This is a genomic window from Mesorhizobium sp. WSM4313, assembly GCF_002294725.1.
Classification (GTDB): domain Bacteria; phylum Pseudomonadota; class Alphaproteobacteria; order Rhizobiales; family Rhizobiaceae; genus Mesorhizobium.
Window position 1 is genome coordinate 56,297 of record NZ_NSFT01000016.1, and the last position, 42,934, is coordinate 99,230.

Here is a 42,934-nt window from a genome sequence, read left to right on the forward strand (position 1 = left end):
TGATATCAGTCGAAGGTTTCGATGGGCGACACCCCGATCAGCAACATTCCTGAACCTAGCCCAAAGCCACAAGTCTCCACATGGGATGCGATCCGCAGCGCATTCGTGTCTGAAGACACGATCAGCGACGAATTTGCCGATATGATGAATGAGATCGAGGCTCAGAGGAAGCGCGATTTCGGCCGCGATTTCGACGATTGATCGAGATTCGCGAAAGCAAGCGCCAAAGCGGGCGGTAGGAAGAGGAGCACATCCGTCATGCCGCTTCGCGTCATCTTCATGGGCACGCCGGATTTCTCCGTGCCGACCTTGCGCGCCATCGCCGAGGCCGGCCACGAGATCGCGGCCGTCTACACCCAGCCGCCGCGCGCCGCCGGCCGGCGCGGGCTGGAGCTGACGCCCTCGCCGGTGCAGCGCGAGGCGGAGCGGCTGGGGCTCGACGTTCGGACGCCGACGTCGCTGAAAAGCGAGGCCGAGCAGCAGGCTTTTGCCGCCTTGCAGGCCGATGTCGCGGTGGTCGTCGCCTACGGCCTGCTGCTGCCGAAAGCCGTTCTGGACGCGCCAAGGCTGGGCTGCCTCAACGGCCATGCCTCGCTTTTGCCACGCTGGCGTGGTGCTGCTCCCATCCAGCGCGCCATCATGGCCGGCGATACCGAGACCGGCATGATGGTCATGAAGATGGAAGAGGGTCTGGACACCGGGCCGGTGGCAATGGTTGAAAAAGTCGCCATCGCGCCCGACATGACAGCCGGCGAATTGCATGACCGACTGATGGTTCAAGCCGCCTCGCTGATGGTTGAGGCGCTCGCGCAGTTGGGGATAAATTGTCTGACATTTACCCAACAGGCAACGGCAGGGGTGACCTACGCCCGAAAGATCGATAAATCGGAGACACGCGTAGACTGGACGCGGCCTTCTGGCGAAGTCCACAATCACATTCGCGGCCTCTCGCCCTTTCCGGGCGCGTGGTGCGAGGTCGACATTGGCGGCCGCATGGAGCGGCTGAAACTGCTTCGCTCGACGCTCTCGGATGGCGTCGGCGAGTCGGGAGGAATTCTCGATGACCGGCTGACGGTCGCCTGCGGGACAGGCGCGGTCAGGCTGGTCGAAGTTCAACGGGCGGGCGGAAAGCCTGCCACTGCGCAGGAGTTTTTGCGCGGAGCCAAGATCGAAAAAGGAACGAAACTCACATGAGCATGATGTCGATACGCGCGGCGACGCCGCGGGATCGCGAGGCGATCCGCCTCGTCGAAGAACATGCCTTTGGCCAGCAGGCGGAAGCCGGCCTGGTCGACGCGCTTGTCACCGGCGGTGATGCCGTCGTCGAGCTGGTTGCGGAGGAAGACGGGCAGGTCGTCGGCCATATTCTTTTCTCGCGACTGTTCGTTCAGAACGGCACCAAGCAGTTCGCCGCCGTCGCGCTGGCGCCGCTGGCGGTCGAGCCGTCGTTCCACGGCACCGGCATCGGCGGCGCGCTGATTCGCGAAGCGCATGTCCGCCTCAAGGAAGCCGGCGAGATGCTGGCCGTGGTGCTGGGCGATCCGGTCTATTATGGCCGCTTCGGGTACGCCCATGCGCGCGCCGCAGGATTCGAGAGCGAGTATCAGGGCGAGGCGCTGCAGGCGCTGGCCTGGGGCGACGCGCCCGAGACCGGGAGGCTGGTCTACGCTTCCGCCTTTACCGCTTTAGCCGCCTAGGCGAGCGGCAAGCGCCGCAGGACATGCCGCGTTTTCGGCTCGATATCGAATATGACGGCAGCCAATTCGCCGGCTGGCAGCATCAGGCCGACCAGCCCTCGGTGCAGCAGGCGATCGAGCAGGCGATAGAGAAGTTCTGCGGCGAAGAGGTAAGAATACGTGCCGCCGGCCGCACCGATGCCGGCGTGCACGCCACCGCGCAGGTCGCCCATGTCGACCTGGCCAAAGCGTGGTCGGGCGACAAGGTGCGCGACGCCGTCAACGCGCATCTGCATGCGGCCGGCACGCGTGTCGCCATTCTGAAGGCTGCCGTCGTCGCCGACGGTTTCGACGCGCGGTTTTCCGCCACCGGCCGGCATTATCTTTATCGCATCCTCAACCGCCGGGCGCCGGCGGCGCTGGAAAAGGGCAAGGTCTGGTGGGTGCCGAAGCGGCTCGACGCCGAGGCCATGCATGAGGCTGCCAAGGTGCTGCTCGGAAAGCATGACTTCACCACCTTCCGCTCAACCCAGTGCCAGGCCGAAAGCCCGGTCCGCACGCTTGATCGCCTCGACGTCAGCCGCGATGGAGACTTCATCGAGCTGCGCAGCTCGGCGCGCTCTTTTCTGCACAACCAGGTTCGCTCGATGGTCGGCTCGCTGAAGCGCGTCGGCGACGGCTCCTGGAGCGCCGCCGATCTCAAGGCGGCGCTCGAAGCGCGCGACCGCGCCGCCTGCGGCCAGGTAGCGCCGCCGGACGGGTTGTTTCTTGTCGGGGTGGATTATCCGGAAGGCGTCTGAGCGCGGTCTCGATCAGCCGCTTCACGGTTTCTTCTGCGAGTGGGTCTCGTGGCGCTTGCGCGCCCGTTGGGCCATTTCCGCAGGCGAAATGACTTTGCCAGGGTTTGTCTTCAACGCATCATAGGTCGGTGCGACTTCCTCGCGGAGCCAGCGCTCCACCGCGGCGTCGCGCTCCTGAAGGGCGCGAAGCCCAGCGCGGATGACTTCGCTGCTAGTCGCATACGTGCCCGAGCGGACGAGTTGATCGATGAAGGCGGCTTGCTCCGCCGGCAGGCTGAAGATGCATCTTTCGGTGTCGGGCAGGATCAACCCGTCGTGCCGTCCGGTATGTCGATGCCGAGCAGCGCCTGCAGGCCGAACAGGACCAGCAGCGAGGCAACGAACATGCCGATGAACACGGTCGTGCCCACCGCGGCGCCTTTGCCGATGGTTGTATTGGTCATGCGCCAGGTCAGCACCATCGACAGGGCGAACAGCGCCAGCGATACCAGGCTGCTGACCTCGCTGGCGGAAGGCAGGAGCAGCCTGAGCAGCGCCGAGGGCAGCATCAGCCAGGCGATGATCGCCGACGCCCAGTTGGACGCGACGACATAGTGGACGAAGCGGCCGCCGATGCCGGCGCGGGGCGCCACCAGCGCAAGTACGACCAGCGGCAGCACCCAGGAGCCGATATCGACGGTCGCCAGCCTTACCAGCATGCCGAGGCGCCCGGCGAAGGCATCGGGGTCGCCGACCTCATTGGCTATCCCGACCCAGCCGACGATCAGCGCCGGCGCCGCCACGACGATGGCAAAGAAGGAATTCCAGAAACCGTCGGCCGAAAGGTCGAGCAGGCGCAGGCCATCAGCCTTGCCGAACATCAGCCGCCAGGCGCCGGCCAGCGAAGCATAGGTTTCGTCTGCCGAAAGCATGGTCACGAAAGGCCTTGTCCGAACCAGTCTTCGATAAAGCGTTCGTAGATTTGCGTCAGCGTCTCGAGGTCGGCAAGCGCGACGCGCTCGTCCACCATATGCATGGTCTTGCCGACCAGCCCGAACTCGACCACAGGGCAATAATCCTTGATGAAGCGCGCGTCCGACGTGCCGCCGGAGGTGGAGAGCGCCGGCCTCTTGCCGACCACCGCCTTGACCGAACCGCTCAGCGTATCGATCAGCTTGTCGTCGCGGGTGAGGAAGACATGGCTCGGCCGGTCGCGCCAGACAAGCTCGTAGTCGACCGGCGCCTTCTTGCCCGGCCGGTATTTCTTGCGCGCGGCGGCCTGGTCGAGCCGGTTGTGGATCTCGGACTGGACCGATTCGGCGTCCCAGGTGTCGTTGAAGCGGATGTTGAAAATGGCCGTCGCCTTCGCCGGGATGACGTTGGTCGCCGCATTGCCGACATCGATCGATGTCACTTCGAGGTTGGTCGGCTGGAAATCCTTTGTGCCCTTGTCGAACACCGGATGGAGCAGCGCGTCGACAAGGCTGATCAGGCCACGCACCGGATTGTCGGCAAGCTGCGGATAGGCGGCATGGCCCTGGCGTCCGTTGACGGTGACGCTGCCCGACAGCGAACCGCGCCGGCCGATCTTGATCATGTCGCCGAGCGCATCGGGATTGGTCGGCTCGCCGACGATCGAGGCGTCCCACTTCTCGCCCTTGGCCGCTGCCCAGTCGAGCAGCTTGGTGGTGCCGTTGATGGCCGGACCTTCCTCATCGCCGGTGATCAGCAGCGACACCGAGCCTTTCGGGCCGCCATTCTGCGCGACATGGCGCGCAACCGCGGCGACGAAGCAGGCGATGCCGCCCTTCATGTCGACGGCGCCGCGGCCGTACATCTCGCCATTGGCGATTTCGGCGGCGAAGGGCGGATGCGTCCACGCCGCCTCGTCGCCCACCGGCACCACATCGGTATGGCCGGCAAACATCAGATGCGGGCCGTTGCCCGAGCGCCGCGCATAGAGATTTTCGATGTCCGGCGTGCCGTCTTCCGAGAAGATTGGGCGCTCGACCGAAAAGCCGAGCGGCTTCAGCATGTCTTCAAGCGCCGCAAGCGCGCCACCCTCGGCGGGCGTCACGGACGGGCAGCGGATCAGGGCGGCAAGATTCGCGGCGGGATCGGTAGGCAATGTCATGGGCAAAGCGATAGTCGAAAGCGTTTGTCGTGTCACGGTGGCAGATGATCGCCGCTCATGTCGCCGACAATATGGTTTTCATGACGGGTAAATGCATGTCGCCCGCAAGTGTGCGGCGGTTCTGGGAGAGCGACATGCATAATAGTAAGGTGCGGGCCAGGCGAGGACGAGCGCATGGCCCGTGAAACGAAGACGATCGCAATAGCCGGCGCCGGCAGCATCGGCTGCTATGTCGGCGGCTGCCTGGCGCTCGCCGGACGCAAGGTCGTCTTCCTCGGCCGCGGCCGTGTCGTCGCGGCCATGCGCGAAAGCGGGCTGCGCGTCAGCGATCTTGACGGCCGCGAACGCCGCATCGAAGCGCAAGCGATTTCGGCCTCCGACGATCCGGCGGCAGCGCTCCCCAATGCGGATGTCATCCTGGTGACGGTGAAGAGCGGCGCGACCGGGGAGATGGCCGGGCTGGTCGCCGCCCACGGACGCCCTGATGCCGTGGTGGTCAGCCTGCAGAACGGCGTCGACAATACGGACAGGCTGCGCGCCGCGCTTCCTGGACAGCGTGTGCTGACCGGCATGGTGATGTTCAACGTCGTCCTGTCGCCCGATGGCGAGGCGCCGTTGCGTGCGCACCGCGCCAGCCAGGGCGAGGTGATGATCGACGACGGCGTCGACGGCCTTGTCGATCTGCTCGACGTCGATGGGCTTGCCGTCGAAGCGCGAGCCGACATGAAAGCGGTGCAGTGGAGCAAATTGCTGATGAACCTCAACAATGCCCTCGTCGCGCTTTCCGACCTGCCGCTGGCGAAGCAATTGGCCGACCGAAGCTGGCGCGTCATCCTGGCCGGCCAGATCGACGAAGCGCTCGCCGCTATGCGAGCGGCGGGCATAGCGCCTGCGCGCATCACCGGCCTGCCGCCATCGCTGCTGCCGAAAGTGCTGCGGCTGCCCGACTGGCTGTTCGGGCTTCTGGCGCGTCGCATGCTTGCGATCGACCCTCAAGCGCGCTCGTCGATGTGGGACGACCTGAAACACGGCCGCCCGACCGAGATCGACGAATTGCAAGGCGCGATTATTCGCCTGGCCAGGCAAACAGGCATCCCGACACCGATCAACGAACGCATCAGCGCGCTGGTGCGTCAGGCGGAAGCGGAAAAGCGCGGTCCGCCCGGGCTCGGGGCGGAAGCGGTCGGCGGCGGTCGTCGATCAGCGTGATCTTCTGCCAGATCTTGCGCGACAGGTTGGAGCTCAGATTCTCGATATCGTTGACGGCATTGACGACGACATCGTCATTGACCGATTGCGCGAACAGCGCCGCGACCTTGCCGGCGATCGACAGCATTTCGGAGCAATAGTCGAGATAGCGCGCCAGGTCGGCCGCATCGGTGATGCGGGCGGGCGAGTGCGAGGTTGGCTTGAAATCGGCCGACAAGGTTGCCGGATCCTTGGTCAATTGATGCATGTCGATGACATGGATCAGCGAGCGCAGCCCGTGCAGCTGCCGGAAAACCTTCTTGCGCTTGATCCGCTCCTCGGTGCGGATCAGCGCCAGCAGCCCGATCACTGCCAGGATGACCGTGTTGATCGTCGCCTCGATGCCTTGCATCGACTGCACGGCATCGTCGGCGCCCGAAATGCGGTCGAGCGGCAGGATGGTGCCGACGAACAGGAACATCGCCACGCCGGCGACGAAGGCCGCGACGATAACGCCGCGCAGCCACCAGATCGGCGCTTCCAGTTCCTTGGCGGCCTTGGCGAGGTCTCGCGACAGCGACACCAGTTCGGCGGCAACGGCGCGCAGGCCCCTTTCCGGGAAACGCTCCGCGACCCGCTCCTCCAGCCTTTGAGCGGTCTCGATGATCCGCACCGGGTCGAGCGTGCGATAGCGCATGCGACCTCAGCTATCGCCCGGTGCGTTGGTGCGCCTGCCGTAGCGGTTCGGTCCGGGATCGCTGCGGAAACAGGAAAGGATGATGAGCAGGATGGGACCGATGATGAGCGAGATCAGTGCAAAATAGGTCGGCTTGCCGAAATCATGAAAGCGCTTCGCCGTCACCGCGAAGGTGGCCCAGGCCGAGATCAGCAACACGCCCCAGCATATCATGGCCCAGTTCTGGCTGGCGGTCGTGTTCAGCTCCACCCGCGCGAACTGATAGAACGGGAAAAACTGGACAAGGACCAGCAAAATCCCGGCCAGCGCATAGGCGACCGGGCTCAGCCGCCCCGAAAGGCTGAAGAACAGCCAGAGGAATTGCGATCGTTCAGCCAATGGCGTCCGCTCCGTCGTGGAGGATCAATCGCGCAGCAATTCGTTGATCGAGGTCTTCGACCGGGTCTTGGCGTCGACGCGCTTGACGATGACGGCGCAGTAGAGGCTCGGGCCCGGCTCGCCATTGGGCAGCGGCTTGCCGGGCAGCGATCCGGCGACGACCACAGAGTTCGGCGGCACCTCGCCGTAAAAGACCTCGCCGGTGGCGCGGTCGACGATCTTGGTCGACTGGCCGATGAACACGCCCATGCCGAGCACCGAGCCTTCGCGCACGATGCAGCCTTCGACCACTTCGGAGCGCGCGCCGATAAAGCAATTGTCCTCGATGATGGTCGGGCCGGCCTGCATCGGCTCCAGCACGCCGCCGATGCCGACGCCGCCGGAAAGATGCACGTTCTTGCCGATCTGGGCGCAGGAGCCGACCGAAGCCCAGGTGTCGACCATCGTGCCGGTGTCGACATAGGCCCCGACATTGACGAAGGACGGCATCAGCACGGCGCCCGGCGCGACATAGGCCGACCGGCGCACGATCGAGGACGGCACGGCGCGGAAGCCTGCCTTCTCGAAGTCGACGGCGCTCCAGCCGTCGAACTTGGACGGCACCTTGTCCCACCACACGGCTTGGCCGGGACCGCCCTTGATGATCTCCATCGGGTTCAGCCGGAAGGAGAGCAGCACCGCCTTCTTCAGCCACTGGTTGACGTGCCACTTGCCGTCGTCCTGCCGTTCGGCGACGCGGGCGACACCGCGGTCGAGCAGGTCGAGCGCCGACTGGATGGCGTCGCGCGTCTCGCCGCGCGTCGCGGTCGAAATCGTGTCGCGCTCCTCGAAGGCCTTCTCGATGGTCCTTTCGAGGCTCGCCAGATCGGGCTTCGACATGATTTCGCTCCATTACCAAGCTGTTAAGGGGCCACGCCTTAACCTGTTTAAAAGTCGCGCGGACCCTATGTTAAGGCTCAATGGGGGTCAATCGCGCCTGCGGCACGGGACGGCGCAAGTGAAGGAATTGGACGGGTGGATTCGATGACTCCCATGGAAAAGGCAGGGTGGACGCCGCTGCCGCATTCGGACGAGGATCTGGAGCGCTCGAAAGGCGTGCCGGATACCCCGCAAACACGTGCCGAGACCTACCGGCTGGCCTGGAACGATCCCGAGTTCATGACGCGTCGCGAATTGCGCGCCGTGCGGCTGCAGCTCGAGCTTCTGAAGCCGGAAATGATCTTGGCCGAACGCGGCATTCATTCGACCGTCATCCTGTTCGGCGGCGCCCGCCTGCCGGAACCCGGCGGCGAGGCCTGGGCGGCCAAGAACGAGACGCAGAAGAAGAACCTCGAGGCGAACAGCAAATATTACGAAGAAGCGCGCAGATTCGCGCGTCTGTGCTCGCAGCAGTCGGCCACCTCCTATTATCGTGAATATGTCGTCGTCACCGGCGGCGGGCCCGGCGTCATGGAAGCCGGCAACCGCGGCGCCGACGATGTCGGCGCGCCGTCGATCGGCTTGAACATCGTGTTGCCGCACGAGCAGGCGCCCAACGCCTATGTCACGCCGGAGCTCTGCTTCAACTTCCACTATTTCGCCGTCCGCAAGATGCATTTCGTCATGCGCGCCAAGGCGGTCGCGGTGTTTCCGGGCGGCTTCGGCACGATGGACGAGTTCTTCGAGACGCTGACGCTCATCCAGACGGGACGAATGGAGCGCGTCCCGGTCATCCTGTTCGGCAAGGCGTTCTGGCAAAGGGCGATCGATCTCGATTTCCTCGCCGAGCAGGGCACGATCTCGCCCGGTGACCAGGACATCATCGATTTCGTCGACACGGCCGAAGAGGCCTGGGAGATCATCCGCCGCTTCTACAAGCTTTAAGGGCGGGAAGACAAACCTGCCCGGTCTGCCTACGCCGGCAGCTCGACCAGCCAGCCGTTCGAGTGCGCGAAACGCACGATGGCCGCCCGTGAGTGCAGCGCGAGCTTCTCGGTTGCCCTGGTGCGGTAGGTCTCGATCGTCTTTATGCTGAGATTGAGCCTGGATGAGATTTCCTTGTTGCTGTAGCCGAGCGCCACCAGCTGGATGACCGACCGTTCCCGTTCGCTGAGATTGCCGGGATCGCCCTGGGTGGTGCCGCGCGGGCTCAATATACGCGCGGCGAGCGCCGGATCGACATAGTTGTCGCCGGCCAATACGCAGCGGATGGCCTGCAGCAGGTCCGTCGCCGTCGACCGCTTGACCACGAAGCCGCGGCCGCCGGCCGCAAGCACCTGGCGCAGGCAGCCTGGGTCCTCATGCGCCGTCAGCGCTATGCAGCTGACCTCGGGAAAGCGTTCGCCAAGCCGTTCGATCAGCGTGACCCCGTTGACGCCCGGAAGCGATATGTCGACCACGGCGACATCGGGTAGCGTCTTGCCGATCCCTTCAAGGGCATCCTCGGCATTTCCGGCCAGTCCGACGATCGTCAGATCGTCCTGGCTGTCGATCATCGCGCCGACTCCCGACAGGATGATCGGATGGTCATCGACCACGAATATGCGCCTGCAGCACACCTTAACCTCCATCAGTCTGCCAAAGGCCCTGTCACGCGGAAAGGGTCCTCTTGTCCTTGATGGTCTAGGCAACTGGCCCGCCTGGCGCGGGACGCCCGTCTGTTCTGGCGGCCTGAACGGCCGCAACGGGTAAGCCATCCCCCGCCTAACCCAATGAAGCCGGACTGTAAGCCACCGCTAATGTCCGGGATGTGCAGCGCTTCACGTAACCCCACCTGACGCCAAGATGCCGTTTCAAACTTGTTCGCGTCTTGTCGGCCGGACCGTCGATCAGCCGGCCAGAGGCACATCGGCGTAAATGGTGGTCCCCTTGCCCCTGGCGGTTTCAACCGACAATTTGCCACCGACCAGCGCCAGCCGCTCCCTCATTCCGGCAAGGCCCAAATGGCCCGGACCCGGTTCGGCGCTGGCGTCGAAGCCGCGGCCGTCATCCTCGATCGTCAGGCGTATCCGATCGTCCTGGATGTGCGCCGTGACGCTTACGCGGCTCGGCGCGGCATGCTTGCCGATATTGGTGAGCGCTTCCTGCGCAACGCGGTACAAAGTGAGCGCGATCTCGGCAGGCGGCGGGCTCGACAGGGCTTCAAGATCCATCTCGCATGCAATGCCAAGTTGACCGCAAAGCATGGTGGCCAGGTCCTCGACCGAAGCTCTGAGGCCTTGGCGATCGAGGTCTGCGGGTCGCAGGCTCCAGGCGGCGTCATGCACCCTGGCGCTCAGCTGGTCGATAAGCATCGCGGCGCGCTCGAGGCGGGCGTCCATCTCCGGCGAGCCGGCGCGAACGATGTGCAATTCGAGCGCGACGCTGGCGAGCAGCTGGCCAAGATCGTCATGCAGCTCGCGCGACAGGCGCAGGCGCTGCTCTTCCTGCACGGCAACCAGATGCCGCGCCAGACCACGGCGCTTTCCCGAGCTTTCACCTTTGCCGGTGTCGATGCCACCCTCCACCGTCAACGCTGCGCCCGCGAGAAGAGGCGCAAGGGTTGATGCTGTGCGCAATATACACCCGGCATACGCCTTTATGCCTGTCAGTTTTTTCCTGATTGCTTCAACTTTTCCTGACACGGGGTCAGCAGAAAAACCGGCGGCACCTGCCGATCAGCCCGAATTCATGGGCGCTATTTCCGCGTGCATCCTTAGGGCGTCCTCCCGGTCACCTTGAACTGGCCGGGAAGTTCAACACCAACCAAGGAGAACGTCATGAGAAAGATCATCCTGGCCGCGGCCGTGCTGTCGGCTCTGACCGGTTCGGCATCCGCATTTTCGGTCGGTAGCGGCAACGGCAACGGCAACGGCAATGTCGGCGTCGGCAACGGCAATGGCAACGGCAACGCCAACACCGGCGCCTTCAACGGCAACTTCAACGGCAATGGCAATTTCGGCTTCGGCAACGGCAATGGGAACGGGAACGCCAATATGGGCGCCTTCAACGGCAACTATAACGGCAACCTCAATGCCGGCGCCGCCAACGGCAACGGCAACGGCAACGGCAATTTCGGCCTCGGCAACGGCAACCTGAACGGCAACGGGAACTGGGGCATCGGAAACGGAAGCGCCAACGGCAACGGCAACGCCGGTGTCGGCAACGGCAACGGAAACGGCAACGGGAACCACTAGTCCCGCCCAACCGCCAGCGTCGCCAAGCTTCAGCTTGGAAAGACGCTGATGGCTCTGGGACCGTCGAGCCAAGCGCCCGTCCCCCGCGCAAGGCTACCGCGACATATCGCCGGCGGTCCCAGTCCTTTTCGCCCAATCCTTTTTGCAACAGATCCCAATTTCAAAAGCTAAGCCATGGAAGGAGTTCGCAGATGAAACGCTACGTCATACCGGCGCTATGCCTGGGGTTGTTGAGCGCAACCGCGGCGAAGGCGGACACCACGACCGGCAGTCAGGCCTTCGGCATGTCGGCCGTCCAGGGAGCGGTCGGCAAATACGGCCAATCCATCGGCGCGAACGTCAGGGGCATGAACCCGCTCGGCAATTTCGGCGGCAATGTCGGCTACAAGAACAGCGGTACGGGCAATGTCGGCGCCTTCAACAGCGGCACCGGCAATGTCGGCGCTTTCAACGGCAACAACAACACCTCGCCGACAAGCGGCAACGGCAACATTGGCGCCTTCAACGGCAACTCCAACACCGGCCAATACAACGGCAACAGCAACATCGGTGCCGGCAATGGCAACTTCAACGGCGGCAACTTCAACGGAAACGGCAATGTCGGCGCCTTCAACGGCAACTCCAACGGCCGGGGAAACCGCTGATGACCGGCTTGAGCACATCCACCCGGCCTAGCAGGCGCCGGGTGGCGGCGAGGCTGCTTGACGGCAACGGCCTCGCGCTGGGCACGCTGCTTGCCGCGTTCCTGGCCGCCGACGCCTCGACCCTGGTCAGGATTGCCGAGCTTCCAATCGGGGCCAGTGTCGCCAACGGTCTTGGCGATACCGGAAATTTCAACGGCAACGGAAACTCCGGCAACTTCAACGGCAATGGCAACAGCGGCAATTTCAACGGCAGCGGCAATGCCGGAAGTTTCAGCGGCAACTTCAATGGCGGCAGCTTCAACGGCAACGCCAATTGCGGCAATGGCCATGGCAACGGCTATGCGTCGGACGGCAATGGCAACGGCAAGGGCGCCGGCGGTGCTCCGGCCTGGTGCCGGTATCTGAAGGACTTGAATGGCCGGCTGGGACTGCCGCCCGGCACGATTCCGGACTTCGACTAGAGCAATTCCGGGAAAAGTGCGCAGCAGCTTTCCATCAGCAACTGCGTAGAAACAAAGAGCAGGTCGGTCCTATCAAACGCCGAACCGTTCTAGGATATGCGGGTCGGGATCGCGCGCTTCGCCCCCTCAAACTAGGGCCGATGGCGGTTTCGCCGCAGCTCGTCCGGCGTCGCGTCAAAGGCTTGCCGAAAGGAGCTGTAGAACGTCGTCAGATTGTGAAAGCCGCACGCAAACGCGATATCCGCGATGGTCCGGTGCCGCGAATCCGGGGCAAGCAGGATGCGTCGGCTCAGCGCGATCCTCGATCGCATCAGATGCTGGCTGAAGGTGATGCCGGTAGGCTCGAACAGCAGGTGAAGTTGCCGAACCGATATCGCCATCGCTCGGGCTACTTTGGTCGGGGTCAGGTCCGGTTCGGTCAGACGCTGCGCGATGAGCTTCCTGGCCTCGACGAGACGCGCCGCTGCGAGGCCGCGCCGCGTCGCGACCTGCCTCTGATCGGTCCCCGCTCCGAGCGCCAGCGACACGAGATCCTGTATGTGCATTCCGACCGCCTGGCGCACTTCAGGGGAGGTCATGGTCTGGTCGCCCAGCGCCGCGCAATAGCTCGCGAGCAGATGAAGAGCCTCTGACGGCGGAAATGGCCGGCCAAACATGTCCTCCAGCCCCCCGACCGCTGCGGATATCGTGTTGCGTGGAAGGCGGACGAACGAGGCATGCGTCAGCGTCGGGGTGTGCATGTAGCCGGCATCCGAATGGGAAAAAAGCACTCCCGCGCGGAAACCGACCAGCGTTTCGTCGCGGCCGAATTGCGAGACGAAGGCCAGTCCGTTTGCTCCTGTGTTCATCCCGAGGCAGACATCGTCACTGCCATCGACTACGATGCCGCCATACAATCCGGAACTTTGGGAGGCCGTGAGGGAAACCCCGGGAAATGTGCGCACCGTCATGGTCAAGGAAGGCGCATGGCCGGGTAGCGACTGGTAATTGATCTTGGCCATGTGAGGCCCGAACTGCTCTTGCAGAATCGCCAGGCGGTCCCGCGGGGGCAGTTCGTCGGTCGAGAACCGTATCGGTTCGGCGGTTCCTTCGCTCACATCCTTCACCCCAATTTTGGCGCAGTCATGAGTCGGCGCGTGAAAGGGTACAATTCGGGTTGGGACAATAAAATTCCGCTGCGGATTTTCAAAAGCGAATTCGCGGTGCTCTCGCATAATTCATCGATTTTGCGCTGAGCCGTATAAATCGCTGCGCCGAATTATGCGACGGCTTTGCAACCCTTCGCTACGCTCACCCCAAAGGCAATCATGGGGGCATGATGATGGGGCGAAGGCGATCAGGCGCCATTCGTATCGGAAGACTGGGGTATTCTTCCCGGATTTGGGTCGTGCTCTTTGCGAGCCTCGCTATCCAGGCTGGCGGCGGTTCGGCGATGGCGGGAGACACCTGCGGGACAGGCACCGCGTCGGGGACGAATTCCGTGGCCTGCGGCACCGGAGCCACGGCGTCGGGAGACGCCAGTGCCGCGCTGGGCTTCAACAGCAAGGCAAGCGCGTTCGCCACCACCGCGACAGGCGCGGGGAGTCTGGCAACAGGGACCAACAGCACCGCCACGGGCGATCTGAGCACGGCGGGCGGCGATTACAGCACGGCGACGGGTGGAGGAAGCATCGCGAGCGGGGTCCAAAGCACCGCGACAGGCGTGGACAGCAAGGCTACCGCTACCGCCAGCACCGCCACGGGCACCGAGAGCACGGCGAGTGGGGCTTCAAGCACCGCAGCCGGCGCGGGCAGCACCGCGAGTGGGGACTTCAGCGTCGCGACGGGCGCGGGAAGTAGCGCAAGCGGGGCTTTCAATACCGCCACGGGCGCGCTCAGCACTGCGAGCGGGACCAATGGTACCGCGCTAGGTAGCGAGAGCACTGCGAGCGCAAGCTTAAGCACGGCGACAGGCTTCAGCAGCACTGCGAGCGGAGACGACAGCACGGCTTCGGGAGCCGGCAGCACGGCTAGCGGCGCCTCGTCCTCCGCCTATGGCGAGGGATCCTCCGCCGCCGGCGACAACGCTACCGCGATCGGCAGTGGTTCCAGCGCGGGTTTCACGAATTCAGCCGCCATCGGCGCCGGCGTGGCGACGACGAGGGCAAACCAGATCGCCGTCGGCGCCTCCGCCAACACCTATACGCTTGCCGGCCTGCCTTCGGCGGCAAGCAATGCGGCGCAGCTTGGTTCAACCAGTTTCGTCACGACCGATCAGTATGGCAATCTTGGCACGGCCTCGTTCAGTCCGGCGGACATCGCCGCGCTCGACGGGCGTGTGACCGGGCTGGAATCGACCGTTGCCGACAACAGGGCCGAAGCTCGCGGCGGCACGGCTCTGGCGCTGGCGGCGGCCAGCTTGCGCTATGACGACCGGCCGGACAAGCTGTCGGTTGCCGGCGGCATCGGCTATTTCAAGGGCATGACCGGCCTGTCGGCCGGCATCGGCTACGCAACCTCCGAGAGCTTTCGCCTGAACGCCGCGATCAGCGCTGTTCCAAGGCGCGGTGACGTCGGCCTCAGCGCCGGCATGTCGTGGACACTCAACTGAGGGGTCCGGGGGCAGGGCCCAGGTGCTGCCGCCGGCGCGGCGCCCGCTCGCGCCTTCTGGCTGTCAGCTTCTTTTCGAGGACGCTGGTTTCATGCGCGCGGCTCGGGCTGGTCCTTGCGCTGGCGGGGCCAGCAACGTTCCTGCCGACTTCATGGGTGCCCGCACAGGAAGAGCCGCAGGCGCGGGCCGCCCCGCAGACGCAAGCGGCGCAGGAATCGCGGATCAAGCGACAGCACGCCGCCAACGCGGAACATCCAAAGCAGCCCCATCCCGCCGGCATTGACAGGAATGGCGTCATCATTCTGGTGAAGTCCGCCTTGATGGCGCTCGACCAAGCCAACAAGACCGGCAACTACACGGTGCTGCGCGATCTCGGCTCGCCCGCCTTCCAGGTCAATACGGCAGCGCGTCTTGCCGAAATCTTCGCTTCGAACAGGACGCAGCAACTCGATTTTTCCGGGATCCTTGTGCTGGAACCGCAATTGACGCTGCTGCCTCAGGTCGAGCCCAGCGGCATGCTGCACATGGCCGGCTTCTTTCCTTCGGCGCCCAGACAACTCAACTTCGAGATGTTGTGGCAGCCGGTAAACCGCCAGTGGCGTCTTTTCGGCATCTCGGTCAACCTTGCCGACAGCAGCCCGACTGCCCCGGAAACAACTCCGCCGCCAAAACCGGCCGACGACAACGAACCACCGCCGCAAGCTCCGACGGGCGCCATCTATACGTCTCGCCCCAAGCAATAATTGTCGAGACAAGATGTCGGGGAGCGCGCCTGGCTCAAGCCACGACGTCGACGATCGCGGTCAGGAAACCGGCGAGGTCGTCGGTGACGAAATCGACATCATCCTCGTTTGCGGGGTCGCGTTCCCAGATCTCCGAGAAGGTCGGCTCGAAATTGCGCGGCACCACCAGCACGGTCGTCATGCCGAGCGTTTTCGGCACGGCCAGATTGCGCGCCAGATCCTCGAACATCACCGCATTGTGCCCGGTCACCGAGTGCAATTCGGCAAAACGCTCATAGGTCTGGCGCTCCGGCTTGGGGCTCAGCCCCGCCGCGACGATGTCGAAGATGGCGTCGAAATGTTCCAGTATGCCGAGCTGGCGCGCGGTGCGTTCGGCGTGCCTGCGGTCGCCATTGGTGAAGATGAACTTGCGCCCGGGAAGCTGGCGGATCGCTGCGCCCAGCACCGGATCCGGCACCAGCCGCGAATAGTCGATGTCGTGCACCTTCTCGAGGAAATCGTCGGGATCGATGCCGTGCCGCTTCATCAGCCCGTTCAGCGTCGTGCCGTATTCCAGGTAGAGCTCCTTCTGCAGCTTGCGCGCGTCGTCGCGCGAAAGCGTCAGCAGCTCGCCGACATAGGCGGTCATCTTCACGTCGATCTGCGCGAACAGGTTCGAGTGATGCGGATAGAGCGTGTTGTCGAGGTCGAATACCCAGTCCGTGACATGGGCGAAGCGGGCGGGATCGGGTGTCGTTGTCATGGGTTTCTTATGGCATGCCGACGCTGGATTTATCCACAACTTATGCGCGTCACGAAATGTGAAAATGGCGCCTCGCTTCAAATTTTAAAAGTCCTGGAAAGGTCGCCTTTAACGCTTGCTGGCACACAAGCTGACCCTTGGGAGCAAGTGATGAGTCGCATATTTTTGAGGGCCGCTGCCGTGGCGTTCGCTTCGGTCGCTGCCTCGCTGTTGTTGACGCTGATTGTGATGCCGGCGATGGGCTTTCCGATGAGCCGCACGGTCTGGCTGGCGTCGACGGTTTGCCCGCTCGTCCTCGCCTGGGCTGCCAGCGCCAGCAGCTTCTGGCAGAGCGATAGGTTGCAGAATGCTCATCGCGAGCTTGCCCGGGCCCACGCGCAGCTCGCGGCGGCCCACAGGCGCCTGTCGGAAAAGGCAAGCCGGGACGACATGACCGGCATGCTCAACCGCGAGACCTTTTTCGCCGCGCTCGACGGTTCGCGGCGCAAGAGCGATCGTGGCGCGCTGCTCATCATCGACGCCGATCACTTCAAGAGGATCAATGACAGTTACGGTCATCTGACCGGAGACGAAGCGCTGCTTTTGATCGCCGGCGCCATCGAACGCGGCATTCGCAGCGGCGACCTGCTCGGCCGCATAGGCGGCGAGGAATTCGCGGCTTTCCTGGTTGGCGCCAGCGAACCGGAAGCCAAGCATATCGCCGAACGCATCCGCCGCGAGGTCGAGCTGATCCGTTTTCGCCCGGTCGACGAGCGGACCGTGCCGCTCACGGTTTCGATCGGCGGCGTCTGCTGCGGCGAGAGTGCGACCATTTCGGATTTGATGCGCGCCGCTGACCGCAGGCTTTACGAAGCCAAGAACCGCGGCCGCAATCTTTCGATCCTCGACCGCGAATTGCCCGAGGCGGCATGAAGCCTCGCCGCAGGCGTTAGGAATGCCCTAACCATGTCCATATTCAACCGCGCTAAACTTCCTGGTGTAACGCCGTTTTCACCTGGGTCTGGCACGGAATTGCCTCCCAGGCGGCACATGTGCCGTTGAGGAACGGCATGCGTGGATCGAGGCCCCTGTCGAGAGACGTGTCATGAGCAGGTTCATGAGAAAAATGTCGCGCCGCGCGATCGTGCAGGCGCTGATCGCGCTTCCTGCCCTGTCGCTGTTCCGCAGCCAGCAACCCGTGGTCGATGCCGATGAGATCGTCGAGATCAATGGCTGGATCCTGCGGCGAAGCGACCTCACATGATCTTCAACAGCTACGAGGCCTACAAGCAGGCCGGCTTCAGACCCAAGGCCTGCATTCTCGGCTCCGGCCCGGCCGGCACGACGATCGCCAGGAAGCTCGGCGCAGCCGGCATCCCGGTGGTCGTGCTGGAGGCGGGTTCGCGCGAGTTCAGCGAGGAGTCGCAGGATTTCTACCGCGGCAAGACGGTTGGCGATTTCTATTTCGACCTCGACATCACCAGGCTGCGCTTCATGGGCGGCTCGTCCAATCACTGGGCCGGCTGGTGCCGCGTGCTCGACAAACAGGACTTCGAGCCCAAGGCATGGGCGCCGGACACCGGCTGGCCGATCGGCCGCGCCGATATCGAGCCCTATCTTGGCGAGGTCCACGATATCCTCGAGCTGCCTGATTTCCGTCCCGACGTCCCGGTTTCGGACGACATCCGCTGGGTTCAATTGATCAAGAGCCCGGCGGTTCGCTTCGGCGAGAAGTTCGCCGACGAGCTCGACAAGAGCAGGAACATCGCCGTCGTGCTCAATACCTACGCGACCGAGCTCACCGGCGACGGCAAGCGCGTCACCGGCGCGAAGCTATGGTCGAACGGCCACGATGCCGGCACCTTCGCGGCGGATTATTTCGTCACCTGCACCGGCGGGCTGGAGAACTCGCGGCTGCTGTTGTGGTCGAATGAGCGCTCGAATGGCGGCGTGGTGCCGAACGCGGCGGCGCTCGGCCGCTACTGGATGGAGCATCCGACCTTCCAGGGCGGCAATGCCATCCTAGCCAATTACTCGGAGTTCGAGGTCGACGCCTCGAAAGAAGCCTTCTTCTCGCCGACGCTTGCCGCGATGGAGCGGCTGCAGATCATGAATTTCGGTATCCGCCTGATCGAGTCGCCGTATCCCAATGTCAAGAAATTGATCGCCGATCTCGCCTGCACGGCACCCAACATGGCGGAATGGATGTCTTCCCAGCTGGACCAGAGGCTGCGTTGCGCCGCCCAGCTTTACGTCGCCTGGGAACAGGCGCCGCTTGCCTCCAACCAGATCGAGCTGTCGAAGGCCGATGTCGACCACGCCGGCGTGCCGCGTATCGAACTGCGCTGGAAGAAGTCGCCGCTCGAGCGCCGCACGCTGCTTGAGGGCCTCAGGCTTTTCGGCACGACCATGGCGCAGAAGAATCTCGGCCGCGTCCGTATCGACGACTGGATCGGCGATGGCGGCGATTACCCGACCAATGAGGAAACGGCCGGCAACCACCATATGGGTGGCACCCGCATGGGCACCGACGTCTTGAAGAGCGTCGTCGACGCCAATTGCAAGGTGCACGGCATGGACAATCTCTATGTCGGCGGCTCGTCGGTGTTCTGCACGTCGGGCCAGTGCAATCCGACGACGACCATCACCGCGCTCGCCTGCCGCCTCGGCGAGCATCTGGGCAAGGTGATCGCCGTCTGATCTCGACCGTGCTGCGCATTCATCAATGCGGCACACGCCCTGCAGAGCAAGCAGTTGGCCAGGATCAAGGCCGAGCCTGACAAGGCATAGCCAGAGGATCAGCGCAGGATTTTGAAAAATTGCCGTTTATCGACGGGAACGATTTTCACCGTTTCTTTCGGTGACGTTGGCGATTGGCGGAAGCCTTCCAACCTCGTCATTCCAGGGCGGAGCAGCCGCGAAGCGGCGTCGCGGAGACCCTGGAATACATTCCGTGGCTCTGATCAAAGAGTGCAGCTGAGCAGAATTCTGCACCGCGGCAGCGCTCATGCGACACGGAATGGATCCTCGGGTCTGCGCGCGTCGCTTCGCTCCTTGCTCCGCCCGTGGATGACGACTGGGTGGGCGTTTCGGCTACCGCCAAGGCATGGCATCCGCCAACGCAAACATAGCCAACCGGTCAAAATCCCTGTGCTGGGGAACTAATTGCAAAAAGGCACAAAGCGGCCCAGCCGCCTGTCGGCAGCTGAACCGCGCTGAATGTCGGTTGGGCGAAAACCGACCTCAGATTGTTGACGGGTCGAGCGCCGGCTGGCCCTTGAACCGCGCCACGATGCCGGCGAGGTCGCCATGGGCGAAAGCATCGCGCAGCGCATCGAAGGACGGCAGCACGAAATAGACGCGCTGGAACTTGTCGATCTCATAGCCGGTGCGCATCACCGTCTCGAGGTCGAACGGCACATGGTGCGCTTCCTTGCTCTCGACCGCGAATTGCAGCTCGGTGAAGGACGACATGAGCCCGGCGCCGAAAGCTTTCAACGGCTGGCCGGCTTCCTGGATGAGGCCGTATTCGGCGCTGTACCAGTAGAGCCTCGTGATCATCTCGTCGCGGCCGAGCGCGATCAGATCTTCCGCCTTCCGGCCATACATCTGCATGAAATCGGCGAACACCGGCTGGGTCAGGATCGGCACATGGCCAAAGAAATCGTGGAACATGTCCGGCTCGACGATGTAGTCGAGCTCTTTCTTCGTCCGCAGCCAATTGGTCACCGGGAAGCGCCGATTGGCGAGATGATCGAAGAAGGGGCCGGCCGGAATGAGGCCGGGCACCGCAACGATCTCCCAACCCGTCAGCCTGGCGAGCTTTTCGCTCACCTCGTCGAAATCCGGAATCCTGTCGAGCAGGCCGAGCGCGGCGACGCCGTCCAGATACGAGCGGTGCGCGAGCTTCCGCGTCAGCTTCGTCTGGCGGTCGCAGAGCGTGCGCCACACCGCCTGTTCCTCGGCGGAGTAGCCGTAGCCCTGCGCCACGGTGAAATCGCTGCGGCAGACCGAATAGTCGCCCCGCAGACCCTGCGCCGCGCATTCGGCGGCATAATCGGCAACGCTGATCGTCATCATATCCTCCTCAAGATCGTGATCGGCGGATCGTGAAGGGGAGTTTAGAAGCGACCGCTGAGGCAAATCAGCTTTGTTTATGGCACACTAGCTGTTTTGGAGGTAAAAACCCTCAGTTCAACGCGAGCCTGAGAAAAAATGCCTCAATTTGACGATTTCGAGATAAGGATGCTCGACATCCTGCAGCGTGACGGCCGCAAGCCCGTCTCGGAGCTGGCGCAAGAGATCGGCCTGTCGACCACGCCTTGCGCGCGCCGCTTCGAGGCCCTGCAGGAAGCCGGTATCATCAAGGGCTTTGCCGCCGTGCTCAGCCGCCGCGCCGTGGGCTTGACCGTCGAGGTGTTCATCCAGGTGCGGCTGGTCAGCCACAGCGACGGCTCGCCCGAAAGCTTCATCGCCGCCGTGCAGCGCATGGACGAGGTCTCGTCCTGCTGGACGATGACAGGCGACTACGATTTCCTGCTGCATGTCTTGGTGCCGTCGGTGGACGACTTGAACGCCTTCGTCATGCACCGGCTGATGCGTCTGCCCGGCGTGCGCGACGTCCATACGCAACTGGTGCTGCAGAACATCAAGGGACCCGGCCACGTGCCGCTCAGCCATCTGCGGCGCTGATCCGGTCAAATCTGGCGAAAAGCTGCGTGGAAACTGCTGAACCGCGCCAAGGCGGCTTCGGCATCTGTCATTAGCACAAGCGGACCAACATGGAGGTCCGCCTTGAACATCGTGCTTATCAATCCGCCGCACACCGCCATCGGCAGCCGTGTGCCCGACGACCACCTGCCGCCGCTCGGTCTTTTGGCCATCGGCGGGCCGCTGATCGATTCCGGCCATCAGGTGCGCCTGGTCGACGCCGAGTTCGGTCCGATGCCACTTGCGGCGGTGGTGGACGAGGCGCTGCGCGGCGATCCGGATTTCGTGCTGATCGGCCATTCCGGCTCGACCTCGGCGCATCCGACCGCCTTGAAGATCGCCGAGATGATCAAGGCCCGCGCGCCGGGCGTCGTCGTCATCTATGGCGGTGTCTTCCCGACCTATCACTGGCGCGATATCCTCGCTGCGACCGACGTCTTCGATTTCATCGTGCGCGGCGAAGGCGAGGCGACCGCGACGGCGCTGGTCGAGGCGATCGAGATGCGCCAGCCGGTGGCGAGCGTTGCCGGCATCGCCTATCGCGACGATTTCGGCCGTCCTGTCGCGACGCAGGCGGCGATGACCATAGCCGACCTCGATGCCTGGCGGGTCGGCTGGGAGCTGATCGATCACCGCCGCTACTCCTATTGGGGCGGCAAGCGGGCCGTGGTCATGCAGTTCTCGCGCGGCTGCCCGCATCTGTGCAACTATTGCGGCCAGCGCGGTTTCTGGACCCGCTGGCGCCACCGCGACCCGGTCAAATTCGCCAGGGAGATTGCCTGGCTGCATCGCGAGCACGGCGTCGAGCTGATCAATCTGGCCGACGAGAACCCGACTTCCTCGAAGAAGGCTTGGCGCGCCTTTCTCGACGCCATGATAGCCGAGAACGTGCCGGTGCTGATCGTCGGCTCGACCCGCGCCGACGATATCGTGCGCGATGCCGATTTCCTGCATCTTTATCGCAGGGCCGGCGTCATCCGCTGGCTGCTCGGCATGGAGAACACCGACGAGGCGACGCTGTCGCTGATCCGCAAGGGCGGCAGCACGAAGTCCGACCGCGAAGCGATCCGGCTGCTGCGCCAGAACGGCATCCTGTCGATGGCGACCTGGGTCGCCGGCTTCGAGGACGAGACCTTGCGCGATCTCTGGCGCGGCTTTCGCCAGCTCATCGCCTATGACCCCGACCAGATCCAGGCGCTCTATGTCACGCCGCATCGCTGGACGCCGTTCTTCCGCATCGCCAAGGACCGCAAGGTGATCCAGAAGGACGTGCGCCTGTGGGATTACAAGCACCAGGTTCTGCACATGACCAGGCTGAAACCCTGGATGCTGTTCTTCGCCGTCAAGCTGATCGAGGTCGCGGTGCAGTCGCGACCCAAGGCGCTGGCGCGCATCCTGTTCCACCCCGATCCCGAGCAGCGCCATTCGATGCGCTGGTACACGAAGATGGGCCGCCGCGTCTGGTTCCGCGAGGTCTGGGGGTTTCTGGTCCGCGACGGCCGCATCACGGATGGGCCGACATTAGCCGAATTCTGGGGCGCGCCGCAGGACGCCGAGGAGGAATCGATGATCGTCGGGCGCCAGCCACGCAAGTCCGTCGCGCCGGTCATTGAAGATCGAGGCGCGCCGGCGGCAAGAAAGTTAGCCGGCTGACATGGCGGTTCACCATTGCATGGAAATGGTGAACTTGCCTTTCTTACGGAACGATCAGGGTGCCGGCGCCGTGCTCGGTGAACAGCTCGAGCAGCACCGAATGCGGCGTCTTGCCGTTGAGGATGACGACGCCTTCGACGCCGCGCTCGATCGCCTCGATGCAGGTCTCGACCTTCGGGATCATGCCGCCCGACACCGTGCCGTCCTTGATCAGCGCCCTGGCCTCGGCGACCGTCAGCTCGTCGATCAGCTTCTTGTTCTTGTCGAGGACGCCCGGCACGTCGGTGAGGAAGAGCAGGCGCGAGGCGCGGCAGGCGCCGGCGATGGCGCCGGCAAAGGTGTCGGCATTGATGTTGTAGGTGTGGCCGTCGCGGCCGGGCGCCACCGGTGCCAGCACCGGGATCATTTCCGAGCGCGCCAAAAGGTCGAGCAACGTGCGGTCGACCTCGACCGGCTCGCCGACGAAGCCGAGATCCAGCACGCGCTCGATGTTGGAATCCGGATCGACCATGGTCTTGCGCGCCTTTTCGGCGAACACCATGTTGCCGTCCTTGCCGCATAGCCCGATCGCCCACTCGCCCTCGGCGTTGATCAGCGCCACGATCTCCTTGTTGATCGAGCCCGCCAGCACCATCTCGACGATCTCGACCGTCTTCTGGTCGGTGACGCGCAGGCCGCCCTCGAACTTGGATTCGATGCCCATCTTGGTGAGCATCGCGCCGATCTGCGGCCCGCCGCCATGCACGACGATCGGGTTGACGCCGGACTGTTTCAACAGCGCGATGTCGCGGGCGAACGCCTTGCCGAGCTCGGTATCGCCCATGGCATGCCCGCCATATTTCACCACCACCGTCTTGTTCTCGTAGCGCTGCATATAAGGCAGCGCGCGCGAGAGCAGCGCGGCCTGCATTTCGGCGGTGGCGGCGATGTCCGTCATCGGTATCGATCCCAGCTAGCGTGAATGGCGGCCTCTTAGCTGGAATTGCCGCAGGTCGCAAACGGCTTTGCGGTCACAATAACGATATCTGCCAGTTCCCCAGCACAGGGATTTTGACCGGCCGGCTGCCTTTGCGTTGCAAGCGGCATGCCTTGGAGACTCGCCGAAACGGCCCTGCCTCGTCATCCACGGGCGGAGCAAGGAGCGTAACGACGCGCGCTGACCCGAGGATCCAATTCCGTAAAGTCCGAGCGCCGCCGCGGTGCAGAATTCTGCTCCGCTGCACTTTTGACTAAGGTCACGGAACGGATTCCAGGGTCTTCGCGACGCCGCTTCGCGGCTGCTTCGCCCTTGAATGACGAGGTTGGAAGGGCTTCAGCAATCTCCAACGCCTGCGCTGGTTTCACCGACACAATGACGAAATCTGCTAGCTCCCAGCACAGTAATTTTGCCCCGGGGCAGGCCGTGTTTGTGTTGGCGGGCGGCATGCCTTGAGATTGGCCGAAACGGCCCAACCTCGTCATCCACGGGCGGAGCAAGGAGCGAAGCGACGCGCGCAGACCCGAGGATCCATTCCGTAACGTCCGAGCGCCGCTGCAGTGCAGAATTCTGCTCCGCTGCACTCCGCGGCTAAGGTCACGGAATGGATTCCAGGGTCTTCGCGACGCCGCTGCGCGGCTGCCCCGCCCTGGAATGACGAGGTTGGGAGGCTTCAGACAATCGCCGGCGTTTGCGCTGATTTCACCGAAATGACGATGACATTCTTCCCGTGACAAGCGGAGTTTTCAAAATCCTGCGCAGAACCGCCGGGCACTTCAGCGGCGCGCCCAACGGCACAATGCCGAACTGTGCCGGTGGGCCCGTGGCCGCTGGTGGACAACGCTTCCGCCGCCGTTGCAATTAGATCGCAATCTTCTAATTTGCCTGCATGGCGCCGCAGGATATCAGCAAGCTGATCGTCCGGACTTCGATGAAGGACCGCGCGGCGTTCGATCTGCTCTACAAGCAGACCAGCGGGAAACTTTTCGGCGTCTGCCTTCGTGTCTTGAGGGACCGGGGTGATGCGGAAGAAGCGCTGCAGGAGGTCTTCGTCAAGATCTGGACGAAGGCGGATCGTTTCGCGGTTTCCGATCTGAGCCCAATTTCCTGGCTGGTGGCCGTTGCGCGCAATCATGCGATCGATCGCATCCGGTCGCGGCGCAGTCCTTCTGCCAACATCGATACGGCCCTCGACGTCGCCGATCCGGCGCCGGGACCCGAGGCCATGGCTGTGGCGGGCGGCGAGACCGAACGCATCTACCATTGCCTCGACGAACTGGAACAAGACCGGGCAGCGGCCGTCCGGGGCGCCTATCTGGGCGGCGAAAGCTACGCCGAGCTGGCGGAGCGCTTCAAGGTTCCGCTGAACACGATGCGGACTTGGCTGCGGCGAAGCCTGCTGAAACTGAGAGAATGCCTGGAAAGATGACGCTGGCAGAGGACAACGGACCGGAACGTGGAGGCGACGACCTGCTCGCCGCCGAATACGTTCTCGGCGTCCTGGCAGCCGACGAGCGCCAGATCGCTTCCCGTCGCATCGATGCCGAGGCGGCATTCGCCCGCCTGGTCGACGCTTGGGAAGCCCATTTCGCGCCGATGGCCGCCGCCTATGCCGCGGTCGAGCCGCCGGCTTCCGTGAAAGTGGCAATAGACCGCCGCCTGTTTGCGTCGTCCGCGTCCACGGCGCCCAGCGGCGGCCTGTGGGCGAGCCTCGCCTTCTGGCGCGGCCTCGCCGCGGCGGCCATCGCCGCTTTGGCCGTCTATGTCGCCCTGCCTTACGTCAACCAGCCGGTCCGGCCGCCCGAGACCAGGCTGGTCGCCTCTCTGGCCGCCGACAACAGCAACGTCAAATATCTTGCCGTCTATGACGCCGCCCGCCACGAGGTCGGCCTGTCGCTGGTCTCCGGCGACCGCGGTGCCGGCAAGGATTTCGAGCTGTGGATGATCGAGGGCAAGAACGCGCCGGTTTCGATGGGTGTCATTCCCGCCGGCCCGACCGCGCGCATGGCGGTCACGCCGGCCGTCCAGCAGAAGCTGGCGCAAGGCGCCGTGCTCGCCGTCAGCCTCGAGCCCTCCGGCGGTTCGCCGACCGGCCAGCCTACCGGTCCGGTCGTCGCCGCGGGTGACCTGAAGGGCATCTGACCCTGGTCAGCCGGTTACCGAAGACTAACTGAAGTCTATATCCTGCCCTTTCTACGCGGGAAAATTTCGCTGTCGCCATCAGCGACGCAGACGCAATAAAGCACCGGAATAAAAAATCGCGCCCTTCGTGAAACTAACGCTTTTCGGGCCCGTATCTCCTCGCGTTCCCACGGACGGGAAGAAACAACCCGAGGAGACTGACACCATGCGTAAACTCGCCACCCTTTTGCTTGCCTCTACACTTGCCCTTTCGGCGCTCGGTGCCGTTGCCTACGCCGCCAATCCGATGGTCGGCGGCGCGCCGATGTATGCCAAGAAGAACATCATCGAGAATGCCGTCAATTCGAAGGACCACACAACTCTGGTCGCCGCCGTCAAGGCCGCCGGCCTGGTCGACACGCTGCAGGGCGCCGGTCCGTTCACCGTTTTCGCGCCGACCAACGAGGCCTTTGCGGCGCTCCCGGCCGGCACGGTCGACACGCTGCTCAAGCCCGAGAACAAGGACAAGCTGACCAAGGTGCTGACCTGCCATGTCGTCGCCGCCAAGGCGCTGGCCGCCGACGTCGCCAAGATGGCCAAGGCCGATGGCGGCGCCCACCAGGTCAAGACGGTCGGCGGCTGCGAGCTGACGCTGAAGGCGCAGAAGGGCAAGGTCACCGTCACCGACGAGAACGGCAACGTTGCCCATGTCACCATCGCCGATGTCCGCCAGTCGAACGGCGTCATCCATGTCATCGACAAGGTTCTCTTGCCGAAGATGTAACAAAGCGGGCCTGGCCGGCGAAGACATGGCTGAGCGCTGGCCGCATCATTCAAGATCCGCGCCGCCGGCAGGGGTGTGCTCCGCGTCCGTCCCGCAAGGGCGGCGCGGAGCAGCATCCGGAGCGTTCCAGGAAGGTTCTGTCCGGAATTGCTCGAACGAGGAGATGGGGCGTCACCGGCTTTTGATTTCCGGCCCGGGCTCTATCTTGGCAAAATGCGTCAGGAGGAACGGCCATGAACCGTCGCGATTTTCTCTGGAGCGGGGCCGCCGCCACCGCTCTCATCGTCGGATCCGCAGCGATGCTGCGTGCCGGCGGACCGAAGCCCGCTCTCGCCGCCGAGACGTTCGAAATCACCAAGACCGATGCCGAATGGCACGCCATCCTTTCGGACGAGGCCTTCGACGTGCTGCGCAAGCAAGGCACCGAATATCCCGGCACCAGCCCGCTGCTCAACGAGCATCGCAAGGGCATCTTCGCCTGTGCCGGCTGCGACCTGCCGGTCTATTCGTCGGAGACGAAATTCGATTCCGGCACCGGCTGGCCGAGCTTCTGGCAGGAGATCCCGAACTCCATCGGCAAGACCGAAGACCGCTCGCTCGGCATGACCCGCACCGAGGTGCATTGCCGGCGCTGCGGCGGCCATCTCGGCCATGTCTTCGATGACGGCCCGCCGCCCACCGGCCTGCGCCACTGCATCAACGGCGTGGCGCTAAGCTTCAAGCCGGCTTCAGCCTGAGCAATTCCAGTCCTGCAGAAAGGAATGACCCCGGAAATCGTCACCGATTTCCGGGGTCACGCGTTGAGGACGCCAGGCGGGGGTTCCGGCCTCCTCAATGGCCTCCGCCGCCACCGCCCTGCGGGGCCGGCTTGTTGATGAACAGCACGAAAAATCCGAGCGAGGCGAACAGCACCGTCAGCATCATGAACACGTCCATGAAGGACAAAAGCGCCGCCTGCTGGTGTACCATGCCGGACAGTTTCGAGATCGCAGCGCTTGTGGCGTCGAGACCGGCGGTCTGCCCGAAATTCTGCGTCATGTTCTGCAGCTTGGTCTGCGCGGTCTCGCTGCCCCACTGCACATGCTCGGAGAGCCGCGCATAGTGGAAGGCGTTGCGGTCGATCAGCACCGTGTTGATCACCGCGAGGCCGACGGCGCCGCCGAGGTTGCGGGTCAGGTTGAACAGGCCCGACGCATTCTTCAAGCGTTCCGGCGGCAGCGTGCCGAGCGCGATGTTGTTGATCGGCACCATGCACAGCATCATCGAGCAGCCGCGCAGGATCTGCGGGATCAACAGCTCATAGAAATCCCAGTCGGCGGTAAGATGCGTCATCCACCAGGTGCCGGTGGCGAAGCCGACGAAGCCGATCATCATCATCAGCCTGAGGTCGATCTTGTTCGACAGGATGCCGGCAACGGGCGCGGTGAAGAACATCGCCAGGCCGCTGACGAACAGCGCCTCGCCGATCATCATCGAATCGTAGCCGCGGATACGCCCCAGGAACACCGGATAGAGATAGGTGAGCCCGTAGAGGCCGATGCCGACGACGAAGGAGAACAGCGAGCCGAAGGCGAAGTTGACGTTGCTGAAGGCCCTGAGGTCGACAATCGGCTCCTCGGCGGTGAAGACGCGCCAGAAGAAGATGACGCCGCCGATGGTCATGATGATGGCGCAGGCAAACACTGCCGGCTCCTGCAGCCAGTCATGGTTCGGGCCTTCCTCCAGCACATATTCCATGCAGCCGAGGAAAGCGGCCATGCCGACTAGGCCCCACCAATCGAACTTCGAGAACAGTTTCAGGTTGGGCTTGTCGAAGTCGATCAGCGCCCAGGCGGCCGTCGCCACCAGGATGCCAGGCACGACATTGATCAGGAACAGCCAGTGCCAGGACATGGCGTGGCTGATATAGCCGCCCACCGTCGGGCCGATCGTCGGCGCCAGCGTCGCCACCAGGCCGATCATCGGCGACACGACGGCGCGCTTGGAAGGCGGGAAGATGGTGAAGGCGGCCGCGAAGACGCTGGGGATCATGCCGCCGCCGATAAAGCCCTGGATGGCGCGGTAGACGATCATCTGGTCGATATTGGTGGCGGTCGCGGCAAGCGCGCTGGCCGCGGTGAAGCCGGCCGCCGCGGTGGTGAACAGCACGCGCGTCGACAGCATGCGGCTGAGGAAGCCGGACAGCGGGATCATCACCACCTCGGCGATCAAATAGGCGGTCTGCACCCACGGAATCTCGTCGGAGCTGGCGCTCAGGCCCGCCTGGATTTCCGAGAGCGAGGCCGAGACGATCTGGATGTCCAGGATCGCCATGAACATGCCGAACACCATCGCCAGGAAGGCGACGACGCGGCGCACAGGCATATGGTCCGCGGACAGGGCCGGCGCGGCAGCGACCGGACGTCCGGGCATTGATCCTGCGGTGATGGTTGCGGTTGCCATGTCATGGCCTCCCTGGGCAATTCCTGGGACGAGCGCGTGGCGGTCCCGAATTGCGTCGAAAACGATAAAGCAGGCTGGACGGCCCGGCGCTCGATCGGCCGCCGGGCCGCCCCCCAATCAGTTGGTCGTCGAAGCCGGCGCGGTGCGGCTGTCGACCGCGACGACGACGCTCAGCCCGGCGCGCAGCTTGCCGGCCTTGAGCACGTCGGCCGGCACGTCGATGCGCACGGGCACGCGCTGCACCACCTTGGTGAAGTTGCCGGTGGCGTTTTCCGGCGGCAGCAGCGAGAACACCGCGCCCGAAGCCGGCGCCAGCGAGGAAACCGTGCCTTCGAAGGTCTGGCCGTCGACAGCGTCGACGGTGATGCGGACCTTCTCGCCGGGCACCATGCGGCCGAGCTGCGTCTCCTTGAAGTTGCCGACGATGTAGAGCTTGTCCATCGGCACGACGACGGCGAGCTTCTGGCCGGGGCTGACGAGATCGCCCTGCTCGACCGAGCGGTTGCCGACGACGCCGTCATAGGGGGCCTTCAGCACGGTGAAGGACAGGTCGCGCAGGGCCTTGTCGCGGGTGAGCTGCAGCGAGGCGAGCGTCGAGGCCGACTCGGCGCGCTGCGCTTCCAGCACGCCGATATTGGCCTGCGCCGCCGCGATCTGCGCATCGGCGCCGACAAGCGCCGCCTTGGCCTGGTCGAGCGCGGTCTGGGCGTCGTCGAGCTGGGCCTGCGTGCCGACATGGGTCTTGACGAGTTGCGCCGCCCGCAGCTGGGCGCGCGCCGCATTGTCGGCGGCGGCCTGGTCCGCGACCTTCTGCGCCTGGGCCTGCGACAGCGAGGCCTGGGCGGCCTTGGTCTGGGCGTCGATGCGGTCGAGCGTCTTCGCCAAGGTGGCGATCTGCGCCTCGGCCTGCGCGACGGCGATCTTGTAGTCGCCATTGTCGATGACGAACAGCGGATCGCCAGCCTTCACCCGCTGATTCTCGCTCACCAGCACCTTGTCGATATAACCGGATATTTTCGGCGACACGAACGACATGTCGGCCTGGACATAGGCGTCGTCGGTGGAGATCATGAACCGGCCGTCGGTCCAATAGTTATACCCATACCAGGAACCGGCGCCGAGCAGGGCAAGCCCGATGATCGGTAACAGGAAAGAGCGGACAGAGCGCTGCTTCTTGGCGGGTGCTTCAGCCGCCGGCGTCGCAACGGGAGCGGCGGGCTGGACAGGAACTTCCGGCGCTTCGGTCGAAGGCTGGACCTTGGCGTTGGGAAAAGAGCGGACTTCGGCGGTGGCGGGCGCGTTCGAGGACATAGCGATCTCTCTGGATGTCAGTCATACTGAACCGTTCGGTTCGAATTGGAGATTGACATAGCGCGGAAAGAGGACCATATCAAGAGGAAATCGAACCGAGCGGTTCGAAATATTTTTCAAGGAACGACTTCCATGGTCGACACGACAGCCGATAGCGATCTGCTCGACTTGCGCAAGGGCCGCCCGGCGGCCGGGCAGGATCCCGTAAAACGGGCCCAGATCATCGAGGGCGCCCGCCGCGTCTTTATAGACAAGGGCTTTGAAGCGGCTTCGATGAACGACATCACGCGCGAGGCCGGCGTCTCCAAGGGGACGATCTACGTCTATTTTCAAAACAAGGAAGAGCTGTTCGAGGCGCTCATCGAGGAAGAGCGCGGCACCATCTTCAAGAACATGTATGAGGTGCTCGACCATTTCGACGACCTGCGCAAGACGCTGGTGAAGTTCGGCACCGTGCTTTCGCTGAAGATCACCTCGGCCAAGGTCATCCAGGCCCAGCGCACCGTGGTCGGCGCGGCCGATCGGATTCCGGAGCTTGGCGCGCGCTTCTACGAACGCGGCCCCAAGCGCGGCCACGACAAGGTCATGGCCTTCCTCAACGAAGCCGTCGAACGCGGCCTGCTTCAGATCGCCGACGTCGACCTTGCCGCCTACCAGTTCACCGAGCTTTGCCTCGCCGGCCTGTTCCGCCAGTGCATCTTTTCCTATCGCACCAAAGCGCCGAGCCAGGCGGAGATCGAGCACGTCGTGACCTCCGGCGTCGAAGTGTTTCTCAAGGCCTATGCCACGGAAAAATTCTTCGCCGAGGAACGGGCGTTGCAATCGGCCTGACCGTTCGGGCATGCGGATTCCAGAGCGCAAAGGGCGAGCCTGAAGGGGTCGCGAGGCGTCGCCGCGAAATCCATCGGTGCGGTCTGCCTCGACCGCGAAGACCGGCCTGAAGACCCCCTCTCAAAATATCGATCGGCTTCGTCCGGCAGGCGCTTTCGGAAGAACCTGTTAACCATCGCTTCCTATGTCTCGGGAGACGTTCAATCGGCGAGTCTCGAGTATGACATCCATGCGTTTCCCCCGTGCCAATCATCCCGGCGCCTCAGCCCACGACAGCGACGACGAACATCGCAATCCGCGGGAAACCGGGCGCCATGGCGCAGTCCCGCAAGCAGGGCAGGTCGTGCCGCTGCGAGTCTTGCCCGGGGCCGAATCGACCGCCGCTCGTGACGCATCGCCCGAATCGGCCGGCGACGATTTCGGCCTCCCCGCCTGGCAGAACTATTTCTTCCTTGCGCCCAATGTGCGTTTCACGCGCACGCCGGACACCGACCTCGCCAGGCGGGCCGCTCCGCCGGAGGATGCCGCTCGGGGCAAGGCATCTGCGGCCGAGCCCGTCCGGCCTGCGCCGCCGGCTCCGCCGCCAGCCGCTCCGGTCCGGAAAAGTTCCGCCGCTCCCGCCCCGGTGCCGATGCAAACCAGATCGATCCGCGCACCAGCCACTGTTGCCCCTGCCATCGTTCCGGCCGCAGCGGCCGCGCCGAGCCAGGCTGCTGCTCCGACACCAAAACCGCGCCTGACCGGATTGCGCTGGTCCTATCTTTCCGATCATGCCTTTTTCGAGTTCGGCATGCCCTTTCTTGCCGAGCGCCTGGCGCGGGCGCGTCTGACTGAGGCCGGGCAGGCGCCTGCCGTTCCGGCGCAGCCACTGACGCAGCCGGTGCCGGCGCAGCGTCCGGCCGCGCAACCCGTCCAGCCCCGTGCCGCCTTCCCGGGCGAGGCGACGTCATTTTACCGGGTCATCGAATGGCGCTCCAACACGGCGGAGGCAAGTCCGATCTTGGCGCCCGTGCCGGCTCCGGCGGCCGCCCAACCGGCGCCTGCCAAGCCCATGCCGATCTCCGCCCCGGCAAGCGCCAGGAAAGCCAGGCAGGCACCATCGTTGCCCATGGCCGGCGAGGTCGAGCCGCTATCCGCGATGGGCGGCTACGAGCTTCCTTCGGAAGAGCTTTTGCAGATGCCGCCCGAGGGCCAGGGCTTCTACATGTCGCAGGAGCGGATGGAGCAGAATGCCGATCTGCTCGAAAGCGTGCTGGAGGATTTCGGCGTCAAGGGCGAGATCATCCATGTCCGGCCGGGGCCGGTCGTCACGCTCTACGAGTTCGAGCCGGCGCCGGGCGTGAAATCCAGCCGCGTCATCGGGCTCGCCGACGATATCGCCCGCTCCATGTCGGCCGTCTCGGCGCGTGTGGCCGTGGTGCCGGGCCGCAATGTCATCGGCATCGAGCTGCCCAACGAGACGCGCGAGACCGTCTATTTCCGCGAGCTGATCGGCTCGGCCGGCTTCCGCAATACCTCCTGCAAGCTGGCGCTCGGCCTCGGCAAGACCATCGGCGGCGAACCGGTCATCGCCGAGCTCGCCAAGATGCCGCATCTGTTGGTGGCGGGCACCACCGGGTCGGGCAAGTCGGTCGCCATCAACACCATGATCCTGTCGCTGCTCTTCAGGATGAAGCCGCAGGAATGCCGTCTCATCATGGTCGACCCCAAGATGCTGGAGCTCTCCGTCTATGACGGCATCCCGCATCTTTTGACGCCGGTCGTCACCGATCCGAAGAAGGCCGTCACGGCGCTGAAATGGGCGGTGCGCGAGATGGAGGACCGCTACCGCAAGATGGCGCGCCTCGGTGTGCGCAACATCGACGGCTACAACCAGCGCGCGGCCGGCGCCCGCGACAAGGGCGAGGTCGTGACCATGCAGGTGCAGGCCGGCTTCGAGAGGGGCACGGGCGAGCCGCTGTTCGAGGAGCGCGCGATCGACCTCGCGCCGATGCCCTACATCGTCATCATCGTCGACGAGATGGCCGACCTGATGATGGTGGCCGGCAAGGAGATCGAAGGCGCCATCCAGCGGCTGGCGCAGATGGCACGCGCCGCCGGAATCCATCTGATCATGGCGACGCAACGCCCGTCCGTCGATGTCATCACCGGCACGATCAAGGCCAATTTCCCCACCCGCATCTCCTTCCAGGTGACGTCGAAGATCGACAGCCGCACCATCCTCGGCGAGCAGGGCGCCGAGCAGCTGCTCGGCCAGGGCGACATGCTGCACATGGCCGGCGGCGGGCGCATTTCGCGCGTGCATGGCCCTTTCGTTTCCGATGTCGAGGTCGAGCATGTCGTGGCGCATCTGAAGGCGCAGGGACGTCCCGAATATCTCGACACCGTTACCGCCGACGAGGAAGAGGAACAGGAAGCGGCCGACACTGGCCCGGTCTTCGACAAAAGCGCGATGGCCGAGGAGGATGGCGACGCGCTCTATGAGGAAGCCGTCAAAGTGGTCAAGCGCGACAAGAAGTGCTCGACCTCCTACATCCAGCGCCGCCTCGGCGTCGGCTACAACCGCGCCGCCTCATTGGTCGAGCGCATGGAGAAGGAAGGCCTGGTCGGCGCTCCCAACCATGTCGGCAAGCGCGAGATCCTCACCGGCCGGCGCGATCGCGAGCCGGAACGCGACGAGATGGATTGATCCTGAGGGATCGGTCCCTGGCGGGCGGCGTCAGCCGCCGTTCGCCACAAGGGCGATGGCGGCGCGCAGTTCCTCCAAGCCCTCGGCTTTTTCCGACGAGGTGGCCAGCACCAGTGGAAACGCCGCCGGCCGCTTCTTGATCTTGGCCAGCGTCTCCTCGATCAGCCTCGGCACGCCGGCGGCCTTGATCTTGTCGGTCTTGGTCAGCACCACCTGGTAGGACACTGCCGCCTTGTCGAGCAGGGTCAGCACTTCCTCGTCCTTGGCCTTGATGCCGTGGCGCGCGTCGATCAGCACATAGACGCGCTTCAGCGTCACGCGGCCCTGCAGATATTCGTAGATCAGCTTGGTCCACTCATCGACCTTGTCCTTCGGCGCGCTGGCATAGCCGTAGCCCGGCATGTCGACCAGCGCCATCGGCGGCAAGTCGGCGCCCTCGCCGGAAAAGCCGTCGGGCACGAAATAGTTGAGCTCCTGTGTGCGGCCCGGCGTGTTCGACGTCCGCGCCAGGCCCTTGTGCCCGACCAGCGCGTTGATCAGCGACGATTTGCCGACATTGGAACGGCCGGCGAAGGCGATCTCCGGCGGGCCTTCCGGGGGCAGGAACTTCATCGACGGCACGCCGCGGATGAAGACCCAGCCACGGGTGAACAGCTCCGGGCTGATCGCCGTTTCGTTCGGGGTCTTGTCGTTTGTCATTTTTTCGGGCGCGTTCAAACCGCTGCCTCCACCCTGGAAATGTCGGCGCCGCGGATGGCGTTGAGGTTACGGCTGATCTTGTCGACCGGCCAGTCCCACCAGGCCGCCTTCAATAGCCGCCGCACCGTGAATTCATCGAAGCGCATCTTCACCACCCTGGCCGCATTGCCGGCCACGATCGCATAAGGCGGCACGTCGTGCGTGACAACCGATTTCGCCGCGACAATGGCGCCGTCGCCCACCGTCACGCCCGGCATGATCACCGCATCCATGCCGATCCACACGTCATTGCGGATCGTGGTGTCGCCGCGGATCTCCTTCGACCAGGTCTGCGGGTCGAAGCCTTCCTCCCAGCCATGGCCGAAGATGTTGAACGGATAGGTCGAGAAGCCCGACATGGCGTGGTTGGCGCCGTTCATGATGAAACGCGCGCCTTCGGCTATGGCGCAGAACTTGCCGATGATCAGCTTGTCGCCGATGAAGTCGTAGTGATGCAACACGCATTTCTCGGCGAATTTGTCGGGACCGTCGGGGTCGTCATAATAGGTGAAGTCGCCGATCTCGATGTTGGGCGACGTCACAAGTCCCTTCAGGAAACCGACGCGCGGATGCATCGCAATCGGATGCTTGACGTTGGGATTGGGTCCGGTCATCGCGGTCCTTTGCAGGCGGGTTTGGGCGCGGTCGGCGCGCGATCAAACTAACGCGATCCTTCGACGGGACCAACCGTTCAATGGCTGCCGCGACAGATCGCGATCGGATTGAAAAGGGCGCTGTCTCCAACGTCCGCGCCAATAGCGCCCCGATCAACCCACCGCCACTTTCAGCCACAGCGCCTTTTCGCCGAGCGTCGCGACCAGCCCCGCATGCGCCGCCCGATCCGTTTCACTGAGCCGCGGCGGCAGGGCGATCGGCCGGGCGCCGATCGAGATGTCGATATCGGCCACCTCGCCGGCGCCGTTCATGTGCACCGCCACGGACTCCAGCACCAGCGCCGCCTGCTTGCCGCCGATGAGCTCGATATAGACCTCGGCCAGCAATTCGGAGTCGAGCAGCGCGCCGTGCTTGGTGCGGCGGGTGTTGTCGATGCCGTAGCGCCGGCAGAGCGCGTCGAGCGAGTTCGGTCCCATCGGATGCTTGCGGCGCGCCAGCGCCAGCGTGTCGACCACGCGGCCGGGATCGATGGCCGCTTGCTCGAGCCGGCTGAATTCTAGATTGAGGAAGCCGATATCGAAGGTTGCGTTGTGGGCGATCAACTTGGCGCCGTCGGTGAAGTCCAGCCATTCCTGCGCGATTTCGGCGAAGGTCGGCTTGCCGACCAGGTCGGCGGCGCTGATGCCGTGCACGGCCTGCGCCTCGGCATGGATCGCGCGCCCCTGCGGATTGATGAATTTGTGGAAGGTCCGGCCGGTCGGGAAGCGGTTGACCAGCTCGACACCGCCAAGCTCGATGATGCGGTCGTCGCGCAAATCGAGGCCGGTGGTTTCCGTATCGAAGATGATCTCACGCATTCGAATCAGTTCGCTTCCCAAACGAGCAGAATCATACACCAGAACAAAATGGCAATGGGGACTGGTGACGGCCTAACGCCTGACCTCCGAAAAATGGGAATCGATTTTCGGAAAAGGATCATGCGCAAAATCAAAGCGTTACAGCGTCCTTTGCGCGTCCGAACGGGCGCGCGGCTGTAATGTCAAGAGCCGGCTTTGCCGGACTTTTCCCCTGAGAGTTCGGCGACGATCGCCTCGACCGCCTTTCGCGCGGCGTCGAAGCCATGGCCGGTGTCGATGATGAAATCGGCCAGGCGGCGCTTTTCGGCGTCGGGCACCTGCCTGGCGAGGATGGATGAAAACTTCTCCTCGCTCATGCCCGGCCTGGCGAGCACGCGCTCACGCTGGATTTCAGGCGACGCGCTGACGACCACGACCTTGTCGACGCGGCTGCGGCCGCCGGTTTCGAACAGCAGCGGGATGTCGAGCACGGCAAGCCGCGCGCCGGCGGCGCGATGCTTTGCGAGAAACGCGTCGGCGTCGGCGCGCACCAGCGGGTGAATGATTGCCTCGAGCCGCTTCAGGGCGGCCGGATCGGCGAGCACCTTTTCGGCCAGCTTGACCCGATCGACCGCGCCGGCTTGCGTCGTGCCCGGAAAGGCCGCCTCGACCAGAGGGGCGGCCTTGCCGGAATAAAGGCGATGCACGGTCTCGTCGGAATCATGCACCGGCACGCCGGCCTCGGCGAACATTTTCGCCGTGGTGGACTTGCCCATGCCGATCGATCCGGTGAGGCCGAGCACGATCATCAGCGGCCCTCGATGTCGGCGACGATCATGCGCCGCAATTCGGGCGTCACTTCGGGTTTCCTGCCGAACCAGCGTTCGAAACCTGGCACGGCCTGATGCAGCAGCATGCCGAGACCATCGACCGTCTTCAGGCCGCGCGCCCTGGCGGCGGCAAGCAAGGGCGTTTCCAACGGCACATAGACAATGTCGGTGACGATGGCATGGTCCGGCAAGCCGGCCGGATCGGCGGAGAGCGTGGCGTCACCATGCATGCCGAGCGAGGTGGTGTTGATCAGCAGGCCGGCATCGGCAAGCAGCTCACTGAGCGCGCCCGCGCCATGCGCCGAGACCCCGGCGCCGAAATGGCGGCTGAGTTCCTCGGCTCTCGCGAGCGTCCGATTGACGATGCGGATATCCTTGACGCCACGCTCCTTCAGCGCATGGATGACCGCGCGGGAGGCGCCGCCGGCGCCCAGAACCACGGCCGGCCCATTGGCCGCCCAGCCCGGCGCATGCTCATCGAGGTTGGCGGCGAAGCCGTAGCCGTCCGTGTTGCCGCCACACAGAATGCCATCCTCGAACCACAACGTGTTGACCGCGCCGATTTCATCGGCCGCATGGTCTCGGCGGGCCACTCCGGCGAAAGCGGCTTCCTTGTGCGGAATGGTGACGTTGCCGCCGCGGTAGCCGTTCTCGCCGAGAGATTTCAGAAAGGCGGCGAAATCCGCCGGCGCGACGTCGATCGCTTCATAGCTGCCGTCGATGCCGTATTTGGCCAGCCAGTAGCCGTGGATCTTCGGCGAGCGCGAATGGGCGATCGGATGTCCGGTGACGAAGGCCTTTTTCTCAGCCATCGATGGCTCCCAATGCGCGCAACTCCTTCAGCAGCGGCAGCAGCGGCAGGCCGACGATGGTGAAATAATCGCCCTCGATCTTCTCGAACAGCTGAATGCCTTCGCCCTCGATCTGATAGGCGCCGACGCTGGACAGCGCCTTGGCGCCGACGCGGGCCAGGTGCCTGCCGATGAAGCCGGGGTCGAGCTTGCGCATGGTGAGGCTCACGACGCCGACATGGCGCCACAGCACTGCGCCGTCGCGGCAAAGCACGGCGGCGCTGTTCAACTGATGCGTCTTGCCGGACAAGGCCAGAAGATGGCGGCGGGCGCCTTCCATGTCGGCGGGCTTATGAAAGATCTCGTCGCCCAGCGACAGGGTCTGGTCGCAGCCGAGCACCAGGGTGCCCGGCTTGCGCTCGCTGACCTCGGTCGCCTTGGCCTCGGCCAGGATCGACGCGACGTCCTCGGGCGAAGCGCCGCTGTCCTTCAGCGGAGCCTCGAGCGCACGCTCGTCGACATTTGCCGGCACCGCCTCGATGTCGAGGCCGGCGCTGACGAGCATCGCCTTCCTGTACGGGCTGCCCGAAGCGAGGATGATTTTCTCGGCCATGATTTTCGCCCAACTAGCTTCCTGACGCTGTTGACCCATCGTTTGTCTGAGGCCAGCACAAACTTTGGAGAATGGCCGAAGCCTTACGAACTTCGTCATCCTAGGGCGAAGCAGGAGCGAAGCTCCGTCGCGAAGACCCTAGGATCCATGCCATAACCTCAGCCGAGGGGCGCAGCGGAGCAGAATTCTACACCGTCGCAACAATTCGACGTCACGGCATGGATCCTAGGGTCTACGCCGCGTCGCTTCGCTCCTTGCTCCGCCCTAGGATGACGAAGCGGCCGGCGTCTCGGCAAATCCCAGTTAGCGCGTCTTGCCCCGCAGGGCAACGATAGCGGCCGCCGTTTCCTCGATGGAGCGGCGGCTGACATCGATCATCGGCCAGCCATGACGCGTGCAAAGCTGGCGGGCATAGGCGAGCTCCTCGTTGATCGCGGCGCGGTCGACATAATCGGTCGGCACGAAGGCGGCGCTGTTGCCGAGGATACGGTTTTGCCTCACATGCGAGATGCGCTCGGCCGTGGCGACCAGGCCGACGACCAAAGGCGTCTTGGCGGCGATCAGGCTTTCGGGCAGCGGCACCCCGAGCACGATCGGGATATTGGCGGTCTTGATGCCGCGATTGGCGAGATAGATGCTGGTCGGCGTCTTCGAGGTGCGCGAAATGCCGATCAGCACGATGTCGGCATCGTCCATATTGGCCGGCAGCTGGCCGTCATCATGCTCCATGGTGAAGTTCAAGGCATCGATGCGGCGGAAATATTCGGCGTCGAGCACGTGCTGGGCGCCGACGCGGCGACCGGCAGGCGTGCCGAGATAGGACTGGAAGACGGTCAGCACCGGTTCCAGCACCGAGACGCAAGGCAGGCCCATCGCAGCGCAGCGCTCATCGATCGAGCGCGCCAGCTTCTGGTCGACCACCGTATAGAGAATGATGCCGGGCTCCTCCTCGATGTCCTCGAAGACCTTGGCTATCTGCTTTTCCGTGCGGATCAGCGGATAGATGTGCTCGATGGCGCGCGCATCCTTGTATTGGGCGGACGCCGCGCGGCCGGCCGCCAGCAGCGTCTCGCCGGTGGCGTCGGAGATCAGATGCAGATGGAAGAAGCTCTGAGGTTTGTTCACAGGGAATGGGTCCAGGCTGTGGGCAATTGTGGACAAGGCTGGATGGGCAAGCCTTGGGCAAGGAAGCGACTGTATCAGATGGCCGCTTGTCCACAATTCGACCCGCTGTAGGCTTTGTCGCGGCGTTGGGGACAAAACCGGGGATCAAGTTTTCTTGGCCGATCTCATCCACAGGGCGAGATTCGGAACGGTAAGTCCAAGCTTTTGACTCCAAAGCTGGAATCCGCTTCGTCCCCAGAACCCTCCAAATTGCGGAAGCGAGTACGCGACAATATGCTGACTGGCCTTTTCGAGCCGCAGGCTGGACAGGTCGCAACCATCACAACCAACAGACTCTTAGAATCAGAAGACTCTTTTAAAATAGATATTTGATTTAAGAGAACCGGAGAGGCGGACGGAGATGGCTGGGAAACGGATCGTGCTCGACGTCCTCAGGGGCGAGACGGTTTCACCGCCGCCGCTCTGGATGATGCGTCAGGCGGGCCGCTATCTTCCCGAGTATCGCGAGACCAGGAAGCGAGCGGGATCCTTCCTCGATCTCTGCTACGATCCGGACCTTGCCGTCGAGGTAACGCTGCAGCCGATCGAGCGCTTCGGCTTCGACGCCTCGATCCTGTTCTCCGACATTCTCGTCGTGCCCAATGCCCTGGGGCGGGATGTCCGCTTCGAGGAGGGCCGCGGACCGGTCCTGAAGCCGATCTCGGCGGCCGAGATTGCGGCGCTGAACGGCGACATGTTTCACGTGAATCTCGAACCGGTCTACGAGACCGTGCGCCGGCTGCGGGCGAAACTGCCCGATGAGACGACGCTGCTCGGCTTCTGCGGCGCGCCATGGACGGTGGCGACCTATATGATCGCCGGCCACGGCACGCCCGACCAGGGCCCCGCCCGGCTATTCGCCTATCGCGAGCCCGAGGCCTTCGCGCGGCTTCTGAAGATATTGGCCGATCATTCGGCCGCCTATCTCATCCGCCAGATCGAGGCCGGCGCCGATGCGGTGCAGATTTTCGATTCATGGTCGGGCGTGCTGGACGAGCCGTCCTTCGAGGCTTTCTGCGTCGAGCCGGTCGCCGAGATCGTCGCCCAAGTGAAGGCGGTTCACCCCGATGTGCCGGTGATCGGTTTCCCGAAGGGCGCGGGCGAGCGCTATCGTGATTACAGGAGAAAGACCGGCATTGCCGGTCTAGGTCTCGACTGGACCGTACCGCTGTCGATGGCGAAGGAGCTGCAGCGCGACGGAGCGGTGCAAGGCAATCTCGATCCGTTGCGCCTGGTCGCCGGCGGCAAGGCGCTGGCTGATGGCGTCGAGGCAATCCTGAGGACTTTGGGTGACGGGCCGCTGATCTTCAATCTCGGCCACGGCATCACGCCGGAAACGCCGATGGCACATGTCGAGGCGATGGTGAAAATGGTGAGAAGCCGCCGATGAACGATGTAAGCAACGAGAACAGGGCGAGCAGCGAAACCAGCACTGGCCAGGCGATGAAGCGCATGGCGATCGGCATTGCCCTGCTCGTCGTGCTGACGGTGCTGCTCTATCTCGCGGCACCCGACAGCTTCTATCCGTGGGCCAAGGCGATCCATGTGATTGCGGTCATTTCCTGGATGGCCGGCATGCTCTATTTGCCGCGTCTCTTCGTCTACCATGTCGATGCCGAAAGGGGCTCGGTGCAGTCCGAAACCTTCAAGGTGATGGAGCGCCGGCTGCTCAGAGGGATCATCAATCCGGCGATGACCGCGACCTGGGTGTTCGGGCTTTGGCTTGCCTGGAAAGGCTTTGGATTCCAGGGTGGCTGGCTGCACGCCAAGATCGCGCTGGTGCTCATTTTGTCGGGGCTGCATGGCTATCTCGCCGGCGCGGTCAGGAAATTTGCCGAGGACAAGAACGAAAAGCCGGCGAGGCACTGGCGGATCGTCAATGAGATCCCCACATTGCTGATGATCGTCATCGTCATCCTGGTCATCGTGAAGCCGTTCTGAGGCTTTCCCGGATCCGGCCAGGCCCAGCAAAAGGCGGCTTGCTCTTTCAGTCGAGCGACGATACAAGACGGGTCTTCCTTCCCGTCATGCGCCGCCCCTTTTCTCGCTTTCGGCCGCGCCCGACATTTGTCGCATCCAGCCGATTTCCCTCTCCAAAGCCTACCCAGAGTCTATCTAATGCAAGAAATGAAACTCGCAGAGTTCAAGAACAAGAAGCCGCCGGAGCTGATCGCTTATGCCGAGACGCTCGAGGTGGAGAACGCCAGCGTCATGCGCAAGCAGGAGCTGATGTTCGCGATCCTGAAGAAGCTCGCCGCCCAGGACGTCGAAATCATCGGCGAAGGCGTGGTCGAGGTGCTGCAGGACGGTTTTGGCTTCCTGCGCTCGGCCAACGCAAACTACCTACCGGGTCCCGACGATATCTATATCTCGCCGTCGCAAATAAGGCGCTTTTCGCTCAAAACCGGCGATACGGTCGAAGGACCGATCCGCAGCCCGAAAGAGGGCGAGCGCTATTTCGCGCTGCTCAAGGTCAACACCATCAATTTCGACGACCCGGAGAAGATCCGGCACAAGATCCACTTCGACAATCTGACGCCGCTCTACCCGACCAAGCGGCTGAAGATGGAGATCGACAATTCGACCTCCAAGGACATCTCGCCGCGCGTGATCGACCTGGTCGCGCCGATCGGCAAGGGACAGCGCGCGCTGATCAACGCGCAGCCGCGCACCGGCAAGACGGTGCTGATGCAGAACATTGCCCATTCGATCACCGCCAACCATCCGGAATGCTATCTGATCGTGCTTCTGATCGACGAGCGCCCGGAGGAAGTGACCGACATGCAGCGCTCGGTGAAGGGCGAGGTGATTTCCTCGACCTTCGACGAGCCGGCGGCGCGCCACGTGCAGGTCGCCGAAATGGTGATCGAGAAGGCCAAGCGCCTGGTCGAGCATGGCCGCGACGTCGTCATCCTGCTGGATTCGATCACCCGTCTCGGCCGCGCTTACAACACCGTCGTCCCGTCATCCGGCAAGGTGCTGACCGGCGGTGTCGACGCCAACGCGCTGCAGCGCCCGAAGCGCTTCTTCGGCGCGGCCCGAAACATCGAGGAAGGCGGCTCGCTGACCATCATCGCCACCGCGCTGATCGATACGGGCAGCCGCATGGACGAAGTCATCTTCGAAGAGTTCAAGGGCACCGGCAACTGCGAAATCCAGCTCGACCGCAAGGTGGCCGACAAGCGCATCTATCCGGCGATGGACATCCTTAAGTCGGGCACCCGCAAGGAAGACCTGCTGGTGCCGCGCGCGGACCTGCAGAAGATCTTCGTGCTGCGCCGCATCCTCGCGCCGATGGGCACGACCGACGCAATCGAGTTCCTCATCGACAAGCTCAAGCAGACCAAGACCAACGCGGACTTCTTCGATTCGATGAATACGTGATTGGGGCGATGCCCTTCCTCCTTCTCCCCTTGTGGGAGAAGGTGGATCGGCGCGCAGCGCCGAGACGGATGAGGGGTGTTCCAGCGGAATGAGACGCTGGCTTTCCCTGGAGCACCCCTCATCCGTCGCCTTCGGCGACACCTTCTCCCACAAGGGGCCTGTTGCGCAGTTAGCGAGAACAGGCTCGCAGAGGGGTTTTGACCGCGAAGTGTGTTGTGCTTGGTGGGCGATTTGGCCTTGGGGTTGAGTTTGATGGTGGCGGTGCGGCCCCTAGGCCGGTA

General features: G+C 63.9%; 47 protein-coding genes. 25 read left to right on the plus strand and 22 right to left on the minus strand.

What is annotated here, in order from left to right; all coding sequences use genetic code 11:
* The first annotated feature begins 21 nt into the window (after positions 1 to 21).
* Genes CK219_RS26010 through truA form a run of 4 tightly spaced genes read left to right on the plus strand, consistent with a single transcriptional unit; the run spans position 22 to position 2,476 of the window.
* Entirely contained in the window at positions 22 to 201 is a 180-nt protein-coding gene (locus CK219_RS26010; protein WP_095769474.1) for a hypothetical protein, read from the plus strand.
* A gap of 57 nt (positions 202 to 258) precedes the next feature.
* A complete protein-coding gene (gene fmt / locus CK219_RS26015; protein WP_095769475.1) occupies positions 259 to 1,194 on the plus strand; it encodes a methionyl-tRNA formyltransferase in 936 nt (311 codons plus the stop codon).
* The gene (locus CK219_RS26020; protein ID WP_095769476.1) at positions 1,191 to 1,697 is read left to right on the plus strand and encodes an N-acetyltransferase; all 507 of its coding nucleotides are present in this window, start codon (positions 1,191 to 1,193) and stop codon (positions 1,695 to 1,697) included. Before fmt ends, CK219_RS26020 begins: the two co-directional genes overlap by 4 nt.
* A gap of 23 nt (positions 1,698 to 1,720) precedes the next feature.
* Complete coding sequence (gene truA, locus CK219_RS26025; RefSeq protein WP_095769477.1) at positions 1,721 to 2,476, plus strand: tRNA pseudouridine(38-40) synthase TruA; 756 nt, start codon at positions 1,721 to 1,723, stop codon at positions 2,474 to 2,476.
* Between the two features lie 21 nt (positions 2,477 to 2,497).
* On the opposite strand, the gene CK219_RS26030 is transcribed toward truA, so the two are convergent.
* From CK219_RS26030 to dapE, 3 genes are read right to left on the minus strand one after another with little or no spacing between them, the layout of a single operon-like run.
* Entirely contained in the window at positions 2,498 to 2,779 is a 282-nt protein-coding gene (locus CK219_RS26030) for a type II toxin-antitoxin system ParD family antitoxin (protein WP_095769521.1), read from the minus strand.
* Between the two features lie 2 nt (positions 2,780 to 2,781).
* Positions 2,782 to 3,387, minus strand: coding sequence for a transporter (locus tag CK219_RS26035; RefSeq protein WP_095769478.1), 606 nt, complete (start codon positions 3,385 to 3,387; stop codon positions 2,782 to 2,784).
* 2 nt (positions 3,388 to 3,389) lie between these two features.
* Positions 3,390 to 4,589 carry a succinyl-diaminopimelate desuccinylase gene (gene dapE / locus CK219_RS26040; RefSeq protein WP_095769479.1) on the minus strand — a complete coding sequence of 400 codons (1,200 nt, stop codon included), beginning with the start codon at positions 4,587 to 4,589 and terminating at the stop codon, positions 3,390 to 3,392.
* A 174-nt stretch (positions 4,590 to 4,763) separates the two neighbouring features.
* Between dapE and CK219_RS26045 the strand changes: the two genes are divergently transcribed.
* On the plus strand, positions 4,764 to 5,798 hold the full coding sequence (locus CK219_RS26045) for a 2-dehydropantoate 2-reductase (RefSeq protein ID WP_095769480.1): 1,035 nt from the start codon (positions 4,764 to 4,766) through the stop codon (positions 5,796 to 5,798).
* Here the strand turns inward: CK219_RS26045 and CK219_RS26050 are convergent.
* The 3 genes from CK219_RS26050 to dapD are packed head-to-tail and all read right to left on the minus strand — an operon-like array spanning position 5,707 to position 7,731.
* Complete coding sequence (locus CK219_RS26050) at positions 5,707 to 6,474, minus strand: hypothetical protein (RefSeq protein WP_095769481.1); 768 nt, start codon at positions 6,472 to 6,474, stop codon at positions 5,707 to 5,709. The two genes, CK219_RS26045 and CK219_RS26050, sit on opposite strands and share 92 nt — an antisense overlap.
* 6 nt (positions 6,475 to 6,480) lie before the next feature.
* Positions 6,481 to 6,852, minus strand: a complete 372-nt coding sequence (locus tag CK219_RS26055; RefSeq protein ID WP_095769482.1) for a DUF805 domain-containing protein — start codon at positions 6,850 to 6,852, stop codon at positions 6,481 to 6,483.
* Between the two features lie 24 nt (positions 6,853 to 6,876).
* A complete protein-coding gene (gene dapD / locus CK219_RS26060; RefSeq protein WP_095769483.1) occupies positions 6,877 to 7,731 on the minus strand; it encodes a 2,3,4,5-tetrahydropyridine-2,6-dicarboxylate N-succinyltransferase in 855 nt (284 codons plus the stop codon).
* A 144-nt stretch (positions 7,732 to 7,875) separates the two neighbouring features.
* Here dapD and CK219_RS26065 point away from each other — a divergent pair, with 144 nt between their 5' ends.
* Positions 7,876 to 8,715, plus strand: a complete 840-nt coding sequence (locus tag CK219_RS26065) for an LOG family protein (protein ID WP_095769522.1) — start codon at positions 7,876 to 7,878, stop codon at positions 8,713 to 8,715.
* A gap of 29 nt (positions 8,716 to 8,744) precedes the next feature.
* Here the strand turns inward: CK219_RS26065 and CK219_RS26070 are convergent, their stop codons facing one another.
* On the minus strand, positions 8,745 to 9,368 hold the full coding sequence (locus tag CK219_RS26070; RefSeq protein ID WP_245340620.1) for a response regulator transcription factor: 624 nt from the start codon (positions 9,366 to 9,368) through the stop codon (positions 8,745 to 8,747).
* 291 nt (positions 9,369 to 9,659) lie between these two features.
* Entirely contained in the window at positions 9,660 to 10,337 is a 678-nt protein-coding gene (locus tag CK219_RS26075; protein WP_245340623.1) for a sensor histidine kinase, read from the minus strand.
* A 252-nt stretch (positions 10,338 to 10,589) separates the two neighbouring features.
* Between CK219_RS26075 and CK219_RS26080 the strand changes: the two genes are divergently transcribed.
* The 3 genes from CK219_RS26080 to CK219_RS31845 all read left to right on the plus strand — a co-directional run bounded on the left by CK219_RS26080 (position 10,590) and on the right by CK219_RS31845 (position 12,111).
* Positions 10,590 to 11,006, plus strand: a complete 417-nt coding sequence (locus CK219_RS26080; protein ID WP_176477154.1) for a hypothetical protein — start codon at positions 10,590 to 10,592, stop codon at positions 11,004 to 11,006.
* 191 nt (positions 11,007 to 11,197) lie between these two features.
* Positions 11,198 to 11,650: a hypothetical protein gene (locus CK219_RS26085; protein ID WP_095769486.1), complete on the plus strand. Its 453-nt coding sequence runs from the start codon at positions 11,198 to 11,200 to the stop codon at positions 11,648 to 11,650.
* Complete coding sequence (locus tag CK219_RS31845) at positions 11,650 to 12,111, plus strand: hypothetical protein (protein ID WP_176477155.1); 462 nt, start codon at positions 11,650 to 11,652, stop codon at positions 12,109 to 12,111. The genes CK219_RS26085 and CK219_RS31845 overlap by 1 nt, the downstream gene beginning before the upstream one ends.
* Positions 12,112 to 12,242: 131 nt before the next feature.
* Here the strand turns inward: CK219_RS31845 and CK219_RS26095 are convergent, their stop codons facing one another.
* Together CK219_RS26095 and CK219_RS32365 are read right to left on the minus strand one after the other, a co-directional pair.
* Positions 12,243 to 13,208, minus strand: a complete 966-nt coding sequence (locus CK219_RS26095; RefSeq protein ID WP_176477156.1) for an AraC family transcriptional regulator — start codon at positions 13,206 to 13,208, stop codon at positions 12,243 to 12,245.
* A 544-nt stretch (positions 13,209 to 13,752) separates the two neighbouring features.
* Entirely contained in the window at positions 13,753 to 14,118 is a 366-nt protein-coding gene (locus CK219_RS32365) for a hypothetical protein (protein WP_245340621.1), read from the minus strand.
* A gap of 121 nt (positions 14,119 to 14,239) precedes the next feature.
* On the opposite strand from CK219_RS32365, the gene CK219_RS32370 reads away from it, so the two are divergent.
* On the plus strand, positions 14,240 to 14,701 hold the full coding sequence (locus CK219_RS32370; RefSeq protein WP_245340622.1) for a YadA-like family protein: 462 nt from the start codon (positions 14,240 to 14,242) through the stop codon (positions 14,699 to 14,701).
* A 317-nt stretch (positions 14,702 to 15,018) separates the two neighbouring features.
* Positions 15,019 to 15,444 (plus strand): hypothetical protein, encoded by a 426-nt coding sequence (locus CK219_RS26105; RefSeq protein ID WP_348628349.1) that lies wholly within the window; start codon positions 15,019 to 15,021, stop codon positions 15,442 to 15,444.
* A gap of 34 nt (positions 15,445 to 15,478) precedes the next feature.
* On the opposite strand, the gene CK219_RS26110 is transcribed toward CK219_RS26105, so the two are convergent.
* Complete coding sequence (locus tag CK219_RS26110) at positions 15,479 to 16,186, minus strand: pyrimidine 5'-nucleotidase (RefSeq protein WP_095769490.1); 708 nt, start codon at positions 16,184 to 16,186, stop codon at positions 15,479 to 15,481.
* Positions 16,187 to 16,336: 150 nt separating this feature from the next.
* Here CK219_RS26110 and CK219_RS26115 point away from each other — a divergent pair, with 150 nt between their 5' ends.
* The 3 genes from CK219_RS26115 (at position 16,337) to CK219_RS26120 (ending at position 18,865) form a co-directional block, all read left to right on the plus strand.
* Positions 16,337 to 17,098, plus strand: a complete 762-nt coding sequence (locus tag CK219_RS26115) for a GGDEF domain-containing protein (RefSeq protein WP_095769491.1) — start codon at positions 16,337 to 16,339, stop codon at positions 17,096 to 17,098.
* A gap of 172 nt (positions 17,099 to 17,270) precedes the next feature.
* On the plus strand, positions 17,271 to 17,429 hold the full coding sequence (locus tag CK219_RS31850) for a hypothetical protein (protein ID WP_176477158.1): 159 nt from the start codon (positions 17,271 to 17,273) through the stop codon (positions 17,427 to 17,429).
* Positions 17,426 to 18,865: a GMC family oxidoreductase gene (locus CK219_RS26120; protein WP_095769492.1), complete on the plus strand. Its 1,440-nt coding sequence runs from the start codon at positions 17,426 to 17,428 to the stop codon at positions 18,863 to 18,865. The genes CK219_RS31850 and CK219_RS26120 overlap by 4 nt, the downstream gene beginning before the upstream one ends.
* Positions 18,866 to 19,408: 543 nt before the next feature.
* On the opposite strand, the gene phhA is transcribed toward CK219_RS26120, so the two are convergent.
* A complete protein-coding gene (phhA, locus tag CK219_RS26125) occupies positions 19,409 to 20,245 on the minus strand; it encodes a phenylalanine 4-monooxygenase (RefSeq protein ID WP_095769493.1) in 837 nt (278 codons plus the stop codon).
* A gap of 135 nt (positions 20,246 to 20,380) precedes the next feature.
* On the opposite strand from phhA, the gene CK219_RS26130 reads away from it, so the two are divergent.
* Together CK219_RS26130 and bchE are read left to right on the plus strand one after the other, a co-directional pair.
* On the plus strand, positions 20,381 to 20,857 hold the full coding sequence (locus tag CK219_RS26130) for an Lrp/AsnC family transcriptional regulator (RefSeq protein WP_095769494.1): 477 nt from the start codon (positions 20,381 to 20,383) through the stop codon (positions 20,855 to 20,857).
* Between the two features lie 102 nt (positions 20,858 to 20,959).
* On the plus strand, positions 20,960 to 22,528 hold the full coding sequence (bchE, locus tag CK219_RS26135) for a magnesium-protoporphyrin IX monomethyl ester anaerobic oxidative cyclase (protein WP_095769495.1): 1,569 nt from the start codon (positions 20,960 to 20,962) through the stop codon (positions 22,526 to 22,528).
* Positions 22,529 to 22,571: 43 nt separating this feature from the next.
* On the opposite strand, the gene argB is transcribed toward bchE, so the two are convergent.
* Complete coding sequence (argB, locus tag CK219_RS26140) at positions 22,572 to 23,465, minus strand: acetylglutamate kinase (protein ID WP_095769496.1); 894 nt, start codon at positions 23,463 to 23,465, stop codon at positions 22,572 to 22,574.
* Positions 23,466 to 24,393: 928 nt separating this feature from the next.
* On the opposite strand from argB, the gene CK219_RS26145 reads away from it, so the two are divergent.
* The 4 genes from CK219_RS26145 to msrB all read left to right on the plus strand — a co-directional run bounded on the left by CK219_RS26145 (position 24,394) and on the right by msrB (position 27,146).
* Positions 24,394 to 24,933, plus strand: coding sequence for a sigma-70 family RNA polymerase sigma factor (locus CK219_RS26145; RefSeq protein ID WP_095769497.1), 540 nt, complete (start codon positions 24,394 to 24,396; stop codon positions 24,931 to 24,933).
* On the plus strand, positions 24,930 to 25,646 hold the full coding sequence (locus CK219_RS26150) for an anti-sigma factor (RefSeq protein WP_095769498.1): 717 nt from the start codon (positions 24,930 to 24,932) through the stop codon (positions 25,644 to 25,646). Before CK219_RS26145 ends, CK219_RS26150 begins: the two co-directional genes overlap by 4 nt.
* 205 nt (positions 25,647 to 25,851) lie before the next feature.
* Positions 25,852 to 26,409, plus strand: coding sequence for a fasciclin domain-containing protein (locus CK219_RS26155; protein ID WP_095769499.1), 558 nt, complete (start codon positions 25,852 to 25,854; stop codon positions 26,407 to 26,409).
* Positions 26,410 to 26,642: 233 nt separating this feature from the next.
* Positions 26,643 to 27,146 carry a peptide-methionine (R)-S-oxide reductase MsrB gene (gene msrB / locus CK219_RS26160; RefSeq protein WP_095769500.1) on the plus strand — a complete coding sequence of 168 codons (504 nt, stop codon included), beginning with the start codon at positions 26,643 to 26,645 and terminating at the stop codon, positions 27,144 to 27,146.
* 94 nt (positions 27,147 to 27,240) lie between these two features.
* On the opposite strand, the gene CK219_RS26165 is transcribed toward msrB, so the two are convergent.
* Positions 27,241 to 28,821 (minus strand): DHA2 family efflux MFS transporter permease subunit, encoded by a 1,581-nt coding sequence (locus CK219_RS26165; RefSeq protein WP_245340625.1) that lies wholly within the window; start codon positions 28,819 to 28,821, stop codon positions 27,241 to 27,243.
* 147 nt (positions 28,822 to 28,968) lie between these two features.
* Positions 28,969 to 30,162 carry an HlyD family secretion protein gene (locus tag CK219_RS26170; RefSeq protein ID WP_095769502.1) on the minus strand — a complete coding sequence of 398 codons (1,194 nt, stop codon included), beginning with the start codon at positions 30,160 to 30,162 and terminating at the stop codon, positions 28,969 to 28,971.
* A gap of 132 nt (positions 30,163 to 30,294) precedes the next feature.
* Here CK219_RS26170 and CK219_RS26175 point away from each other — a divergent pair, with 132 nt between their 5' ends.
* Entirely contained in the window at positions 30,295 to 30,993 is a 699-nt protein-coding gene (locus tag CK219_RS26175; protein WP_095769503.1) for a TetR/AcrR family transcriptional regulator, read from the plus strand.
* A gap of 229 nt (positions 30,994 to 31,222) precedes the next feature.
* Positions 31,223 to 33,682, plus strand: a complete 2,460-nt coding sequence (locus CK219_RS26180; RefSeq protein ID WP_176477159.1) for a DNA translocase FtsK — start codon at positions 31,223 to 31,225, stop codon at positions 33,680 to 33,682.
* A 30-nt stretch (positions 33,683 to 33,712) separates the two neighbouring features.
* Here the strand turns inward: CK219_RS26180 and yihA are convergent, their stop codons facing one another.
* From yihA to CK219_RS26215, 7 genes are all read right to left on the minus strand, one after another.
* On the minus strand, positions 33,713 to 34,381 hold the full coding sequence (yihA, locus tag CK219_RS26185; protein ID WP_095769523.1) for a ribosome biogenesis GTP-binding protein YihA/YsxC: 669 nt from the start codon (positions 34,379 to 34,381) through the stop codon (positions 33,713 to 33,715).
* A gap of 14 nt (positions 34,382 to 34,395) precedes the next feature.
* Positions 34,396 to 35,034 (minus strand): CatB-related O-acetyltransferase, encoded by a 639-nt coding sequence (locus CK219_RS26190; protein ID WP_095769505.1) that lies wholly within the window; start codon positions 35,032 to 35,034, stop codon positions 34,396 to 34,398.
* 153 nt (positions 35,035 to 35,187) lie between these two features.
* The gene (gene dnaQ, locus CK219_RS26195; RefSeq protein WP_095769506.1) at positions 35,188 to 35,892 is read right to left on the minus strand and encodes a DNA polymerase III subunit epsilon; all 705 of its coding nucleotides are present in this window, start codon (positions 35,890 to 35,892) and stop codon (positions 35,188 to 35,190) included.
* Between the two features lie 182 nt (positions 35,893 to 36,074).
* Positions 36,075 to 36,680, minus strand: coding sequence for a dephospho-CoA kinase (gene coaE / locus CK219_RS26200; RefSeq protein ID WP_095769507.1), 606 nt, complete (start codon positions 36,678 to 36,680; stop codon positions 36,075 to 36,077).
* Positions 36,680 to 37,513: a shikimate dehydrogenase gene (locus CK219_RS26205; protein ID WP_095769508.1), complete on the minus strand. Its 834-nt coding sequence runs from the start codon at positions 37,511 to 37,513 to the stop codon at positions 36,680 to 36,682. The genes coaE and CK219_RS26205 overlap by 1 nt, the downstream gene beginning before the upstream one ends.
* Positions 37,506 to 38,105: a Maf-like protein gene (locus tag CK219_RS26210; protein WP_095769509.1), complete on the minus strand. Its 600-nt coding sequence runs from the start codon at positions 38,103 to 38,105 to the stop codon at positions 37,506 to 37,508. Before CK219_RS26210 ends, CK219_RS26205 begins: the two co-directional genes overlap by 8 nt.
* A 303-nt stretch (positions 38,106 to 38,408) precedes the next feature.
* Positions 38,409 to 39,230 (minus strand): pyruvate, water dikinase regulatory protein, encoded by an 822-nt coding sequence (locus CK219_RS26215; protein WP_095769510.1) that lies wholly within the window; start codon positions 39,228 to 39,230, stop codon positions 38,409 to 38,411.
* 400 nt (positions 39,231 to 39,630) lie between these two features.
* Here CK219_RS26215 and hemE point away from each other — a divergent pair, with 400 nt between their 5' ends.
* From hemE to rho, 3 genes are all read left to right on the plus strand, one after another.
* Positions 39,631 to 40,659, plus strand: coding sequence for a uroporphyrinogen decarboxylase (gene hemE, locus CK219_RS26220; RefSeq protein WP_095769511.1), 1,029 nt, complete (start codon positions 39,631 to 39,633; stop codon positions 40,657 to 40,659).
* Positions 40,656 to 41,210, plus strand: coding sequence for a protoporphyrinogen oxidase HemJ (gene hemJ / locus CK219_RS26225; protein ID WP_095769512.1), 555 nt, complete (start codon positions 40,656 to 40,658; stop codon positions 41,208 to 41,210). The genes hemE and hemJ overlap by 4 nt, the downstream gene beginning before the upstream one ends.
* Positions 41,211 to 41,387: 177 nt before the next feature.
* Complete coding sequence (gene rho / locus CK219_RS26230) at positions 41,388 to 42,653, plus strand: transcription termination factor Rho (RefSeq protein ID WP_095769513.1); 1,266 nt, start codon at positions 41,388 to 41,390, stop codon at positions 42,651 to 42,653.
* The last annotated feature ends 281 nt before the right edge of the window (positions 42,654 to 42,934 follow it).

Excerpts from the sequence above, each read along its gene's own strand:
- CK219_RS26010 (WP_095769474.1), top strand. The coding sequence starts at position 22 with ATGGGCGACACCCCGATCAGCAACATTCCTGAACCTAGCCCAAAGCCA.
- fmt (WP_095769475.1), top strand. The coding sequence starts at position 259 with ATGCCGCTTCGCGTCATCTTCATGGGCACGCCGGATTTCTCCGTGCCG.
- CK219_RS26020 (WP_095769476.1), top strand. The coding sequence starts at position 1,191 with ATGAGCATGATGTCGATACGCGCGGCGACGCCGCGGGATCGCGAGGCG.
- truA (WP_095769477.1), top strand. The coding sequence starts at position 1,721 with ATGCCGCGTTTTCGGCTCGATATCGAATATGACGGCAGCCAATTCGCC.
- CK219_RS26035 (WP_095769478.1), bottom strand. The coding sequence starts at position 3,387 with ATGCTTTCGGCAGACGAAACCTATGCTTCGCTGGCCGGCGCCTGGCGG.
- dapE (WP_095769479.1), bottom strand. The coding sequence starts at position 4,589 with ATGACATTGCCTACCGATCCCGCCGCGAATCTTGCCGCCCTGATCCGC.
- CK219_RS26045 (WP_095769480.1), top strand. The coding sequence starts at position 4,764 with ATGGCCCGTGAAACGAAGACGATCGCAATAGCCGGCGCCGGCAGCATC.
- CK219_RS26050 (WP_095769481.1), bottom strand. The coding sequence starts at position 6,474 with ATGCGCTATCGCACGCTCGACCCGGTGCGGATCATCGAGACCGCTCAA.
- dapD (WP_095769483.1), bottom strand. The coding sequence starts at position 7,731 with ATGTCGAAGCCCGATCTGGCGAGCCTCGAAAGGACCATCGAGAAGGCC.
- CK219_RS26065 (WP_095769522.1), top strand. The coding sequence starts at position 7,876 with ATGACTCCCATGGAAAAGGCAGGGTGGACGCCGCTGCCGCATTCGGAC.
- CK219_RS26080 (WP_176477154.1), top strand. The coding sequence starts at position 10,590 with ATGAGAAAGATCATCCTGGCCGCGGCCGTGCTGTCGGCTCTGACCGGT.
- CK219_RS26085 (WP_095769486.1), top strand. The coding sequence starts at position 11,198 with ATGAAACGCTACGTCATACCGGCGCTATGCCTGGGGTTGTTGAGCGCA.
- CK219_RS31845 (WP_176477155.1), top strand. The coding sequence starts at position 11,650 with ATGACCGGCTTGAGCACATCCACCCGGCCTAGCAGGCGCCGGGTGGCG.
- CK219_RS26110 (WP_095769490.1), bottom strand. The coding sequence starts at position 16,186 with ATGACAACGACACCCGATCCCGCCCGCTTCGCCCATGTCACGGACTGG.
- CK219_RS26115 (WP_095769491.1), top strand. The coding sequence starts at position 16,337 with ATGAGTCGCATATTTTTGAGGGCCGCTGCCGTGGCGTTCGCTTCGGTC.
- CK219_RS31850 (WP_176477158.1), top strand. The coding sequence starts at position 17,271 with ATGAGCAGGTTCATGAGAAAAATGTCGCGCCGCGCGATCGTGCAGGCG.
- CK219_RS26120 (WP_095769492.1), top strand. The coding sequence starts at position 17,426 with ATGATCTTCAACAGCTACGAGGCCTACAAGCAGGCCGGCTTCAGACCC.
- phhA (WP_095769493.1), bottom strand. The coding sequence starts at position 20,245 with ATGATGACGATCAGCGTTGCCGATTATGCCGCCGAATGCGCGGCGCAG.
- CK219_RS26130 (WP_095769494.1), top strand. The coding sequence starts at position 20,381 with ATGCCTCAATTTGACGATTTCGAGATAAGGATGCTCGACATCCTGCAG.
- argB (WP_095769496.1), bottom strand. The coding sequence starts at position 23,465 with ATGACGGACATCGCCGCCACCGCCGAAATGCAGGCCGCGCTGCTCTCG.
- CK219_RS26145 (WP_095769497.1), top strand. The coding sequence starts at position 24,394 with ATGGCGCCGCAGGATATCAGCAAGCTGATCGTCCGGACTTCGATGAAG.
- CK219_RS26150 (WP_095769498.1), top strand. The coding sequence starts at position 24,930 with ATGACGCTGGCAGAGGACAACGGACCGGAACGTGGAGGCGACGACCTG.
- CK219_RS26155 (WP_095769499.1), top strand. The coding sequence starts at position 25,852 with ATGCGTAAACTCGCCACCCTTTTGCTTGCCTCTACACTTGCCCTTTCG.
- msrB (WP_095769500.1), top strand. The coding sequence starts at position 26,643 with ATGAACCGTCGCGATTTTCTCTGGAGCGGGGCCGCCGCCACCGCTCTC.
- CK219_RS26165 (WP_245340625.1), bottom strand. The coding sequence starts at position 28,821 with ATGCCCGGACGTCCGGTCGCTGCCGCGCCGGCCCTGTCCGCGGACCAT.
- CK219_RS26170 (WP_095769502.1), bottom strand. The coding sequence starts at position 30,162 with ATGTCCTCGAACGCGCCCGCCACCGCCGAAGTCCGCTCTTTTCCCAAC.
- CK219_RS26175 (WP_095769503.1), top strand. The coding sequence starts at position 30,295 with ATGGTCGACACGACAGCCGATAGCGATCTGCTCGACTTGCGCAAGGGC.
- CK219_RS26180 (WP_176477159.1), top strand. The coding sequence starts at position 31,223 with ATGCGTTTCCCCCGTGCCAATCATCCCGGCGCCTCAGCCCACGACAGC.
- yihA (WP_095769523.1), bottom strand. The coding sequence starts at position 34,381 with ATGACAAACGACAAGACCCCGAACGAAACGGCGATCAGCCCGGAGCTG.
- CK219_RS26190 (WP_095769505.1), bottom strand. The coding sequence starts at position 35,034 with ATGACCGGACCCAATCCCAACGTCAAGCATCCGATTGCGATGCATCCG.
- dnaQ (WP_095769506.1), bottom strand. The coding sequence starts at position 35,892 with ATGCGTGAGATCATCTTCGATACGGAAACCACCGGCCTCGATTTGCGC.
- coaE (WP_095769507.1), bottom strand. The coding sequence starts at position 36,680 with ATGATCGTGCTCGGCCTCACCGGATCGATCGGCATGGGCAAGTCCACC.
- CK219_RS26205 (WP_095769508.1), bottom strand. The coding sequence starts at position 37,513 with ATGGCTGAGAAAAAGGCCTTCGTCACCGGACATCCGATCGCCCATTCG.
- CK219_RS26210 (WP_095769509.1), bottom strand. The coding sequence starts at position 38,105 with ATGGCCGAGAAAATCATCCTCGCTTCGGGCAGCCCGTACAGGAAGGCG.
- hemE (WP_095769511.1), top strand. The coding sequence starts at position 39,631 with ATGGCTGGGAAACGGATCGTGCTCGACGTCCTCAGGGGCGAGACGGTT.
- hemJ (WP_095769512.1), top strand. The coding sequence starts at position 40,656 with ATGAACGATGTAAGCAACGAGAACAGGGCGAGCAGCGAAACCAGCACT.
- rho (WP_095769513.1), top strand. The coding sequence starts at position 41,388 with ATGCAAGAAATGAAACTCGCAGAGTTCAAGAACAAGAAGCCGCCGGAG.